51 protein-coding genes and 1 pseudogene (2 of these 52 running past the window's edge) are annotated in these 56,739 nt (G+C 64.0%); 24 read left to right on the plus strand and 28 right to left on the minus strand.

Annotation, left to right across the window (positions count from 1 at the left end):
* Together uvrB and coaE are read right to left on the minus strand one after the other, a co-directional pair.
* Positions 1-45 carry the beginning of an excinuclease ABC subunit UvrB gene (gene uvrB / locus GD627_RS08480; protein WP_146362035.1) on the minus strand. 2,034 nt of this gene lie to the left of the window's left edge, so 45 of the gene's 2,079 nt are visible here — the first part of the coding sequence; it begins with the start codon at positions 43-45; its stop codon lies off the left edge, out of view.
* A gap of 81 nt (positions 46-126) precedes the next feature.
* Complete coding sequence (gene coaE / locus GD627_RS08485; RefSeq protein WP_152272140.1) at positions 127-747, minus strand: dephospho-CoA kinase; 621 nt, start codon at positions 745-747, stop codon at positions 127-129.
* A gap of 74 nt (positions 748-821) precedes the next feature.
* Here coaE and GD627_RS08490 point away from each other — a divergent pair, with 74 nt between their 5' ends.
* From GD627_RS08490 to GD627_RS08520, 7 genes are all read left to right on the plus strand, one after another.
* Positions 822-1,499: an IMPACT family protein gene (locus GD627_RS08490; protein ID WP_146362037.1), complete on the plus strand. Its 678-nt coding sequence runs from the start codon at positions 822-824 to the stop codon at positions 1,497-1,499.
* On the plus strand, positions 1,492-2,661 hold the full coding sequence (locus GD627_RS08495) for a class I SAM-dependent methyltransferase (RefSeq protein ID WP_152272141.1): 1,170 nt from the start codon (positions 1,492-1,494) through the stop codon (positions 2,659-2,661). The genes GD627_RS08490 and GD627_RS08495 overlap by 8 nt, the downstream gene beginning before the upstream one ends.
* Before the next feature lie 311 nt (positions 2,662-2,972).
* Positions 2,973-4,286, plus strand: a complete 1,314-nt coding sequence (locus GD627_RS08500) for an ABC transporter substrate-binding protein (protein ID WP_152272142.1) — start codon at positions 2,973-2,975, stop codon at positions 4,284-4,286.
* 61 nt (positions 4,287-4,347) lie between these two features.
* Positions 4,348-5,349 carry a carbohydrate ABC transporter permease gene (locus GD627_RS08505; RefSeq protein WP_152272143.1) on the plus strand — a complete coding sequence of 334 codons (1,002 nt, stop codon included), beginning with the start codon at positions 4,348-4,350 and terminating at the stop codon, positions 5,347-5,349.
* A 5-nt stretch (positions 5,350-5,354) separates the two neighbouring features.
* On the plus strand, positions 5,355-6,254 hold the full coding sequence (locus GD627_RS08510; protein ID WP_152272501.1) for a carbohydrate ABC transporter permease: 900 nt from the start codon (positions 5,355-5,357) through the stop codon (positions 6,252-6,254).
* The gene (locus GD627_RS08515; RefSeq protein ID WP_152272144.1) at positions 6,254-7,711 is read left to right on the plus strand and encodes a GH1 family beta-glucosidase; all 1,458 of its coding nucleotides are present in this window, start codon (positions 6,254-6,256) and stop codon (positions 7,709-7,711) included. Before GD627_RS08510 ends, GD627_RS08515 begins: the two co-directional genes overlap by 1 nt.
* Positions 7,712-7,782: 71 nt before the next feature.
* Positions 7,783-8,799, plus strand: coding sequence for a LacI family DNA-binding transcriptional regulator (locus GD627_RS08520; RefSeq protein ID WP_152272145.1), 1,017 nt, complete (start codon positions 7,783-7,785; stop codon positions 8,797-8,799).
* A gap of 101 nt (positions 8,800-8,900) precedes the next feature.
* On the opposite strand, the gene rpsA is transcribed toward GD627_RS08520, so the two are convergent.
* The 3 genes from rpsA to polA all read right to left on the minus strand — a co-directional run bounded on the left by rpsA (position 8,901) and on the right by polA (position 14,841).
* Positions 8,901-10,373: a 30S ribosomal protein S1 gene (gene rpsA, locus GD627_RS08525; RefSeq protein WP_146362043.1), complete on the minus strand. Its 1,473-nt coding sequence runs from the start codon at positions 10,371-10,373 to the stop codon at positions 8,901-8,903.
* 279 nt (positions 10,374-10,652) lie between these two features.
* Positions 10,653-11,984: a GNAT family N-acetyltransferase gene (locus GD627_RS08530; RefSeq protein ID WP_152272146.1), complete on the minus strand. Its 1,332-nt coding sequence runs from the start codon at positions 11,982-11,984 to the stop codon at positions 10,653-10,655.
* Between the two features lie 34 nt (positions 11,985-12,018).
* Positions 12,019-14,841 (minus strand): DNA polymerase I, encoded by a 2,823-nt coding sequence (polA, locus tag GD627_RS08535; protein WP_152272147.1) that lies wholly within the window; start codon positions 14,839-14,841, stop codon positions 12,019-12,021.
* Here polA and GD627_RS08540 point away from each other — a divergent pair.
* Positions 14,840-15,328, plus strand: coding sequence for a PaaI family thioesterase (locus GD627_RS08540; protein ID WP_152272148.1), 489 nt, complete (start codon positions 14,840-14,842; stop codon positions 15,326-15,328). The genes polA and GD627_RS08540 overlap by 2 nt on opposite strands.
* Here the strand turns inward: GD627_RS08540 and GD627_RS08545 are convergent.
* Entirely contained in the window at positions 15,325-15,864 is a 540-nt protein-coding gene (locus GD627_RS08545) for a dihydrofolate reductase family protein (RefSeq protein ID WP_146362047.1), read from the minus strand. The genes GD627_RS08540 and GD627_RS08545 overlap by 4 nt on opposite strands.
* Positions 15,865-16,046: 182 nt before the next feature.
* Between GD627_RS08545 and GD627_RS08550 the strand changes: the two genes are divergently transcribed.
* The gene (locus GD627_RS08550; RefSeq protein ID WP_210250491.1) at positions 16,047-17,120 is read left to right on the plus strand and encodes an alkene reductase; all 1,074 of its coding nucleotides are present in this window, start codon (positions 16,047-16,049) and stop codon (positions 17,118-17,120) included.
* An 80-nt stretch (positions 17,121-17,200) separates the two neighbouring features.
* Here GD627_RS08550 and GD627_RS08555 read toward each other — a convergent pair whose 3' ends face one another.
* From GD627_RS08555 to GD627_RS08570, 4 genes and pseudogenes are all read right to left on the minus strand, one after another.
* Positions 17,201-17,443 (minus strand): hypothetical protein, encoded by a 243-nt coding sequence (locus tag GD627_RS08555; protein ID WP_246165401.1) that lies wholly within the window; start codon positions 17,441-17,443, stop codon positions 17,201-17,203.
* Positions 17,440-18,692: pseudogene (locus tag GD627_RS08560) on the minus strand (anion permease). The gene GD627_RS08555 and the pseudogene GD627_RS08560 overlap by 4 nt, the downstream one beginning before the upstream one ends.
* A 168-nt stretch (positions 18,693-18,860) precedes the next feature.
* Positions 18,861-20,870 (minus strand): MFS transporter, encoded by a 2,010-nt coding sequence (locus GD627_RS08565; RefSeq protein ID WP_152272150.1) that lies wholly within the window; start codon positions 20,868-20,870, stop codon positions 18,861-18,863.
* A gap of 57 nt (positions 20,871-20,927) precedes the next feature.
* Complete coding sequence (locus tag GD627_RS08570) at positions 20,928-21,338, minus strand: Hsp20/alpha crystallin family protein (protein WP_146362051.1); 411 nt, start codon at positions 21,336-21,338, stop codon at positions 20,928-20,930.
* Positions 21,339-21,646: 308 nt separating this feature from the next.
* On the opposite strand from GD627_RS08570, the gene gad reads away from it, so the two are divergent.
* From gad to glsA, 3 genes are read left to right on the plus strand one after another with little or no spacing between them, the layout of a single operon-like run.
* Positions 21,647-23,026, plus strand: coding sequence for a glutamate decarboxylase (gene gad / locus GD627_RS08575; RefSeq protein ID WP_152272151.1), 1,380 nt, complete (start codon positions 21,647-21,649; stop codon positions 23,024-23,026).
* Positions 23,027-23,044: 18 nt separating this feature from the next.
* A complete protein-coding gene (gene gadC, locus GD627_RS08580; protein WP_152272152.1) occupies positions 23,045-24,760 on the plus strand; it encodes a glutamine/gamma-aminobutyrate antiporter GadC in 1,716 nt (571 codons plus the stop codon).
* Positions 24,757-25,707 carry a glutaminase A gene (gene glsA, locus GD627_RS08585; RefSeq protein WP_152272153.1) on the plus strand — a complete coding sequence of 317 codons (951 nt, stop codon included), beginning with the start codon at positions 24,757-24,759 and terminating at the stop codon, positions 25,705-25,707. The genes gadC and glsA overlap by 4 nt, the downstream gene beginning before the upstream one ends.
* On the opposite strand, the gene GD627_RS08590 is transcribed toward glsA, so the two are convergent.
* The 3 genes from GD627_RS08590 to GD627_RS08600 are packed head-to-tail and all read right to left on the minus strand — an operon-like array spanning position 25,704 to position 29,232.
* The gene (locus GD627_RS08590) at positions 25,704-26,456 is read right to left on the minus strand and encodes an IclR family transcriptional regulator domain-containing protein (protein WP_152272154.1); all 753 of its coding nucleotides are present in this window, start codon (positions 26,454-26,456) and stop codon (positions 25,704-25,706) included. The two genes, glsA and GD627_RS08590, sit on opposite strands and share 4 nt — an antisense overlap.
* Complete coding sequence (locus GD627_RS08595; RefSeq protein ID WP_152272155.1) at positions 26,457-28,340, minus strand: bifunctional sugar phosphate isomerase/epimerase/4-hydroxyphenylpyruvate dioxygenase family protein; 1,884 nt, start codon at positions 28,338-28,340, stop codon at positions 26,457-26,459.
* A gap of 19 nt (positions 28,341-28,359) precedes the next feature.
* On the minus strand, positions 28,360-29,232 hold the full coding sequence (locus GD627_RS08600) for a shikimate dehydrogenase (RefSeq protein ID WP_152272156.1): 873 nt from the start codon (positions 29,230-29,232) through the stop codon (positions 28,360-28,362).
* Positions 29,233-29,432: 200 nt separating this feature from the next.
* On the opposite strand from GD627_RS08600, the gene GD627_RS08605 reads away from it, so the two are divergent.
* Positions 29,433-30,779, plus strand: a complete 1,347-nt coding sequence (locus GD627_RS08605) for an MFS transporter (protein WP_152272157.1) — start codon at positions 29,433-29,435, stop codon at positions 30,777-30,779.
* Between the two features lie 109 nt (positions 30,780-30,888).
* Here the strand turns inward: GD627_RS08605 and GD627_RS08610 are convergent, their stop codons facing one another.
* A complete protein-coding gene (locus GD627_RS08610) occupies positions 30,889-32,547 on the minus strand; it encodes an ABC1 kinase family protein (RefSeq protein WP_152272158.1) in 1,659 nt (552 codons plus the stop codon).
* 169 nt (positions 32,548-32,716) lie between these two features.
* On the opposite strand from GD627_RS08610, the gene GD627_RS08615 reads away from it, so the two are divergent.
* Positions 32,717-35,050, plus strand: a complete 2,334-nt coding sequence (locus GD627_RS08615; protein ID WP_194266008.1) for a glycoside hydrolase family 3 C-terminal domain-containing protein — start codon at positions 32,717-32,719, stop codon at positions 35,048-35,050.
* A 97-nt stretch (positions 35,051-35,147) separates the two neighbouring features.
* Here the strand turns inward: GD627_RS08615 and GD627_RS08620 are convergent, their stop codons facing one another.
* Positions 35,148-35,525, minus strand: a complete 378-nt coding sequence (locus GD627_RS08620) for a hypothetical protein (RefSeq protein ID WP_152272160.1) — start codon at positions 35,523-35,525, stop codon at positions 35,148-35,150.
* A 442-nt stretch (positions 35,526-35,967) separates the two neighbouring features.
* On the opposite strand from GD627_RS08620, the gene GD627_RS08625 reads away from it, so the two are divergent.
* Together GD627_RS08625 and srmL are read left to right on the plus strand one after the other, a co-directional pair.
* Entirely contained in the window at positions 35,968-36,321 is a 354-nt protein-coding gene (locus GD627_RS08625; RefSeq protein WP_152272161.1) for an SdpI family protein, read from the plus strand.
* Between the two features lie 264 nt (positions 36,322-36,585).
* Entirely contained in the window at positions 36,586-37,704 is a 1,119-nt protein-coding gene (gene srmL, locus GD627_RS08630) for a PheS-related mystery ligase SrmL (protein ID WP_152272162.1), read from the plus strand.
* A 93-nt stretch (positions 37,705-37,797) separates the two neighbouring features.
* On the opposite strand, the gene GD627_RS08635 is transcribed toward srmL, so the two are convergent.
* Positions 37,798-38,364: a TetR/AcrR family transcriptional regulator gene (locus tag GD627_RS08635; protein ID WP_152272163.1), complete on the minus strand. Its 567-nt coding sequence runs from the start codon at positions 38,362-38,364 to the stop codon at positions 37,798-37,800.
* A 52-nt stretch (positions 38,365-38,416) separates the two neighbouring features.
* Here GD627_RS08635 and GD627_RS08640 point away from each other — a divergent pair, with 52 nt between their 5' ends.
* The 4 genes from GD627_RS08640 to GD627_RS08655 all read left to right on the plus strand — a co-directional run bounded on the left by GD627_RS08640 (position 38,417) and on the right by GD627_RS08655 (position 42,775).
* Positions 38,417-39,133: a DUF998 domain-containing protein gene (locus tag GD627_RS08640; RefSeq protein ID WP_194266009.1), complete on the plus strand. Its 717-nt coding sequence runs from the start codon at positions 38,417-38,419 to the stop codon at positions 39,131-39,133.
* Positions 39,134-39,329: 196 nt separating this feature from the next.
* The gene (locus GD627_RS08645; protein WP_152272165.1) at positions 39,330-40,241 is read left to right on the plus strand and encodes an ABC transporter ATP-binding protein; all 912 of its coding nucleotides are present in this window, start codon (positions 39,330-39,332) and stop codon (positions 40,239-40,241) included.
* Positions 40,238-41,827: an ABC transporter permease gene (locus GD627_RS08650; protein ID WP_152272166.1), complete on the plus strand. Its 1,590-nt coding sequence runs from the start codon at positions 40,238-40,240 to the stop codon at positions 41,825-41,827. The genes GD627_RS08645 and GD627_RS08650 overlap by 4 nt, the downstream gene beginning before the upstream one ends.
* Before the next feature lie 153 nt (positions 41,828-41,980).
* Positions 41,981-42,775 (plus strand): MerR family transcriptional regulator, encoded by a 795-nt coding sequence (locus GD627_RS08655; RefSeq protein ID WP_152272167.1) that lies wholly within the window; start codon positions 41,981-41,983, stop codon positions 42,773-42,775.
* A gap of 4 nt (positions 42,776-42,779) precedes the next feature.
* Here GD627_RS08655 and GD627_RS08660 read toward each other — a convergent pair whose 3' ends face one another.
* The 3 genes from GD627_RS08660 to GD627_RS08670 all read right to left on the minus strand — a co-directional run bounded on the left by GD627_RS08660 (position 42,780) and on the right by GD627_RS08670 (position 45,698).
* The gene (locus GD627_RS08660) at positions 42,780-43,664 is read right to left on the minus strand and encodes a DUF2268 domain-containing putative Zn-dependent protease (RefSeq protein WP_152272168.1); all 885 of its coding nucleotides are present in this window, start codon (positions 43,662-43,664) and stop codon (positions 42,780-42,782) included.
* A 541-nt stretch (positions 43,665-44,205) separates the two neighbouring features.
* Positions 44,206-45,099: a hypothetical protein gene (locus tag GD627_RS08665; protein WP_152272169.1), complete on the minus strand. Its 894-nt coding sequence runs from the start codon at positions 45,097-45,099 to the stop codon at positions 44,206-44,208.
* A 233-nt stretch (positions 45,100-45,332) separates the two neighbouring features.
* The gene (locus tag GD627_RS08670) at positions 45,333-45,698 is read right to left on the minus strand and encodes a hypothetical protein (protein WP_152272170.1); all 366 of its coding nucleotides are present in this window, start codon (positions 45,696-45,698) and stop codon (positions 45,333-45,335) included.
* Positions 45,699-45,866: 168 nt separating this feature from the next.
* Between GD627_RS08670 and GD627_RS08675 the strand changes: the two genes are divergently transcribed.
* Positions 45,867-47,087 (plus strand): SIR2 family protein, encoded by a 1,221-nt coding sequence (locus GD627_RS08675; protein WP_152272171.1) that lies wholly within the window; start codon positions 45,867-45,869, stop codon positions 47,085-47,087.
* A 29-nt stretch (positions 47,088-47,116) separates the two neighbouring features.
* Here the strand turns inward: GD627_RS08675 and GD627_RS16470 are convergent, their stop codons facing one another.
* The 3 genes from GD627_RS16470 to GD627_RS08685 all read right to left on the minus strand — a co-directional run bounded on the left by GD627_RS16470 (position 47,117) and on the right by GD627_RS08685 (position 48,997).
* A complete protein-coding gene (locus GD627_RS16470; protein ID WP_153297123.1) occupies positions 47,117-47,266 on the minus strand; it encodes a hypothetical protein in 150 nt (49 codons plus the stop codon).
* 103 nt (positions 47,267-47,369) lie between these two features.
* A complete protein-coding gene (locus GD627_RS08680; RefSeq protein WP_152272172.1) occupies positions 47,370-48,473 on the minus strand; it encodes a CU044_5270 family protein in 1,104 nt (367 codons plus the stop codon).
* Entirely contained in the window at positions 48,473-48,997 is a 525-nt protein-coding gene (locus GD627_RS08685; protein ID WP_152272173.1) for an RNA polymerase sigma factor, read from the minus strand. Before GD627_RS08685 ends, GD627_RS08680 begins: the two co-directional genes overlap by 1 nt.
* Before the next feature lie 289 nt (positions 48,998-49,286).
* Between GD627_RS08685 and GD627_RS16965 the strand changes: the two genes are divergently transcribed.
* Both GD627_RS16965 and GD627_RS08700 read left to right on the plus strand, forming a co-directional pair.
* Positions 49,287-50,153 carry an RCC1 domain-containing protein gene (locus GD627_RS16965; RefSeq protein WP_152272502.1) on the plus strand — a complete coding sequence of 289 codons (867 nt, stop codon included), beginning with the start codon at positions 49,287-49,289 and terminating at the stop codon, positions 50,151-50,153.
* 391 nt (positions 50,154-50,544) lie between these two features.
* Positions 50,545-51,291: a formylglycine-generating enzyme family protein gene (locus GD627_RS08700; RefSeq protein WP_152272175.1), complete on the plus strand. Its 747-nt coding sequence runs from the start codon at positions 50,545-50,547 to the stop codon at positions 51,289-51,291.
* On the opposite strand, the gene GD627_RS17030 is transcribed toward GD627_RS08700, so the two are convergent.
* The 6 genes from GD627_RS17030 to GD627_RS08730 form a co-directional block, all read right to left on the minus strand.
* Positions 51,280-51,840, minus strand: coding sequence for a GNAT family N-acetyltransferase (locus GD627_RS17030; protein WP_152272176.1), 561 nt, complete (start codon positions 51,838-51,840; stop codon positions 51,280-51,282). The two genes, GD627_RS08700 and GD627_RS17030, sit on opposite strands and share 12 nt — an antisense overlap.
* Positions 51,841-51,960: 120 nt before the next feature.
* Positions 51,961-52,254, minus strand: a complete 294-nt coding sequence (locus GD627_RS08710; RefSeq protein WP_152272177.1) for a transcriptional regulator — start codon at positions 52,252-52,254, stop codon at positions 51,961-51,963.
* Positions 52,254-52,685: a hypothetical protein gene (locus GD627_RS08715; RefSeq protein WP_152272178.1), complete on the minus strand. Its 432-nt coding sequence runs from the start codon at positions 52,683-52,685 to the stop codon at positions 52,254-52,256. Before GD627_RS08715 ends, GD627_RS08710 begins: the two co-directional genes overlap by 1 nt.
* A 707-nt stretch (positions 52,686-53,392) precedes the next feature.
* A complete protein-coding gene (locus tag GD627_RS08720) occupies positions 53,393-54,022 on the minus strand; it encodes a maleylpyruvate isomerase family mycothiol-dependent enzyme (RefSeq protein WP_246165403.1) in 630 nt (209 codons plus the stop codon).
* A gap of 72 nt (positions 54,023-54,094) precedes the next feature.
* Positions 54,095-54,460 carry a hypothetical protein gene (locus tag GD627_RS08725; protein WP_152272179.1) on the minus strand — a complete coding sequence of 122 codons (366 nt, stop codon included), beginning with the start codon at positions 54,458-54,460 and terminating at the stop codon, positions 54,095-54,097.
* A 668-nt stretch (positions 54,461-55,128) separates the two neighbouring features.
* Positions 55,129-56,097 (minus strand): DUF2332 domain-containing protein, encoded by a 969-nt coding sequence (locus GD627_RS08730; protein WP_152272180.1) that lies wholly within the window; start codon positions 56,095-56,097, stop codon positions 55,129-55,131.
* A 307-nt stretch (positions 56,098-56,404) separates the two neighbouring features.
* Here GD627_RS08730 and GD627_RS08735 point away from each other — a divergent pair, with 307 nt between their 5' ends.
* Positions 56,405-56,739: the 5' portion of a GNAT family acetyltransferase gene (locus GD627_RS08735; protein WP_152272181.1), read on the plus strand. It continues 112 nt past the right edge of the window; only the first 335 of its 447 coding nucleotides appear in the window; its start codon is at positions 56,405-56,407; the stop codon falls past the right edge of the window.

Raw genomic sequence — 56,739 nt, forward strand, 5'->3', positions numbered from 1 at the left:
CTCAAAAGGTGCCACGACTCTCTTGATGTCCTGCGCAAGACTCATGCCTTTAAAAGTACTCCGCGATGCGGACAGCCGCCGTCCGCTTTGCTAGCGGCTGAACGGACCATGCCGTGCAGCCGGCGCCTACGGTGCGCCCTGCCCCCGTGCGGCGTTCAGGGGCACCAGCCGGGTTTCCCACAGATCCCGCACGGCGGCCTCCAGCTCCGCGGGGCTGCCGGTATTGTGCAGCACGACGTCGGCGGCTTCGGCCCGCTGCGCGGCCGTGGCCTGGGCGGCGATCCGGGCGCGTGCGGCGTCGGGCTCCATGCCGCGGTCGCGGACCATCCGGTCCAGGCGCACTTCTTCGGGTGCTTCGACAACGAGGACGACGTCAAAATTCCCCGCCTGGCCGGTTTCCACCAGCAGCGGGATGTCCTGCACCAGGATTCCGTCGGCGGGCACTTCGGCTGCCAGCTCCGCGGCACGGGCACGCACCAGCGGATGGATGATTCCGTTGAGCACCTTCCTGCGGTCCTCATTTCCGAAGACCAGGGCGGCCAGCGCGGGACGGTCCAGGGAGCCGTCGGCGGCCAGGATGTCCGGGCCGAAGGCCTCGACGACGGCGGCCAGCCCCTGTGTGCCCGGCTCCACCACTTCACGGGCCAGGGCATCGGCGTCCACCAGCACGGCACCGCAGTCGACGAGGGTCCGGGCAACCAGGGATTTTCCGGCGGCGATCCCGCCGGTGAGTCCAACCTTGAGCATGCCCCCACCCTACCGCTGCCCGTCCGGCCGCCGCGGCAGGCACGGACGCCGGCACCGGCCATTAGACTGGAGAGGTGAGCGATATTGACGCGGCGGCGGGGCGCTACACCACCATCGCCGCGGAACACCGCTCCGAGCTCGAGATCAAGCGCTCCCGTTTCATCACCGTGCTGCGCCGTACCGAAACCGAGGACCAGGCCCGTGCCCTGGTGGCGGACCTCCGCCGGGAATTCCACGACGCCCGGCACCACTGCAGCGCCTTCGTCCTGGGTCCCGACCGCGGGGTCCAACGCTCCAGCGACGACGGCGAGCCCTCCGGCACCGCCGGCCTTCCGATGCTTGAGGCCATCACCAAGCGGGAAACGTTTCGCGGTGCCACCGACCTCAGCGACATTACCGCTGTGACCGTCCGCTACTTCGGCGGCATCCTCCTCGGTGCCGGCGGCCTGGTGCGCGCCTACTCCGAGTCCGTCTCCTCGGCCCTCGCCTCCGCTCCCCTGCTTCGCCGCCGCCGGATGCGGCTTTACGGCATTCCCGCCGGACACTCGGCGGCGGGGCGGCTGGAAAACGATCTCCGCACCGCAGGCGTGTCCGTGCTGGGAACGGAGTACTCAGCCGCCGGAGCCTTCATCAACGTGGCCCTGCCGGACACCCCGGACGCCCTGGACTCGTTCCAAGCCCGGCTTGCCGCCCTGACCGCCGGAGCCGCCGCGCCGGTCCCCCTTGGAACAGAATGGATTGACCTTGACTGACCCCGCACCGGGCCGGACCGATTTTGACTTTGCGCGGCTGCGCCGCCGGCCGGACGTGGAGGCCCCCAACCTCCAGGCCTGGGACGCGGCGGACCGCCTCCTGCTGGACACGGCAGCCGCGGACCTCGCGGCAGCGGCGGACCCGGAGCAGGCCGGCATCGTTGTCATCGGCGATGCCTACGGCGCCCTGACCCTGGGCGCTGCCTCCCGCCACGGGCTGAGCGGACTCCGCGTCCACCAGGATCCGCTGAGCGGTGAACAGGCACTGGAGGCGAACGCCGCGGAGCTTGGCCTGACGGACGTGTTCACCCACCATCCCCTTACACCGGCACTGGTGGAAGGTGCCCGTACGGTGCTGCTGCGGCTTCCCCGCTCGCTCGCCGCCCTGGAGGAGATTGCGTCCCTGATCGCGGCTTCCGCCGCGCCGGACGTCACCGTGTACGCAGGCGGACGCATCAAGCACATGACCACTGCCATGAACGACGTCCTCTCGCGCTACTTCGGCTCCGTCACGGCAGGACTGGGCCGGCAGAAATCGCGCGTGCTCACCGCAGCCTCCCCCCTGCCTGCGGAGCAGCGTCCCGCCGCTCGTTTTCCGCTTTCCCAGCGGTACGACGTCGGGCTGGCACAGCCGCTGGAGCTGTGGGCCTACGGCGCGGCCTTCGGCGGTGCCGCACTGGACCCCGGCACCCGGTTCCTGCTGCCGCATCTTGCCGGGGCGCGCGCTGCCGGACATGCCGTGGATCTGGGCTGCGGAACGGGAGCCATTGCCGCATATCTGGCGCTGACACGCCCGGACCTGCGGGTCCTGGCGACCGACCAGTCCGCCGCGGCTGCCGCCTCCGCCGAACGGACCCTGGCTGCCAACTCCGTGGCGGACCGCACCGTCGTCACCCGCGCCGACGCCCTGGCGCCTCTGCCCGACAAGTCCGAAGAACTGATTGTGCTGAACCCGCCCTTCCATATCGGCGCCGCGGTGTACGCCGGCATTGCCCTGAAGCTCTTCGCCGACGCCGGCCGTGTCCTCAAACCCGGCGGAGAGCTGTGGACCGTCTGGAACAGCCACCTGTTGTACAAGCCCGCCCTGACCCGACTGGTCGGGCCGACGCGCGAGGTGGCGCGGAACCCGAAGTTCACGGTCACCGTCAGCACCCGGCGCTAGTCCAGCGATTCCATCCAGCGCGCGTTAGCCGGGCCATAGGTTCCGCGGGCACCCGGAGGTCTTCCCCGTTTCCGGTGGGTGGGAAAAAGAGGAGAGAGCGCTCTCTTGACAGTGGCGTAAGTCACTCCTAGGCTGTCATCTGAGTCAAGAGAGCGCTCTCTCACCCCGGTATCACCCCGGCGGAGCGCCTGGACCTGTTAGGCAGTCAAACCAATATCCCGCCCCTGTCGGATCCCGCCCAGAGTATTAAAGGGCCCACGGTCCACTAGTTCCGGGACTTTACCGAAGTACCCACACACAAAGGAGTGACCGTGAAGAATTTCCGACATCCCGCGGCGGCTATTGCAGGTGCCGCCGTCGTGGCGCTGCTGGCCGTAGGCTGCGGCGGCGGCGACAATGAAGCTGCCAGCGAAGACAACCCCCTGGAGCTAAGCGTCACCACGTTCGGCACCTTCGGTTACGACGATCTGTACGCCGAATACGAAGAAGCCAACCCGGGCATCGACATCAAGCCCAACAACATTGACCGCGGTGCCAACGCGCAGACCGACCTGTTCACCAAACTCGCGGCCGGTTCGGGCGTCAGCGATGTTGTGGCCCTGGAGGAGGGCTGGCTCGGTGCCGTCATGGACGTCTCGGACCAGTTCGTAGACCTCAATGACTACGGTGCAGAGGACATCAAGGACAACTGGGTGGACTGGAAGTTCAAGCAGGGCACCGACAGCGAGGGCCGGGTCATCGGCTACGGCACCGATATTGGCCCGCAGGGTCTGTGCTACAACGGCAAGCTCTTCGAAGCAGCCGGAATGCCCAGCGACCGTGAGGCGGTTGCCGAGCTCTTCGGTGGAGACGACGCCACCTGGGACACCTACTTCGAGCTCGGCAACCAGTACAAGGAGAAGACCGGCAACGCCTGGTATGACCAGTCCGGGTTCGTCTGGAACTCCATGGTGAACCAGATGGATGAGGGTTACTACACCGCGGACGGTGACCTCAACATCGAAGGCAACACCGCCATGAAGGACCGGTTCATGCAGCTTGCTGCGGGCACCGAAGCGGGTCTTTCCGCCAACGAAACGAAGTGGGACTGGGGTACGGGCCGGGCATTCACTGACGGCTCCTTCGCCACCTTCGTCTGCCCGGGCTGGATGCTCGGCACCATTCAGGAACAGCTTGAATCGGCAGGCGGCGGCGCGGACTCGGGCTGGGACTTCGCCGATGTTTTCCCCGGCGGAGCATCCAACTGGGGCGGCGCCTTCCTGGCAGTCCCCGAAACGTCCGAGCACAAGGAAGAGGCAGCCAAACTGGCCGCCTGGCTCACCGCCCCGGAACAGCAGGTGAAGCAGTCTGCAGCCGCTAACAACTTCCCCAGCACCATTGAGGCGCAGGAGCAGTTGGCTGAAGAGGCCACTCCCAACCCGATGTTCAACAACGCTCCCACCGGCGCAATCCTGGCCTCACGGGCAGAAGGCGTTGTTGCCCAGTTCAAGGGCCCGGACGATTCAGTCATCCAGGAGAAGGTCTTCGGCGCGGCTCTGACCCAGCTTGATGCAGGCAAGACCGACGGAGAAGGTGCCTGGAATGAAGCAGTCCAACTCCTGAACGAGCTGGTCGTCAAGGACTAGCACTTATCGGAACGGGGCCCCCGGGAATCCGGGGGCCCCTGGATGGACTGTGAGAATCGACATGACCGTAACCACCAAGCGCCCCGCCGCAGCTGCAGCGCCGCCGCAAAAGATCAAACCCACCTTTAGGCAGCGGCTGAACGTCTGGGACGTCAAAGCCTCTCCCTACCTGTACATTTCCCCGTTCTTCCTGCTCTTCGCGCTGGTAGGCCTGTTTCCCCTGATTTACACGTTCTGGGTCTCGCTGCATGAGTGGCACCTCCTGAAAGGGCAGGGAGAGTTTGTCGGCCTGGGTAATTTCGCCGACGTCCTGGCAGACCGTTTCTTCTGGAACTCGCTGTTCAACACGATGAGCATTTTCCTGCTCTCCGCCATTCCGCAGCTGGCGGGCGCATTGGTGATCGCCGCCGTCCTGGACCAGAACATCCGGGCCAAGACCTTCTGGCGCATGAGCGTTCTGCTCCCGTATGTCGTCACGCCTGTCGCCGTCGCCCTGATTTTCACGAACATGTTCAATGAAGAGCACGGCCTCATCAACAGCTTCCTGGGCAACTTCGGTGTTGATCCGATCATGTGGCGCACGGAGACGTTCCCGAGCCACGTGGCGATTGCCAGCATGGTCAACTGGCGGTGGACGGGCTACAACGCGCTGATCCTGCTGGCAGCCATGCAGGCAGTCCCGCGGGACATTTACGAATCCGCCGCCCTCGACGGCGCGGGTGCCGTACGGCGCTTCTTCAGCATCACCCTGCCGAGCATCCGCCCCACCATGATCTTCGTCGTCATCACCTCCACCATCGGCGGCCTGCAGATCTTCACGGAACCGCGCCTGTTCGACCCGACGTTCGCAGGCGGCCCGCAGCGCCAGTTCCAGACCACCGTCCTCTACCTGTGGGAAATGGCTTTCCAACGGCAGGATTTCGGGGCTGCGTCTGCCATTGCCTGGCTCCTGTTCCTGATCATCGTTCTTTTCGGAGTCCTCAATCTGGCCCTGTCCAGGCGGATCGCGTCATCCGACGGCAGGCGGCAGCGCCGCCGGCCGGCAGCTGAAGGGAAGCACTAGTGAGTATCCTCGAACGTCACACCACGCCCGGCCAGGAGCTACCGGCGCCGCGCCGGCGCCCGGCCCTGCGGCACCGCCTCCTCGGTAACGGCCTTCGCCCCGGCTACCTCACCTACGGCCTGCTCCTCGCCTTCTTTATTGGTTCCGCCTACCCTCTCTGGTGGTCCGCGGTGGTGGGCAGCCGGTCCAATGAAGCACTCAGCCTCACCTGGCCGCCGCTGTTTCCCGGCGGCAACTTCTGGAAAAATGTTGCCGAAGTCATGGACACCATCCCCTTCTGGACGGCGCTGTGGAACAGCATCCTGATCTCGAGCATCATCACTGTCTCCGTGGTCATGTTTTCCACGCTTGCCGGCTACGCGTTCGCGAAACTCCGGTTCAAGGGAAACAACCTCCTGATGGTCGCGGTGGTGGCGACCATGGCAATTCCCACCCAGCTCGGCATCATTCCACTGTTCATGCTGATGCGGACCTTCGGCTGGACCGGTGAGATCGGTGCCGTCATTGTCCCCACCCTGGTCACGGCCTTCGGTGTGTTCTTTATGCGGCAGTACCTGGTGGACGTCATCCCCGACGAGCTGATCGAATCAGCCCGCATGGACGGCGCCAACATGATCAAGACCTTCTGGCATGTGGCACTGCCCGCAGCGAGACCTGCCATGGCCATCCTGAGCCTGTTTACCTTTATGTCCGCCTGGACGGACTTCCTCTGGCCGCTGCTGGTGCTGGACGCCGGCAACCCTACCCTCCAGACAGCACTCAGCCAGCTGCAATCCAACCGGTACACCGACTACTCGGTGGTCCTCACCGGAGCCGTGCTGGCAACCATTCCCCTCCTCATCCTTTTCGCTGCGGCGGGCAAACAACTTATATCCGGAATCATGCAGGGAGCAGTGAAGGGCTAATGACGAACAACACCACGGAGTGGAAGAACTTCCCGTCAGGCTTTATCTGGGGATCCGCCACGGCGGCAGCCCAGGTTGAAGGAGCTGCCCGGGAGGACGGGAAGGAAGACTCCGTCTGGGATGCGTTCGCCCGGACCCCCGGCAACGTGAGGAATCTGGATACTCCGGAAACCGCGGTGGACCACTATCACCGCATGCCGGCCGACGTGGCGCTGATGAAAGAACTGGGCCTGGATTCCTACCGGTTCTCCACCAGCTGGGCCAGGGTCCGGCCCGGAGACCGCGGCACCAACGCCAAAGGGCTGGACTTCTACTCCCGGCTGGTGGATGAACTGCTGGAAGCGGACATCCTGCCCTGGCTTACGCTCTACCACTGGGACCTGCCGCAGGCGCTCGAGGACAAGGGCGGATGGGCGAACCGGGACACCGCCTACCGCTTTGCGGAGTACGCGAATGATGTCTACTCGGCTTTGGGCGACCGGGTGCAGCACTGGACCACGTTCAACGAACCGTTCTGCTCCTCCCTGTTGGGGTACGGATCCGGCGTGCACGCACCCGGCCGGCAGGAACCCCGCGCCGCCGTTGCCGCGGTGCACCACCAGCACCTGGCACACGGCCTGGCTGTCAATGAACTTCGCAGCCGCGGTGCCCGGCAGCTGGGCATCACGCTGAACCTGAGCAACTCCATCCCCCTCGACGCCGCGGATCCCGCAGACCTGGAAGCGGCCCGGCTTTTTGACTCCCTGCAGAACCGCATCTTCCTGGACCCCATCCTTCGCGGTGCGTACCCGGAAGACACTCTGCAGGATCTCGAGTCTTTCGGATTGCGCGAGGTCATCCTGGACGGGGACCTGGAGATCATCGGAGCTCCCATCGATTTCCTGGGCGTGAACCACTACCACGATGACCAGATCAGCGGGCACCCGGATACAAGCGGTGCCGACGGCCACTCCGGAGGTTCGGGCCGGCCGGTGGCCTCGCCCTGGATCGGGGCCGAGCACATTACCTTCCCCACCCGGGGACTCCCCCGCACCGCCATGGGCTGGGAGGTCAATCCGGACGGGCTGCGCAGGCTCCTGGTCCGGCTCGGCGAGGAGTATCCGGCCCTGCCCCCGCTGTACGTCACCGAAAACGGCGCTGCCTATGATGACGCCGTGAGCACGGACGGATCGGTCCACGATCCGGAGCGCACCCGGTTCATCCTGGACCACATCGGCGCCGTCGGGCGCGCCATCGATGCCGGTGCCGACGTGCGCGGATACTTCGTCTGGTCGCTGCTGGATAACTTCGAGTGGTCCTGGGGATACAGCAAACGGTTCGGTATTGTGCGCGTGGATTACGAGACCATGGAACGTACCGTCAAGGACAGCGGCCATGCCTACAGCGCCCTGATCGCGGAATTCCGGGCCGGGGATACCCGCCGGGGCTCGCCCCTGGAAACAGCACCGGTGCCCTGAGTGGCCGGTAAAGTGGGTCCCGGCCCGCACTATCCGTCTCGAGGAACCGACTTCAGTACAGGAAGGCAGCAATGAGTGCTGAACCCGGGAGCAGGCCGGCCCCCACACTCGAAATGGTGGCGGCGCTGGCCGGAGTCTCGCGTGCCACCGTGTCCCGTGTAGTGAATGGGGCCCAGTCCGTTGCACCGCATCTGGCGGAGTCTGTCGAGGAGGCCGTCCGGACCCTGAACTATGTTCCCAACCGTGCGGCCCGGACCCTGGCCAGCAGGCGGACCCACACGGTGACCCTGCTGGTTCCGGAATCCACCTCCAAGGTGTTCGCCGACCCGTTCTTTGCCACCGTGGTGGAAGGAGTGACCCGGTACCTGAACACCACCGAATACATGCTCAACATCGTCACGTCCTCGGAGACCGATCCGGACAAGACGCGCCGCTATCTGATGGGCGGCAACGTCGACGGTGTGCTCGTGGTCTCCCACCACAGCGGGGACCATTCCTGGGCCAGCCTGACGAACTCGCTGCCGGTGGTCTTCGCCGGCCGGCCGCTGGTCAACGCCGACGAAAGCTACTTCGTGGAGGTGGACAACGAGGAAGGCGCCGTGGCTGCCACGGCCCGTCTGGTGGAGGGCGGGCGCCGCCATATCGGCACTATCGCCGGCCCGCAGGACATGCCGCCGGGGGTGGACCGGCTGGCAGGCTGGCGCGCCGCACTGGCTGCGGGCGGCCTGGATGATGCCCTGGTGGAAATCGGGGACTTCACCGTGACGTCCGGGGCTGCGGCCATGCGACGCCTGCTCGAGCGGGGCAAGCCGCTGGACGGCCTTTTCGTGGCTAATGACCAGATGGCAGCCGGGGCCTACTCCGTCATCAAGGAGAAGGGGCTGCGCATCCCGGAGGACATTGCCGTGGTGGGCTTTGACGATGATTACTTCGCCACCAGCGTGGTTCCGCTCCTGACCACCGTCCACCATCCCATCTCCGCCCTGGGGGAAAAGATGGCGGAGGTTCTTGTGGAACTCATTGAGGGCCGCCCCGCGGCACGGGTCTACCGTCTGCCCACCTCCCTGGTGGTGCGCGACTCCGCCTGAGCCGGGCAGGATACAAAAAAGGCGGGCCCCCACCTTCCGGTGGGGGCCCGCCTTTGTGCGGTTACCGGCTCCGGTGAACCGGAGTCAGCAGCCTGGGGGAATTAGTTTCCCGTGAGCTTCTCGCGCAGTGCAGCCAGGGCTTCGTCGGAAGCCAGCGTGCCGGCACCCGTCTCGGCAACGGCCGGCTCGGAGGAGTAGCTGGTGGTGCCGGAATCGTTGGATTCCGATGCAGCAGCGATGTCCTCGGAGTTGTGCTGGGCGACCTGCTTCTTGTGGGCTTCCCAACGGGCCTGGGCGTCAGCGTACTGCTGCTCCCAAGCGGCGCGCTGGGTCTCGTAGCCTTCGAGCCATTCGTTGGACTCGGGGTCGAAGCCCTCCGGGTACTTGTAGTTGCCGGCTTCGTCGTACTCTGCGGCCATGCCGTACAGAGCCGGATCGAATTCGGTGCCCTCGGGATCGACGCCCTCGTTGGCCTGCTTCAGGGACAGCGAGATGCGGCGGCGCTCAAGATCGATGTCGATGACCTTGACGAACAGTTCGTCCCCAACGGAGACAACCTGCTCGGCGAGCTCCACGTGGCGGACAGCCAGCTCGGAGATGTGGACCAGGCCTTCGATGCCGTCTTCGACGCGAACGAACGCGCCGAACGGAACCAGCTTGGTGACCTTACCCGGAACAACCTGGCCGAGGGCGTGGGTGCGGGCGAAGGTCTGCCACGGATCTTCCTGCGTAGCCTTCAGCGACAGGGAGACACGCTCGCGGTCGAGGTCAACTTCCAGAACCTCAACGGTGACTTCCTGGCCAACTTCAACGACCTCGGAGGGGTGGTCGATGTGCTTCCAGGACAGCTCGGAGACGTGCACGAGGCCGTCTACGCCGCCAAGGTCCACGAAGGCACCGAAGTTGACGATGGAGGAAACAACGCCCGGACGAACCTGGCCCTTTTCCAGCTTGTTGAGGAACGTGGAGCGAACCTCGGACTGGGTCTGCTCGAGCCAGGCACGGCGGGACAGCACAACGTTGTTGCGGTTCTTGTCCAGCTCGATGATCTTGGCTTCGATCTGCTGACCGATGTACGGAGCCAGGTCGCGGACACGACGCATCTCCACGAGGGATGCCGGCAGGAAGCCGCGCAGCCCGATGTCGAGGATAAGACCACCCTTGACAACCTCGATGACGGTACCGGTAACGACGCCGTCTTCTTCCTTGACCTTCTCGATGTCGCCCCAGGCACGCTCGTACTGAGCACGCTTCTTGGAGAGGATCAGACGGCCTTCTTTGTCTTCCTTGGTGAGCACCAGGGCTTCGACCTGATCGCCGACGGAGACAACGTCTCCGGGATCAACGTCGTGCTTGATGGAAAGCTCGCGGGAAGGAATGACACCCTCGGTCTTGTAACCGATGTCGAGCAGGACCTCGTCGCGGTCAACCTTGACAACGGTACCTTCGACGAGATCGCCGTCGTTGAAGTACTTGATCGTTGCGTCAATCGCGGCGAGGAAGTCCTCGGCAGTACCGATGTCGTTGATGGCGACCTGCGGGGTACCGGACTTCTCGTTGGTGGTGATGGTCATGTAGTTGGGACTCCGATGTGGAAGTTGTTTTGTATTCCGGACCGGCTTCCACTAAACCCGCGGCATGCCTAACGGCCGCCGCAAGCAGGTTACTTGCCCAAGTGCAGGCCCTAGGCACGAAAACGCCTCTGACACACAGCTTGTTTGTCCGGAGATGGACAGGATTGGTAATAACTCGCGCTATTACGCGCCCGATCAGTCTAGCCGGACGCGCCAACGCAGGTCAAAGGGAACCGGCGCGCCGCGGGCACAAAAACACGTGGCCGACTACTTGGGCGGCTAGAAATGCGTGCTGCAGTAGGGTGCGGGGCCGGCCGTGAACAGTTCGTCCAGGACAGCAAGGGCGTCCTCCCCTGCCTGCACTCCCCCGGCCGCGGCCAGGGTCCGAGCGCTCACGGCCCCGAGATACAGCGATCCGAGGGCGGCTGCAGTCAGCCGGACCCGCGGCCGCTGGGCATGTTCCCCGGGTCCGGCCGGCCGGGCCGTCCCGACGCCGCCGTGCACCTCCAGCAGGAAGGTTCCCGCCGCCAGTCCGAGCGGATCGTCGATTTCAAGCACCACCGTTCCGCCGCCGAAGTATCCGCGGGCAGCCAGGGCAGCCTGCGGGTCCAGGATCCGCAGCCACAATACGTCCTCCACGGAGGTGACCTTGTACCGCCTCCGGTCCGTCAGCATCCACGGCAGCGGATCCTCCACGGGAGCTTCGGTGAAGGTCAACCGGTCCACGAGATCGATGGACCCGAGGTACCGCCACAGCTCCCGGTAGGCCTCGTCGCTGGCTGCCACCAGATCGATGACCTTTATGGTGTGCGGCTCCTCCCGCCAGCCCAGCGACTTGTAGGCCGCATAACCGTCCGGGACGCCCTCGGCATCGAGGCGCAGAACACCGCGCACGGCCCGGTCCGGTTCGGTGTTTTCCCCGTTCCATTCCCCGGCAGCACGCATGGCGTACGCATGCTGCCGGCCCAGGGCGCCGAAGGTGCGCTCAAGGTGGAGGCGGAAGATTTCCGGCACGAGTGTCCGGAGCCTGTCCGGATCGGCAATCGCAACGGTGCCCCGCGCCGGCGCCGTGAATCCAAGTCCGCCGCGGGTTTCCAGCTCGACGCCGGCGGTGGACGTGGCGGCACCGAAGCCGAACCGCCCGTAAATGGTTGCCTCCGAGGCCGTGAGCGCTGCCAGCGCCAGGCCGGCCGCTTTGGCCCGGGCCAGGTCCCCGGTGATCATCTTCCGCAGGATGCCGCGGCGCCGGTGCGTGGGCCGGACGGTGACCGCGGTGACCAGATGCGTGGGCAGCAGCTGGGTCCCGCCCACGTTCAGCGTATTCACCATGGTGGCGTAGGTGGCCACCGGCACCGCCGGATCCCACGCGTACTCCGTTCCGCCGTCGTCGTAAACGGCGGTCAGGACGCGGCCGTCCCGCAGATAACCGTCCACCTGGGCCGGGAACCGTTCCTCGTTGCTGCGGTCCTCATGGAAGCCCAGGTTGACGGCGTCGAACCACCGAGCCGTCCGCTGGTCGGCCTTCGCCGGGTCCGCGGGGTCGTAGCCGGCCGGAAACGACTCGAAGCGCAATCCGTCCGTACCGCTGCCGGCGCTCTGCCCCGTACCCATGGTCCCCCCTGGTTGCTCTGCGGGATTCTCCCGCCTAGTGCCCTGCCTCGTGCCAGCTGATGCCCTGCCCCACGGAGACGTCCAGCGGAACAGACAGCTCCGCGGCCGAGCCCATCTGTGCCCGCACCAGCTTCTCCACTGCGTCCCGTTCACCGGGGGCGACTTCGAGCACCAGTTCATCATGGACCTGCAGCAGCATCCGGGATTTGAGGCCCTGTGCCTTCAGCTCTGCGTCCACCCCGAGCATGGCCTTCTTGATGATGTCCGCGGCGGATCCCTGGATGGGAGCGTTCAGTGCGGCGCGTTCGGCCATTTCCCGCAGCTGGCGGTTGTCGCTGGACAGATCCGGCAGGTAACGCCTGCGGCCTTCAATGGTGGAGGTGAAGCCGTCCTTGCGGGCCTGTTCGACGACGCCGCGCAGGTAGTCCCGCACGGCACCGAACCGCTCGAAGTAGTCACGGATCAGCGTGCGGGCTTCATCCACCGGGATGGCCAGCTGCTTGGACAGGCCGAAGGAGCTCAGGCCGTAGACCAGCCCGTAGGACATGGCCTTGACCTTCGAGCGCATGGCGCTGGTGACCTCTTCGGGGGCCACGTTGAACACATGCGAGCCCACGTAACGGTGCAGGTCCTCGCCGGCGCGGAAGGCGGAGATCAGGCCTTCGTCCCCGGAGAGGTGCGCCATGATGCGCATTTCAATCTGGGAATAGTCGGCCGTCAGGAGGGTCTCATACCCTTCGCCCACCACAAAGACCTCGCGGATGCGGCGGCCTTCCTCGGAACGGATGGGAATGTTCTGCAGGTTCGGGTTGACGGAGGAGAGCCGGCCGGTGGCCGCCACCGTCTGCGCGTAGGTGGTGTGGATGCGGCCGTCGTCGGCCACGGCTTTCCGGAGCCCCTCCACCGTGGAACGCAGTTTGGACGCGTCGCGGAAGGCAAGCAGCTGCTCCAGGAAGGGATGCCCGGTCTTGATAATCAGGTCCGTCAGCGCATCCGCGTCCGTGGAGTAGCCGGTCTTGATCTTTTTGGTCTTCGGCAGGCCGAGTTCGTCGAACAGGACGGCCTGCAGCTGCTTCGGGGACCCGAGGTTGATTTCCTTGCCGATGATGCGGAAGGCTTCCTCGCTGACGTGGGTGATGGTGGCACTGAAATCGTCCAGCAGCCGGTCCAGCTTTTCAGAGGACACGGCGATGCCGGCCAGTTCCATCTCGGCGAGGACTTCGGACAGCGGCAGTTCCAGGCCGCCGAGCAGTTGGTTGGCGCCGCGCTCCACCAGCTGGCCGGCGAAGTGCTCGCTCAGCCGCAGGGCGGCGAAGGCCTTGGACACGGCGGGCGTCGCGGCGTCTTCATCACCGAGGGACAGCTCCAGCTGGTTGCTGGCGGCGGCGGCCGGAACAATGTTCATCCGCAGGTGGTACTGGGCCAGGTCCGCCAGCTCGTAGCTGCGCCGGTCCGGCTGGATCAGGTAGCCGGAAATGGCGGTGTCATCGACTTCGCCGGCCAGGTGCAGCCCGCGGGCTGCCAGCGCCTTGTACGCCTCTTTGAAGTCATGCACGATTTTGGGCGCGTCCAGGTCCGCCAGCCAGGCCGCGAGGACCTGCTCGGCGTCGGCGTCCAGCTCGGTCAGGGGCAGGTAGTCGGCGGCGGAATCGGTGACGAGCGCCAGCCCGACGACGTCGCGCGTCGCGGCTGCTCCCTCGGTGACCAGCTGCACGGCTGTCCGGGCCTGGTTGGTGGCGCGGATCCAGGATTCAAGCTCCCCGGCGTCGGTGATGGTGCTGTGCGCCGGGGCGGCCACCTCGGCGTGGCCCGCATCCGCGCCTTCATCTTCGCCGTAAACATCGAAGAGCCGCTTGCGCAGGGCGTTGAACTGCAGCGCGTCAAAGAGTTCCTCGATGGCTTCCCGGTCCGGCCGCTGGGCGGCCATGGCGTCCAGGTCCACCGGCAGGTCCAGGTCCCGCAGCAGGCGGTTCAACCGCCGGTTCCGCTTCACATCCTCGATGTTGGCGCGAAGGGAATCCCCCACCTTGCCCTTGATGGCGTCCAGGTTTTCCAGGATTCCCTCGAGCCCGCCGTACAGCTTGATCCATTTGGCGGCGGTCTTGGGACCGACGCCGGGAACGCCGGGCAGGTTGTCGGCGCTTTCGCCCACCAGGGCGGCCAGGTCGGAATACTTGTCCGGCGGCACCAGGTATTTGGCCTCAACAGCTGCGGCATCCATGCGCGGCAGGTCGGAGACACCCTTTTTGGGATAGAACACGGTGACGTGGTCATCCACCAACTGGAAGGCATCCCGATCGCCCGAAACCACCATGACGTCCCAGTTGCGTGCCGAGGCCTTCTCCGCCAGCGTGGCCAGGATGTCATCGGCTTCGTAGCCGTCCATGGAGAGGGTGGGAATGCGCATGGCTTCCATGACCTTGATGATCAGGTCAATCTGGCCGTGGAATTCCTCGGGGGTCTTGTTCCGGCCGCCCTTGTATTCGGTGTATTCCTCCGAGCGGAAGGTGGGGGTGTCCAGGTCGAAGGCAACGGCAACATGAGTGGGCTTCTCCTCCTTGATCAGGTTGATCAGCATGGAGGTGAAACCGTAGACGGCATTGGTGTGCTGGCCGGTGTCGGTGGAGAAGTTCTCTGCGGGCAGGGCGTAAAAGGCACGGAACGCCATGGAATGTCCGTCAATTACCAAGAGCCGGTTGTGGCCTCCGGCGTTCACGGTGCCAAGGGACGCTGCGGAGGCACCGGCCGGCGGGGTGCCGGGGATTTCCGTGGCGGTAGTGCTGGTTTCCGTGTCGCTTGAAAGGGGGGTTGCGGCCAGTTTGGTAGATTCACTCACAAATGCAAGCCTAGTTGGCATGAGCGAGATTTTCACGCCGGGTACGGCCGGCCCCACAGCGGATACCAACCCCCACAAGCAGGAACTCATTGACGCCGGTGTCCCGGAGCAGATGCATGACTGGCTGTCCGCGCACGGCGTGGGTGCCCTGGTGGTGAAGATGGGCATCCGTTTCCTGGAGATGTCCGCGGAACGGCTGGTGGCCACCATGCCGGTGGAGGGCAACGAGCAGGTGGCGGGCATCCTGCACGGCGGCGCGCACCTGGTCCTCGCGGAGACCCTGGGCTCCTTTGGTGCCGGCATCCACGCCGGGCCCGGCCGGCACGCCGTCGGGATTGAAATCGGTGCGACCCATCACCGGTCCGCTTCCTCCGGACTGGTGACCGGTACGGCAACGGCCGTCCATCTGGGCAACACGCTCACCACGCATGAAGTGGTGATGACCGACGAGGACGGCCGCAGGCTGTCCACGGCACGCATCACGAACATGATCCGCGAGTCCCGCTAGGGCTGCCCGCCGTCCCCGAATCCGTAACAAAGCCGGAGACTTCCGTCGGCGGACGGCCCGGCGCTGAGCAGCACTGCCGGCCGAACCGCGGCGGAGGCCAGCAGCGGACGGCCCTGTCCCGCGAGGAACGGATGCACCACCAGGCGCAGTTCGTCGAGCAGCCCCTGCTGCAGGTACTGGCCGGCCAGGTCCGCGCCGCGCAGCCAGACGTCTCCGCCGTTGGCCGAGGCCGAGATGTCGGCGGCGAATTCCTCCACCGGCCCGCGGACAAACATCACGTCCGCGCCGGGGACGCCGGGGAATTCATGGTGCGTGTAGACCCAGACGGGTTTCGGCGGGCAGTCCCAGGCAACGGAACCGCCCTGTCCTGCCTGCTGCAGCCGCGCATAGGTGCCCGCCCCCATAACGACGGCGCCGGCAGTGGACGGCGATTCCCTCACCCCGAACCCGTCTCCGCCCCACCGGCCGGCCTCGTCAGCGTTCGTCGCCGCGAATCCATCCAGGGAAACTGCTCCGTAGTACACAGTGCGCGCCATCCCGCCATGCTAGCCACCGACCGGGCGGCCGGTCATGGCCTGTGCCACAAAACGCACCGCCGGCGGAATAGGTTCAGCCGGGTGCCGGTTACCGCCTCTGGAACAACACCGCTGCCGCGCCCTGCGAGGGCCCGGGCAGCGGCAACCTAGAGGAAGAGTTTTTAGTGAACCTGTTTTCCCCGATGACCGCGGGCAGCTTCGAGCTGTCCAACCGCCTCGTCATGGCTCCGCTGACCCGCCAGCGCGCCGGCCGCGACGGAATTCCGGGCCCGATGATGGTGGAGCACTACAGCCAGCGGGCCTCCCTTGGCCTGATTGTCAGTGAGGGCACCTACCCCAGCCGCGGCGGGCAGGGCTTCCCGGGCCAGCCCGGACTGGTGGACCCGGAACAGCTGGCCGGCTGGCGGAAGGTCACCGACGCAGTGCATGCTGCCGGGGGCCGCATTGTGGCGCAGGTGATGCACGCGGGCCGGGTGACCCACCCGAACATCAACGGCGGCCTGGATGTAGTGGCTCCGAGCGCGGTCGCCGTGGACGGCATGTCCCACACCTACGAGGGTAAGCAGCCCTACCCCGTGCCGCGCGCGCTGGAAACCGCGGAACTGGCTTCCGTGACCGCTGACTTTGTCCGTGCCTCCCGCGCTGCCGTGGACGCCGGCTTTGACGGCGTGGAACTGCACGGCGCCAACGGCTACCTGCTCCACGAGTTCCTGTCGCCGACTGCGAACCAGCGGACGGACGGCTACGGCGGAAGCCCGGAGAACCGGGCCCGGTTCGTCATTGAGACGCTTCAGGCAGTGGCGGCGGAGATCGGCGCCGGACGGGTGGGCCTGCGCATCTCGCCGGAACACAACGTCCAGGGCTGCCTGGAAATGGATCCGGAAGACCTGCTTGCCACCTACGGCGCCCTGCTGGATGCCGTGGCTCCGCTGGGGCTGGCGTACCTGAGCATCCTGCACCGCGATCCTGCGGGTGACCTGGTCCAGGCCCTGCGTACGCGTTTCGGCGGCAAAGTGCTGCTGAACACGGGCTTCGGTCCGCTGACCACCCGCGAGGAAGCACTGGCGATGATGGCAGACGGACTCGGCGACGCCGTCGTCGTGGGCCGTCCCGCCATCGCCAACCCGGACCTGGTGCGCCGCTGGCAGGAAGACCTGCCCCTGAACACGCCGGACGCGGCCACGTTCTACTCCTTCGGCCCTGAGGGCTACACGGACTACCCGTTCTACGTTTCCGAAGCTGCGGCACGGAACTAGGACCGCAGAAGCACCAAAGGCCTGCAGGATCATAGGATCCTGCAGGCCTTTGGTTTGCCCGGGGCGTACCCGTTACCGGGTCAGTTGTGCAGCGCGGGCACAATCAGGTAGATGCCGTACAGCACGGCCACGGCACTCAGGGCGAAGCATGTAAACGCCCCCGCCTTCGCCAGCGCCAGCCGGTTGGTCGGCATGGTTGCGGAGTCTTCGTCCTGGGAAACCGCGTACAGCCGCACGCCGAAGGAATAGATGCCGACTACGGTCAGTGCGGCCACCAGGGTGACTCCGAAGACTACGAGGTAGTCCAGCCAATGGATGTTCATTTGGAACCTGCCTTGAGCTTGCCGTTGTTCTTGCTGTTCCCGCCGGACTTCACGGCTTTGCTGCCCTTCTTCTTGCCCTTGCCCCGGCGCTTCCTGATCCGGACCACTTCGCCGGCATTTTCGATATTGGACACGGCGTTGTCATGATTCACGTGGTCCCGGCGGGACCACAGGAAGATGCCAGGATGATCAGCGTTCCGAGGACGGCGTCCACAACCACGCCCGCCGTCCCGGTGGAAGCGATCAGAGCGGTGACGGCTCCCATTGCAGCGGCAGCGGGGAGGGTAAGCAGCCAGCCGCTGGCGACCCGGCCGGCCGTTCCCCAGCGGACCTCGGCGCCCTTGCGGCCCAGGCCGGAGCCGATGACCGAGCCGGACGCCACCTGAGTGGTGGAGAGGGCGAAGCCCAGGTGGGAGGAAGCCAGGATGGCGGCGGCGGTGCTGGTTTCCGCAGCGAATCCCTGTGCAGGCTTGACCTCGGTCAGGCCCGTTCCCATGGTGCGGATGATGCGCCAGCCGCCGGCGTAGGTGCCTGCCGCAATGGCAACGGCACACGCCGTGACAACCCAGAACTCCGGGCCGGTTCCTGCTGTCTGGAGGCCACCGGCCACGAGGACCAGGGTGATGACACCCATGGTCTTCTGCGCATCGTTGGTGCCGTGGGCCAGGGCAACCAGTGACGAGGAGAAGATCTGCGCGTACCGGAACCCGCCCCGCTTACGGGGCAGTTTGTTGCCTGAATCCGGATCATGCCGGCGCGTGATGCGGTAGGCGAGCTTGGTCGCGAGGTACGCCACAAAACCGGCGATCACGGGAGCGATCAGCGCCGGGAGGATCACCTTGGACACGAGCACGGAGAAGTTGACCGATCCGAAGCCTGCACCGACCACTGCGGCGCCGATCAGGCCGCCGAACAGGGCGTGCGAGGAACTGCTCGGCAGTCCCTTCAGCCAGGTGATCAGGTTCCAGATGACCGCGCCCATCAGGCCGGCGAAGATCATGACCGGCGTGATCTGGATCCCGCCCTCACCTTCGCGGATCAGCCCGTGCGAGATGGTCTTGGCAACTTCGGTGGAGAGGAAAGCACCCACCAGGTTGAGGACGGCAGCCAGCGCCACAGCTGTCTTCGGTTTAATGGCACCGGTCGCGATGGGTGTTGCCATCGCGTTGGCTGTGTCGTGAAAACCGTTGGTGAAGTCGAAGAATAAAGCCAGCGCGATAACCAGCGCGACCATGAGGGTGAGATCCACCACATACCCTAACTAAAGACGAGGAAAAGTGTCCGCGCAGCAGGAGATACCCCGCACCGGTGTTGCCCGGCGGAGTCCGCTTTACGCCAGGATTGATCGTATGCGCTCGGACCGGCGCGGACCAAAGCGGAGGGTGTGCTCTTAATCGCTACGGGCCTGGGAAACAGGTCAAATGCGCAGCCCGGTGTGCGGTTCCCGGTCCCCCAGTTCGACGTCGATGACGGCATCCGGGGCCGGGAGCGCTACCCGCCTGCTGTGGGTTCGCCGGCCGTCGGGCTCAACGATGGTCAGGATGTAGGTCCCTGCGCCCGGCAGCGTCAGCTCATATCGGCCCGAGGCATCGGACCGGGCGGCCGCCGAGGTTTCTCCGCCGGGCCGCACCAGGAGCACCAGCGCGCCGGAGACCGGCTGCCCTTTGTGGCGGATGGTTCCGGCCAGGGCAAGCCGGTGCCGGAAGGTGATGTTGTGGTGCAGGGACGAGCCGGGGAAGGAAAGGACTTCGGCAGCCGGCCGCCACTGGACCTGGTTGGCCACCAGCACGTACCGGCCGTCGCCCGGAAGCACAACACTGTAGCGCCCGTCTTCATCAGCCCGGTCCCAGTCGACGGGGCGGCCTTCGGAGTCCATCACGGTGACCGTTCCCTTGCCTACCGGCTGCCCGTCCTGGGCTGAAAGCATGCGTCCCTGAACCAGCAGCTCCCGTTTCCGATCCGCGCGCTGCGGCTGTTCCTGCCCCGGCGCGGCATGCAGGTCGGGATGCGTTGCCTCACGCCGGCGCGAACGCGGGATCAGGCAGGACACACCGGTGGCCGCGATGGCGGCGAAACCCGCGAGCACGAACACGGTGCGGAACGCATCCAGATCCGGGAACACCGTTCCGTTGATGGTGACAGTGACGGAAGCGAGAATGGCAGCCACTGCCGCACTGCACGTAGAGGTACCCACGGAGCGCAGGAGCGTGTTGACGCCGTTCGCCGCAGCAGTGTCCGTGAGCGGAACGTTGCTCATGATGATCGTCGGCATGGCTGCCATGGAAACGGCGGTGCCGACGGACACAATCACCGCGCCGATGATGACTTCCGGAACCGTGGCGACGAACAGCACCCGCCAGAGATACCCTGCCGCCATCACGGCGCAGCCCGTCACCATGGTGACCTTTGCCCCGTAGGTATTCGTGATCCGGGCAGAGACCGGGGCAGCCGCGACCATGGCCAATCCTGAGGGGATCATGGTGAGCCCGGCCGCCAGCACGCTCAAGCCGAAGCCGTAGCCGGTTTCCCGCGACATCTGCAGCTGCTGTGTGGTGACCAGCATGTTGGCGTACATCGAAAACCCAACCAGGACGGCTCCGATATTGGTGAGCAGCACCGGCCTGCGGGCGGAGGTCCGCAGGTCCACCAGGGGCTGCCCGTTGCGCAGTTCTGCGGGGAACCACAAGGCGAAGGCAACGGCTGCGGCAGCCAGAAGCCCGAGGACCGGATAGCTGGTCCAGCCCCAGACCCCTCCCTTGGTAATGGCCAGCAGCAGCGCGGTCATGCCGGCGGACAGCAGGATGGCACCGGCGTAGTCAAACGGGGCGGGCGTGCGGACTTCGGATACGGGGACGAAAACGGCTACCGCGGCAATCAGCAGTACCCCGATCACCCCCACCATCCAGAACGTGGCCTGCCACCCCAGCCGTTCGTAGACCAGCCCGGCGAGGGGAAGGCCCAGAGCGCTGCCGATGCCGAAGCTCGCGCTCATCAGTGAAACCGCACCGGCGATCTTCTTCTGCGGAAGGGCATCCCGGAGGATGCTGATTCCGACAGGAATCACGGCACCGCCGGCGCCCTGCAGCCCCCGGCCGACCAGCGCCCAGGTGAACGTCCCCCCTATCGATGCCGTGAAGGCTCCCGTCACCATAAGAACCATCGCCACCAGCAGCATCCGGCGTTTGCCGTACATGTCCGCCAGCCGGGAAACGATGGGGGTGGCCACCGCTGCGGAAAGCAGGGTGACGGTGACCATCCAGGACACGTCATCGGTGGTGACCCCGAAAATGCGGGGGTATTCGGGAAGCAGCGGAACCACCGCCGTCTTCTCGAGCGAGACCACAATTCCCCCGCACCCCAGGGTGGCAATGATTAGCCAGTCCGGGAACGTCCTCGTGCTGCTGCGTTCTGCGGGCTGGGCGGTCATACCGGTCCTCCAGGGTCGGCGGTCCAGACTCGGTAATGCAGGCTGCGGGGACCGGCCCTAGCCCCGTGAGACGGGAACTTTGGTGGACGACGGTCCGGATTCGGGGATGGGCACGCGGATTTCCAGTACGCCGTCGTTATACGTGGCCGTGACCGAGTCCTGGCCCGCGCCGGCGGGCAGCGGCACGTCGCGGGTGAAGGACCCGTAGCGGAACTCGGAACGGTACCCGTGCCGGGTCTTGTGCTCGCTTTGTTCCTTCCGCTCCCCCTTGATGTGCAGGATTCCGTCACTGACCGTGACGTCCAGATCCTCTTCGGGGTTGATGTTGGGCAATTCGGCCCGGATCACCATGGCCGAGCCGTCCTGGTATTCCTCGACGGGGAAGGCCGGAACCTCCCAGTCCCCCTCAAAGAACCGGCGGACCTGGTCAGGCAGTTCAAAACGCTCGCGTCGTGCAAGGGAAGCCATGGATTTCTCTTTCTCTCTTGCCGGGCCGGGCCGCGGAGTGCCGGGCGCCGGAAGGAACAAACGGTGCAGCAAGGCTACGTCCGGCGGTGTGCCGCCCTCAATGGGATACCGGCGATTTTCCCGGCCCCGGCGGGCTTTTAGTGCGTCTTGGCCGGCACCGCTGCTAAGCGGCGGCCGGGCCTAGTCATGGATTTGCAGCACCCGTATAGTTTTTCCTGCGCGCGCTGACCCTATGAGATGAGGTGGCGATTGGGCTGTTCACTACCGCCCAATGCCTCTGGGCACACCGTCGATGATAGGACTTCACCATGGCTCAGAATGAATCTGATTCCCTTAATGTCAACCCTCTTTTCGCCCGCCCGGGCGAAAAGACTGCTGCCCCGAAGTTTCGGCTGAACGACGGCGAAATGCTGCCGGAAACGGCCTACCAGATTGTCCACGACGAGACCATGCTGGACGGCAACGCCCGGCTGAACCTGGCGACCTTCGTCAGCACCTGGATGGACGACCACGCGAACCGGCTCTACAGCGAGACGTTCGACAAGAACATGATCGACAAGGACGAGTACCCGCAGACCGCGCAGATTGAGCAGAACTGCTGGCAGATCCTTGCCGACCTGTGGCATGCGCCGTCCCCCCGGGAAACCATCGGCACCTCGACCGTCGGTTCCTCCGAAGCCTGCATGCTCGGCGGACTGGCATTCAAGCGGCTGTGGCAGCACCGGCGCCGCAGCGAGGGAAAACCGACGGATAAACCCAACCTCGTGATGAGTTCAGCGGTGCAGGTGTGCTGGGAGAAGTTCTGCAACTACTTCGACGTGGAGCCGCGGCTGGTGCCCATCAGCGAGGAGCATAAATGCCTGGACGGCTTCGGGTTGGAGAACTACGTCGATGAAAACACCATCGGCGTCGTTGCCATCATGGGAGTGACCTACACCGGCATGTATGAGCCGGTACAGCAGATTGCCGCCAAGCTCGACGAGATCCAGTCCTCCACCGGGCTCGACATTCCGATCCATGTGGACGGCGCATCCGGCGCCATGATCGCTCCGTTCATCCAGCAGGAGCTGGAGTGGGATTTCCGGCTGGAACGGGTCCACTCAATCAGCACTTCAGGCCATAAATACGGCCTCGTCTATCCGGGCCTCGGCTGGGTGGTCTGGCGGGAACGGCAGTGGCTTCCGGAGGACCTGATCTTCTATGTCAGCTATCTCGGCGGGGACATGCCGACCTTCGCCCTGAACTTCTCCCGCCCCGGCGCGCAGGTAGTCCTGCAGTTCTATTTGTTCCTTCGCCTGGGCCGCGACGGGTATGCGCGGATCCAGCAGGCATCGCAGGACGTTGCGCTGCATCTCTCCGGAGCGATCTCGGAAATGGGCCCCTTCGAGCTGTGGAACGACGGTTCGGACATCCCGGTCTTCGCGTGGCGCCTGAAGGAAGGCCATACGGACAAGTGGAACCTGTATGACCTGGCAGACCGGCTCCGCACCAGGGGCTGGCTGGTGCCCGCCTATCCCCTGCCGGACGACCTCTCGAACCTGACGGTGGAACGGATTGTGGTCCGCAACGGCCTGAGCATGGACCTGGCGGACAAGCTGCTGGCGGACATCCGCCGCGAAACGACGTACCTCGAGCAGCTCAGCGCCCCGATGCCCCGCGAGTCGGAGCATCCCGGATTCCATCACTAATCCCAGGAGGTGGGCTACATGAGCGATTCAAAGGCAGCAGATTCCTCCGCAGCGAACCAGCAGCGGGCGAAGTCGAAGCAAAATGCGCAAATCACCATCGGCGCCCTGGCAGTGATGAACATTGTGGCCGTGGTCAGTCTCCGCGGACTTCCGTCGGAGGCCGAGTACGGCCTGAGCTCGATTTTCTATTACGTCCTGGCCGCCGTCGTCTTCCTGATTCCGGTCTCCATCGTGGCGGCCGAGCTGGCCACCGGCTGGCCGGAAACGGGCGGGGTCTTCCGGTGGGTCGGCGAGGCCTTCGGACCGCGGTGGGCCTTCCTGGCCATGTTCATGCTCTTCATCGAGGTCACCATCTGGTTCCCCACTGTCCTGACGTTCGGCGCCGTGTCGCTTGCGTACACCGGGGACAACCAGAACCTGGATGCGCAGCTGGCCGGCAATAAGCTCTTCGTCCTGGCGGTAGTCCTGGTGGTCTACTGGCTGGCCACGTTCATTGCCTTCCGGGGCGCGAAGGCCTTCTCGCGGGTGAGCCAATGGGGCGGCATCATCGGCACCATCATCCCTGCGGTGATTCTGATCGTGCTCGGTTTCGCCTACTTCTTCGCGGGCAATACCCCGCAGATCCGGATGGGCTGGGGCGAACTTATTCCGGACTTCGGCAACTTCTCCAACGTGGTGCTCGCGGCATCGATCTTCCTGTTCTACGCCGGCATGGAAATGAACGCCATCCACGTGAAAGAGGTCAAGAACCCCACCCGTGACTACCCGATCGCGGTGCTGACCGCGGCGGCGGGCACGGTCATCATCTTCGTACTGGGAACCCTGGCCATCGCGTTCGTGGTGCCCCAGGCCGACATCAACCTCACCCAGTCCCTGCTGACCTCCTACAACGACATGTTCGAATGGGCCGGCATCGGCTGGGCCGGACCGATAGTCGCGTTTATGCTGCTGATCGGCGTCCTCGCCGGCGTGGTGACCTGGGTGGCAGGTCCGTCAACAGGCATGCTCGCCGTGGCGAAAGCAGGCTACCTGCCCCGTTTCTGGCAGCACACCAACAAGAACGGCATGGGCACCCACATCCTGTTCTTCCAGGCCTTTATGGTCACCGGCCTGGGACTGACCTATGTAGTGCTGCCCTCGGTTCAGGCCGCCTACCAGATCCTGAGCCAGCTGACGGTAATCCTTTACCTCATCATGTACATGCTGATGTTCGCTGCCGCGATCTACCTTCGCTACAGCCAGCCGAACCGTCCGCGGCCCTACCGGGTGCCCGGAGGCGACGTGGGAATGTGGATCATCGGCGGCGTGGGTTTCCTCGGTTCACTGATGGCTTTCGCCTTCAGCTTCATCCCGCCGGACCAGATTTCAGTGGGATCCCCGGTGGTATACGTGGGCATCCTCGTGGGCGGAGCAGTGGTGATGGTGATCCTGCCGTTCGTTATCTATGCCTGCCGCAAGCCGCATTGGCGGGACGAGTCCAGCGAGTTCGTCCCCTTCACCTGGCAGATTGAGCATACGCACCCCGGGACGGTCACCGAGTCCAGTGTTTCCACCCAGCAGCTGACCCGGGAAGCGGAATCCTCCGGTTCACCGGTGACGTTCTCACATCACGACGACGGCGGGCCCGGGGAACACCACGGGGAACCTGCCGCGACGGTACAGGGCACCGCACCGCCGGCGCCTTTAGGCACCAGACGCGGCAAAGGAACCTCAGGTGGGAGCTCAGCGGTATGAGACTCGACCGTTCCGCAATAGAAGCCGCCGTCCGGACGGCGTACACGGATCACCGGAACGATTCCGGGGGAAAGAACGCCGGGTACATCCCGTATCTGGCCTCCGTGAACCCGGACCTCTTCGGGGTCTGTGCGATGACCGCGGACGGAGCGTTGTTCGAAGCCGGTGACACAGGGTTCGAATTCGCGCTGGAATCCATTTCCAAGGTGTTCTCCATGGCGTGGGCCATGGAGAAGGTGGGGCTGGAAACCTTCCAGGAAAAGGTCGGGGCGGATCCGACCGGTGAACCATTCAACTCGGTGATCTCCGTTGCGCTGCACGGTGACACCCCGGTTTCGCCGTTGGTGAATGCGGGGGCCATGTCCACGGTTTCCCTGATTCCGGGTGACACCGCCGAGGACAAGTGGGAGGCAATCCTGCAGGTCCAGAGCGCCTTTGCCGGCCGGAAAATCAGTTTGAGCGACGAGGTGAATGACTCCGAGCAGTCCACCAACTTCCACAACCGGGCCATTGCCTGGCTGCTGTATTCGGGCGGCACCATGTATTCCGATCCAATGGAAGCCTGTGACGTGTATACCCGGCAGTGTTCCACCCTGGTCACTGCCCGGGACCTCGCCGCCATGGGAGCCTCCATCGCCAACAGAGGCATCAATCCCCTGACCGGGGACCGGGTGGTCTCCGCGGCGAACATCCCGGCCATGCTTGCGGAAATGACCATGGAAGGGATGTATACCGCCTCCGGCGACTGGGCCTACCGCGTGGGGCTGCCCGGCAAGTCCGGCGTGGGCGGGGGCATACTGGCAATCATGCCCGGCAAGCTCGCGATTGCCGGGTTCGCACCTCCGCTGGACGAGGTGGGCAACAGCGTCAAGGCGCAGCGGGCGGTGGCCCAGGTTGCCGCGGCGCTGGGACTGAGCATCTACAAGGCCAGCGAGTACAGCGACTAGCCGAGGTCCCGGCCTATCCGGTCCGCGGCGGCGCGCAGCGGCGGAAGCACGGTGTCCGTCACCCGCGATGCACTGTGCAGCTGCAGTGACACGTTGGCTGCCGCCACCACCGCGCCGCCGCTTCGGACCGGAACGGCCACACCCCGCATGCCGTCCTCCAGCTCGTCCGCTACCCGTGACCAGCCCTGCTCGCCGGCATCCCGCACAAGGGTCCGGAGCTCCTTCACGGTGCGCACGGTGGAGGCGGTGTAGGGCGCCAGTTCCACGGTGTTGAAATAGGCTTCCTGCTCACCTTCCGGCAGGGCCGCCAGCAGCACCCTGCCCATGGAGGTGGCCCAGGCCGGGAACCTGGTTCCAACGTTGACCGCCACCCGCACCAGCCGGGCGGAGGTGATCCGCGAAACGTAGACGACGTCGGTCCCGTCCAGGATGCACAGCGACGTTGTCTCGCCCAGGTCTGCACTGAGCTGTTTCAGGTGCGGTTCGGCGGCGTTCGGCAGGGACAGATGTGCCAGGAACGAGGAGCCGATGTCCAGGGTGCGCGGCGCCAGCCGGAAGGCGGTTCCGTCGAAACGCAGGTAGCCCAGATCGCGCAGGGTCAGGAGGAACCTGCGGGACGCTGCCCGGCTGATCCCGGCCGCGGCGGCCGCGGAGCTGACCGTATGTTCGGGCGCGCTCAGTGTGAAGGCACCCAGCACGGCGAAGGCCTTCTCCACCGACTTCACGTAATAGCTTTCGGCGTCCTCCACTTAGCCGTCCTTCCGGTTCGGTTCACCGCGGGAAGCGAGGTACTGGGACGCCAGCCGGACGGGTGCATTGGGTGCTCCGTACCCTTCATACCCGCCGCGACGCTCCACCACTTCGAAGAACACGTTGCCCACGGTGCCGGTGTAGAAGTGCAGGAAGGCACCGTCGCCGTCGCGGTCATAGAGCAGGTTCAACTCCTGCAGTTCGGCCAGGAATTCCGGATCAAGCCGGAAGCGGGCAGCCAGATCCTCATAGTAGTTGGCCGGCACCGGAAGGAACCGCAGCCCCCTTTCCGCTGCGGAACGTGCCGTCGCTATCAGGTCGGTGGAGGTGAAGGCCACGTGCTGGGGGTACTCCGCACCGCCCGGCCCGGATTCCACGATCAACGGGGCGATGTTCAGTGCCAGCCGCACCCCGCCGTCGGCGCTGCGCATCACCTGGCTGCGGACCAGGCCCATGGGGCTGGGAACCTCCTGCGAGGCAATGGGCGTCAGGGAGAGCGTGGACTCGTAGAACAGCACCGCCTCGTCGAAGTGCTGCCAGGGCTGCGACAGGTTGATGTGGTCAATGGCCGAGATCAGCGGCTGCGCCGGCTGCCCGCCGGTTTGTGCCCCGCCGGTTTCCGCGGGGCCGAACTCGTCCGCCCACGCGGCAGTCCCGTCGGCCGTGGCTTCGCAGAGGAAAACCTCCGTGGAGTCCGGGGCAAACACGGCCTGCAGCACCTGCTCATCGGCCTGGCTGCGCCGGGGTACCGGGCTGGCGCGCAGCTGCACCGCACGGGACGCAGCGGCCAGCGGGTCCTGCACGTCCAGCCCCAGAGCGGAGATGCCCGGTTCCATGCCGCCGGCCTGCTGTCCGTTGATGATCACCCGCGCAGTGCCCGAGGTCCACAGCTGCACGGGTTTGCTCCGGTGCCGGCCGGCGAAGGTAAAGCCCAGCTGGTACAGGAGCTCGGAGACGGCGTCCGGATTCCCGGCCTTGACTTCGGCGAAGTTGAATCCGGTGGGCTCGGCCACGCCCGGGAGGGTCGCGAGGGACATCGGATACTGCGTGCCGCCGTCATGCTGCCCGAGATACGATGCCGTGCGTTCCTCCAGCCAGATGAGGGACCGCATGGCGTCCACGGCGGTGCGGTCCTCGGCGGTCTGCCGGAAAACGTCGTTGAAAATCTCCAGGGATACCGGCCCGTCATAGCCGCTGCGGACCAGGTGCGCCATGAACCGCACCAGGTCGAAGGCTCCCTCGCCGGGAAAGACCCGGTAGTGCCGGCTCCAGGACAGGACGTCCAGGGATAGTTCCGGGGCGTCGGCCAGCTGGACGAAAAAGATTTTCTCCGCCGGGATTTTTTCGATTGCCGCCGGGTCCCAGCCGCGGGAGAGGATGTGGAAACTGTCCAGGCAGGTACCGATCTGCGGGTGGTCGGCCAGGTCCACAATGCGCTGGGCATGCTCGAAATCATTCACGTAGCGCCCCCAGGCGAGGGCTTCGTAGGCCACCTTCACCCCGTAACCCGCCGCCAGCCCGCCCAGCAGGCGCAGGTGTTCCGCCGCCACGGCGTCGTCGTCAATGGTGGCCGTGCCGACGTTGCTGCACAGCAGCATGGTTCCGATTCCCAGCCGGTTCATCAATTCGAACTTGGCCCGTGCCCGCTCCAGGTTGGCATCCAGCAGCGGGCCGTCCACGCCTTCAAAGTCGCGGAACGGCTGGTACAGGTCCAGGGTCAGGCCCAGGCTCTCCGCGAGGGCGCGGATCTGCTCCGGGCTGGACGGGGATACCAGAAGGTCGGGTTCGAAGATTTCAACGCCGTCGAACCCCGCATCGGCGCAGGCACGCATTTTCTCTTCGAGCGTCCCGCTCAGGCAGACGGTGGCAATTGACGTGCGCATGATGCTCCGGTTCCGGCCCTCAGCGGCCCTGGTCGATGAGTTCGTGGAAGTGGGCGAGCATCCGCTCGGCGTCGGGGCGGATGCCGGTGATCAGCTCGAAGGCGTCCACTGCCTGCCCCACGGCCATCCGGCCCCCGTCGAGCACCCGGCAGCCCATTGCCCGGGCACCGCGGATCAGCTCCGTTTCCACCGGGCGGTAGACGACGTCGGCCACCCACTGGGAGGGGCTGAGCAGCTGCAGGTCGACGGCGATGCCGGGATGGGAGTGCATTCCCACCGGGGTGGCATGAACCAGGCCGTCGGCTCCGGGCAGGACGGAGGGAAGGTCCGCCGGAGTGCCGGAAGTAATCCGCCGGTCCGGGAAGAGTCCGGACAGCGCCGCGGCGCGTTCGGCCGCCCGCAGGGGATCCAGGTCCAGCAGTGTCAGGGCGCCGGTGCCCGCCTTGAGCAGGGCGTAGGCTACGGCTGCCCCGGCTCCGCCCACGCCCAGCTGCACCACCGAGTCCAGGGCCGCATCCGGAAGCCCGCCGGCCAGTGCCCCGCCGAAGCCGGAAAAGTCGGTGTTGTGTCCGAGGAACCGGCCGTCCCGGATCAGGACCGTGTTGACCGCGCCCAGCCGGGCGGCGTCGTCGGACACCTCGTCCAGTTCCGCCAGGACCAGCTGCTTGCAGGGATGGGTGACGTTGAAGGCGTTGAAGCCCAGGTCCCGGCATGCACGCAGCAGTGCGCCGACGTCGGTGCCCGGGCGGCCCAGGGTGGTGAGGTCGATGGGCCGGTAGATATACCGCAGCCCCTGCTGATCCGCTTCCCTTTCATGCATGGGAGGAGTGAGGGAGGCCGTGATGCCTTCCCCGATCAGTCCGACAATAAATGATTCGCCGGTGCCGCTCATGGCGCTGTTCCTTCCGGTCCAAACGTGGCGGGCCGGTTCCTTTACATGCGCCGCGGGTTTCCGCTGCCGCTTGCCCGGCCTGTAACTGTGGGCTACATTACTTCAAGCGTACGGAGAATGCACAAGTGTGCGGATAACGCACGGAATTTTCCATCCTAGATCTGCCCCCCTTCACCTCAGCCACCGTCAGGAGAGATGCAATGGACGCATCCGCCCCCGCTGGGCCGGCAACGGGCAAGACCCCGCGCAAGGCCGCCACTGCCAGCTTCATGGGCAGTGCCGTCGAGTACTACGACTTCTTCATCTTCGGTTCCGCCGCCGCGCTCATTTTCCCGCGGGTGTTCTTCCCGGATGCCGACGCCCAGGCCAGCGTGATGTCGCTGGCCACCTTCGGCTTCGCCTACATTGCCCGTCCGGTCGGCGCCGTCATCCTCGGGCACTTCGGGGACCGGGTGGGGCGCCAGAAGGTCCTCATGTTCACCCTGCTGCTGATGGGCGGGTCCACCTTCCTCATCGGCTGCCTGCCGGACTTCAGCACGATCGGCTGGTGGGCGCCGGTCCTGCTGGTTCTCTGCCGGTTGATGCAGGGTCTTTCCGCCGCCGGCGAGCAGGCCGGTGCCAGTTCCATGACCCTGGAGCACGCACCGGACAACCGCCGCTCCTTCTTCACGTCCTGGACGCTGACCGGCACGCAGGGCGGGCAGATCCTTGCCGCCCTGGTGTTCATCCCCGTGGTGGCCCTGCCGGATGACATCAAATACGGCATCGGCTGGCGCATCCCGTTCTGGCTGAGTGCCGTGGTTGTCCTCGTGACGTATTTCATCCGGCGCTCGCTGCACGAAACCCCCACCTTCACGGAGGCCAAGGAACGCAACGAAATTGTGAAGCTTCCGGTGGGTGTGCTGCTCAAGGACCACTGGCGCGACGTGCTGCGGGTCATCTGCTGTGCCTTCATCGCTGCCGTCTCCACCGTGTACGGAACACTGGCCATCAAGTACGGCACGGAGGTGGGCAACGTGAACGCGGACATCACGCTGTGGCTCGTGGTTGCCGGCAACGTTTTCGCGCTGTTCACGCAGCCGCTGTTTGGCCGGCTGGCGGACCGGATCGGGCGCCGTCCGGTCTTCATCTACGGCGCAGTATCCAGCGCGGCGATCATGCCGTTCTACCTGCTGTCCATGGAATCCGGGAACACGCTGCTGCAGTTCGCCCTCTCCGTTGCGGTCTTCTCCTTCGGCTACGCGGCGGCGAACGCTGTCTGGCCGTCCTTCTACGGGGAAATGTTCAGCGCCAAGGTCCGCTTCTCCGGCCTCGCCATCGGAACCCAGCTCGGGTTCCTGATGGCCGGATTCGCACCCTCCATCGTCGCTGCCATCGGCGGCCTGGAACCGGGCGGGTGGGCAGTGACCAGCATTTTCACCGGCGTGATCTGCGCCATTGCAGCGGTTTCCGCGCTCACCGCGCGGGAAACCGCGCATGTCCCGACGGCGGAACTGGGCCTGGATCTGGACCGGGCCGCAGCGCCGGTGCGCCCCGCCACGGCGTAGGACGTCCGCCCGGCGGCATGCGCAGAACCGGCAGGGCCGGGACGGGAGCCTTCCCGTCCCGGCCCTGCCGTCTCTGCTGTCCCTGTCCTTACCGTCTGCTGCTCCGGCGTTACATGCCGCGCAGCCGGGCACGGCGCGATGTCCAGGCGATGTAGCCGCCCAGCGCCCCCGTGGCGGCCAGCCCGGCACTCATCAGGGGTGCCTGCCACGATTTCCAGCGGGACGAATCCCCGAGGGTCAGCTCCCCCACTCCCCGGATGAACGCCGAGGCGAAGATGGCCGCCACCATCCGGTTTCCCACCCGCTCCAGACGGATGACCAGCGGGAACAGTTCCTCGGCGCGGATATGGACTTCCATACCCTCCACGTCCAGGGTGTTCATCAGCCGGCGCACCTGGTCCGGCAGTTCCGTACTCAGCTCCAGCACTTCCGTTCCGGCGCGGCCGAGCCTGCGGGCGTAGTTCACGGGGTTGAGCTGCTGCAGGGCCATCCGGCGTGCATAGGGCCCCAACGTGGGCCCCAGCCGGAACTGCGGATCCAGCACCTCCCCCATCCCCTCGGTCAGGATCAGCATGCGCAGCAGCAGCGCCATTTCCCGCGGGAGCTGGATGTGGTGCGTACGCAGGATGCCCAGCCCGGTGGTGATGATGCTTCCCACCGGCACGCTGCCCAGGTCCTTGCCGGAATACAGCCGGATCAGCGGCCCCAGGTCCATGCTGAGCTTCACCCGGTTCACCCGCCTTCCGGAGGCATTGATCCGCACCAGCGCATTGGTCATCCGCTCCGGATCCTTGCGCATGATGCCGATAAACAGGGCCGAGAGCTGGCTGCGCAGTTTTTCATCCACCTCCCCCACCATCCCGAAGTCAATCAGCCCCACCCGGCCGCCGGGCTCCACGAACAGATTCCCCGGATGCGGATCAGCATGGAAAAACCCGTCATCGAACACCATCTTCATTTCCACCCGGGAGGCAGCCACCGCGAGCGCCGGACGGTCGATCCCGGCGGCGTCGAGTGCCGCAACATCGGTAACCTTCATCCCCCGGATCCGGCCCAGGGTCAGGACCCGGGAGGTGCTGTGCTCCCAGTACACTGCGGGAATGTCGATTGCCGGATCGTCTTCGAAATTTGCCCGGAACCGGTCCGCGTTGCGTCCCTCCTGGAGGTAGTCCAGCTCGGTCCGGAGCGTTGCCGCGAATTCATCCATCAGTCCGGGAAGGTCATAGTCCCGGGCTGCTTCCCAGCGTTTGCCGGCCGCATTGGCCAGGTTCTGCAGGATCTCCAGGTCCTGCTCCACCTGGGGCACGACGCCGGGCCGCCGCACCTTGACCACCACCTCCGTGCCGTCCTTCAGGGTTGCCGCATAAACCTGCCCAATCGAGGCGCTCGCCATGACCGTGGTGTCGAAGGACCCGAAGACCTCCAGCGGGTCCCCGCCCAGTTCCTGCCGCAGCTCCTCCACAATCTGCGGCCAGGGCACAGGGTCCGCGTTGTCCTGCAGCTTTGCCAGTTCGCGCTGGTAGTCCGGCGGCAGCAGATCGGGCCGGGTGGAAAGCAGCTGGCCGATCTTCACATAGGTAGGTCCCAGCTCCTCGAGAGCGGCGCGCAGGTACTGCGGACGGGTTTTGGGCCGCCCCGCCGGCTTCGGAGCCTGCTGCTTCCGGAACGGCAGCCTGCCCTCAAGGCCCAGGGCGGACACCAGAAACCCCAAACCGTTGCGGGAGAGGATTTCGGCGATCTGCCGGTACCGGTCAAGCTGGCTGATCATGGGTCTGCTCCGTCCGGGAGATCGCGCGTACTGAGATGCGGTGGTTACCGAAACAGTAACGGGAGGACGGGTTCAACCAACAGGCTCCGGGTCCGGTGCACGCCTCTGCGGCGGCTCAGCGCCCCGGTCCTCTTCCGGCCGGTGCCGGATGCACCCTAGACTCCGGCACATGCCAGCTTCCACGCCAGACCAGCCCTCCGTTCCCACGCCAGAGGAACGGGTATCCGCGCTTCCCCCGGAGGAAAGGCCCGTCCTGCTCTCCGGAGCATCCTTCTGGACCACCGAGGCTGCCGAAGCGGCGGGGCTCCGCTCCCTGGTGCTCGCGGACGGGCCGCACGGTATCCGGCGTCCGCGAAGCGATGCGGAAGCGGGCATCGGCGATGCGCTGCCTGCCACGTGCTTCCCCGCCGAATGCCTCACGGCGTGTTCCTGGGACCCGGACCTGCTGGCCCGGCTCGGCACAGCCACGGCAAGGGAAGCGGCGGCGGCACACGTCGACGTCGTGCTGGGTCCGGGGCTGAACATCAAGCGCACCCCGCTGTGCGGACGCAACTTCGAATACTTCTCCGAAGACCCGCTGCTGGCCGGGACCCTCGGCGCCGCATGGATCGGAGCCCTCCAGGCGGAAGGGGTAGCGGCCTGCCCCAAGCATTTCGCCGCGAACAACCAAGAAACGGACCGGATGCGCATTGACGCGGTAGTGGATGAACGCACGCTGCGCGAGATCTACCTCAGAGCCTTCGAGTCGGTGGTGCGGACGGCCCGGCCGTGGACCCTGATGGCGGCCTACAACAAGGTCAACGGCATCCACGCCGCGGAGAACGCCTGGCTGTTGGAAACTGTTCTGCGCGGCGAGTGGGGGTTTGACGGGCTGGTGGTCTCGGACTGGGGCGCCGTCACGGACCGGGCAGCGTCGCTCGACGCCGGGCTGGACCTGGAGATGCCGGCCAGCAACGGTGTGGGGCTGGATGAACTGCGGGCCGGCCTGGATGCCGGCACGGTGAACCGGGAGATGGTGGATGCCTCCGCGGCGAGGCTGCTGCAGCTGGCGGACCGCACCGCGTCACCGACGGGCGGGGCCGTGGATCCCGAGGAGCACCACCGGCTGGCGCGGGAAGCCGCCGCGGCTTCCATGGTGCTGCTGAAGAACGAAGGCGGCGTCCTGCCGCTTGCCCCCTCGCTGCGGCTGGCCGTGGTGGGCGAGCTGGCGCGCACGCCCCGGTACCAGGGCGCCGGGTCCTCGCAGGTCACCCCCACCCGGGTAAGCGTCCCGCTGGAGGTTTTGGCGGAGCGGACAGCCGCAGCAGTCTTCGCCGCCGGCTATCGGCTGGATGGAATACCCGACCCGGAGCTGTCCGCCGAAGCAGAGGTCGCGGCAGCGGCGGCAGAGGCGGTGCTGTTCTTCCTGGGGCTGCCGGAGAACCTGGAATCCGAGGGCTTTGACCGCCCGGACCTGGGCCTGCCGGAGAACCAGCTGGCGGCCCTGCGGGCAGTGACCGCGGCGAACCCCCGGACGGTGGTGGTCCTGTACAACGGAGGTGCGGTGGACACCGGCTGGGCAGAACAGGTGCCGGCGGTCCTGGAGGCCTGGCTGCCCGGCCAGGCCGGAGGCGAAGCGCTCGCCGATGTGCTGCTGGGCGAGGTCAACCCCTCCGGGAAGCTGGCCGAGACTTTTCCGCGCCGGCTGGAGGACACGCCGGCGTTCGGAAACTATCCGGGCGAGGCCGGCACCGTCCGCTACGGCGAGGGGGTGCTGGTGGGCTACCGGTGGTACGACGCACGGGACATCGAGCCTGCGTTCCCCTTCGGCCATGGACTGTCCTATACCAGCTTCGAATTCAGCAACCTGGCCCTGGGCCTCACGGATCCGGCCGGCGGGGGGCCGGCCCTGACGGTTGACGCGACCCTGACCAATACCGGCACGCGCGCCGGCGCGGAGGTTGTGCAGGTGTACTCCGGCGCACCGGACGACGCCGGTTTCCCGGACGGAGTGCCAGTCCGTCCCCCGCGTGAGCTGCGGGCCTTCCGCAAGGTGTTCCTGAACCCCGGTGCGTCGGCCCCCGTCGCGTTCACCCTGCCGCTGCCGGACCTGGCACGGTTTGATCCGGCGTCGGACTCGTGGATTACCGACGGCTGCACCTACCGGATCGACGTCGGCTCCTCCTCCCGGGACATCCGGCTCAGCGGAACGGTGGACCTGCCCGCCCCGGACCGCGGCGGGCAGGCACCACTGACGCTTAATTCCACGATCTCCCAGTGGCTGGCTCATCCGCTTGGACAGCAGCTGTTGGGCGGACTTGCAGCGGGCGCCGGATCTGGTAGCGGGCCTGCCGGGTCTGCCGGGTCTGCTGCCGGCGGGGGCATGGCGGACGCGCTGGCCATGATGGGCAGCATGCCCCTGCGCCGGCTGGCGCGGTTCCCGGGCAGCCCGCTGACCCCTGAGGTGCTGGCCGCCCTGGAGCAGGCGCTGCGGGCGGCCGGTCCGGACTCGGAACAGTCCTGACACCAAGCCGGAGACCGAGTGTGCGCTGCCATCAACCACGGCCATGCCAAGGCGATCCCTCAACGGAACGCTCTATCTAGCTCGTCAGTTCTAAGCCCTAACGGTAAAAGGGCAGGTTCTCATTCTTCTCGGCCGTAACGACGTCGAGGCTTGGTTCGGTCAATAGGTGATCGATCAGTTCACGCTGGCCCCCGATGCCGGCCCAATGGGGATCGATGTCTTTGGTGATGCACCAGGAACGGTCCGAGGGCCATATGAAGGCAGGAAGCGGCGTGGGGTGATTCGTTTCCGCCTGCCAGGAGTCCTCAAGCGCCCCGGAGACAAGGTCCGGCAGCGAGACCCTGCACAGGTAGTACTCGCGGTTTGGGACCACCACACGGGGTGTGCGCAGCACGGATTGGGGGAACGCATCCTCACCCCACCCGTCCCACAGCAGCGCATAGCCCTCGGTAGGCGAGCCGGAGCGCTGGAGCAAGGCCCCAACCGCGACGCGGAATTGATCAGTATCAGACGGGGCCTCTCTCCGGCCCGCACCCTCGTTTTCGGACTGACCGGCATAGGCGGGATCGGGGATGAACCGCAGTCGTGCGTAGGCCGGGAATCCCGGAGGGCCCAACGTCACCAGGCTCCACCACTGCTCCCCACTGGTGGCGATCCACTCCGCGGGCGCCTGGTCACAGCAAGGAAAGAACGTCATCCGGTCATGATGTCATCGACAACTGGTGCACTGTAAAGCATTCCTACGAGACGATCGCCCGTCAGCCGATGCCTGAGCGACATTTCGGAGGAAGGCTCTGGCTAGACTCGCATAACCGACTTTAAACTGCTGCTGATCCCAAACCACCATCGCCGAACCGTCGGTATTGCACGGAGCCGTTCCGTTTTTTCCTATTGCCGTGGGCGTCTAGGTTGGGCACATGGGGATCTTTTATGGTGTTTTACTCATTGCAATGGGGGCGGCCCTCTCGTGGGTTGCAGAAGCAACAGCGAGCGGCCGTATCGGAATGAATTCGTCGGTTGGGATACGTACCGAGTACGTGACTCGGTCGCCGGAGGCCTGGCTTGCGGGGCACCGGGCAGCTCGCATGTTGATCAACTGCAACGCAATTGTCCTCGTACTGGCTGGCGTTCTTGCACTCGTTCCGGCGTTGAACGCTTCATGGATGGCTATTACCGCCAGCTTGATCTGTCTGATTCTGCTGGTGCCAGCAGTTAAGCGAGCAAACCAGGCCGCGAAACAGGTTGCACTAGATGTTGAACATGACGGCTGACCGCTCCGATAACAAGCTCGCATTGCTGGGGACCATTGGCACCCAAAAGATGACGGCTGCCTCCTCCTCGTGGCGACCACAAGGTGCGCGCGCGTCGAATCAAACGGCAAGGGTATAGTCGCAGTCATGCTTTGCACGCGTCGATTTACGTGCCCCCGACCGGTTTCCGGTCGCGAGGGCATTCAGGCGTGCGCCGAGGCCCTTAGCGCCTGAGCTGAGTCGGGGGAGGAACCCGTCACTCAAGCACAAGCCTTAGGACCAACAATGCTCAGCTATCTCACCACTGCCGAACTTCACGACGCTCTGATGATCAGAGATCTCTCTGACCCTGCGGGTGAACCCCACGCGATGCAGACGCTCCTTCAGGGAGTGACTGACGCGCTGGCCACTCAATGGTCGGTGCCACACCGGATCATCCGGCACAGTCCTTTGGTCAGCGTGACCGATAACTACGACCGGTTGGGTTTCAACGCTTCAGACGTCACTCGGGATCAGCGGTACTCCCGCTACATCAGCCCCACCGTCATGCTCCGTAGTCACACCTCAGCGTCTATCCCTTCCCTGCTACGAGCTATCAACCCGGGGGAAAGCACAGACGAACTGTGGGTCATTCCCGGCCTCGTCTACCGACGCGATTCCATTGACCGGACTCATGTGGGAACACCGCACCAGGTGGACCTCTGGCGGGTGAGCTCCAAGAAGCGGTTCGCTGCTGATGACCTGCAAGGCATGGCCGCCGCACTCGTCGATGTGGTGCTCCCGGGCGCTCATTGGCGGGCGGTGCCAGCAGTGCACCCCTACACCGAACACGGTTTCCAGATTGATGTCCTCAGGGAGGGCGAATGGCTGGAACTGGCCGAGTGCGGCCTTATGGCTCCTCACCTCTTCACCGATGCCGGCCTCGATCCGCAAGAGTGGTCAGGCCTGGCGCTCGGGATGGGCCTGGACCGGGCGCTGATGCTGCGCAAGGGGATTCCCGATATCAGGCTCCTACGATCTACCGATGAAAGAGTGAAACAGCAGATGGTGAACCTGGCGGCGTGGAAGCCGGTCTCCCAGATGCCGCCTATCCGTCGAGACATCTCCATCGTGGTTTCAGCTGATACGGACGCTGAACTGCTCGGAGACCGCGTTCGAGCCGCGTTAGGCACTCAGGCCGATGATCTGGAAAGCGTTGAGCTGCTGACACTCACCGCGTATGCGGGACTTCCTGAGGCTGCCCGTGCCAGATTGCGTTTGAACGAGGACCAGGCGAATGCGCTCATTCGTCTCGTGCTGCGTCCGCTTGAAAGGACGCTCACAGACCCCGAGGGCAACCAGTTTCGCGACACGGTCTATCTGGCCCTGCACGAAGGTCCTGTCCAAGAACTCATCGCACAGTAGGGCCCTTGGTGCTGTGCCGATGCGCGCGAACCTCATCGGCACGGCACCAACTGCAGAGACCCCCACCTCCGCGGAGTGACGGTCACGGATCCCTTAGCTGGACGGAGGTTCGAGCCCGTTGATGTACTGGTCGATGAGGCGCTGAGCCCGCTCGGATGTCATTCGGTCGGTCTCGGTGACCCTGGCGATGGCTAGGCCATCGAGCAGTGCCATGAGCATGGCGGCGTCATCCCGGTCGAGGTCCGGGTTCCATTGCCGGAGCAGAGTTGTCAGGCCTTCTTCCATAAGGCGCCAGGATGCTTGGTGGGCGCTGGCAACTGCGCTGCTGGTTGTCGCCTTCGAGGCGTAGGACAACCAAATGACCGAAGCGGTGCGGGATTCGTCGTCCACCCCGCCGAGAATCCTGCACACCGCGCCCAGGTTCTGCCGCGCCGATGCCTCCGGGTGCACTGCCGAGCCCACCCGCTCGATGAATTTCCTGGAGACCTCGTTCATGGCCGCCATGATCAAATCGTCTTTCGTCTTATGGTGATGCTGGACGGCGCCTATCGAGAGGCCGGCGGCTGCAGCGACGTTGCGGATCGTCACCTCTTCAAGCCCCCGCTCAACCAGAATGTCCTGCACAGCCGTAAGAATGCGCTGCGCGCCCGCCGAAGTCATGATTCGAGATTACTCCGAACCAGACCATACGTTCGTATTGTATGCTCGGGCCATGACACGACTTCATTTGGGCGCCGCGCTATGGACTCTGTGCCTGGTGACCTTTCCTGCTCAGGTAATTGCGGCCGCGCAGTGGCCAAACCCCTACTCCTGGTCCTCAAATTTCATCAGCGATCTCGGCGTGACCTCCTGCCGGACTTTCGACGCCGGCACGCGCGTTGAGCGTTACATCTGCTCCCCCGGCCATCTGCTGGCCAACGGTTCCACGATTGCCAACGGAGCCCTCATGGCTGTGGGAGCCATCCTTCTGTGGTCGGTCTGGCCTCGGCAGCGGACAGGGAAAACCGCGATGTTCTTCCTCGCAGCGGGCGGTGTACTTGTGATGCTGGTCGGCTTCCTAGCCTGGGATGTTCACCCGGGGGCTCATGACGCCGTGGCCCTTGCCCAGGCCCTGATGCAGTGGATCGGAATGGCCTTCCTCGCCTTCGCGCTCAAAGGCAGCACGGCGGCACGATGGGCGTCAGCCCTGACCATGGCGAGTCTCGCACTCTCGATCGCCGGCTTTGTTCTCTTCATCGATGCGATCAGCGGTGGACCATCGATTTCACTGGGCCTCGGAGTTACCGAGCGCCTCGCCTTCGACACCCTCACCATATGGGGCGCCGTGCTGGGCGTGATCCTGCTGATGACGACGCTCGGCCACCGGAGCACCGCCTCGAACCAAGAAGCGATTCCTGGTTCCGCACCGACGACGTCCCCGGCTGCATAAGTCGGCGATAAACCGTCCCCGATAACGATCCTCGTTTGGATCCCTTCCGGGCAGCCGGACGATAACCAGCGATGACGCGGCATGTCCGGTTCAGTATTTCCGCCGGCAGGCAGAACGGAGGGAGAGGAAAACAATGGCCACCATGGCGGATCTGCCAGCACACTAGCTGTAGGGACGGCTGGAGAACGGGGAGGCTATGAGCGCGGAGTTGGCCATCAGTGTTCAGGGGCTGGAGAAGGCTTTCGGGAGATTCCAGGCTCTGAACGGGCTGAACCTGCAGGTTCAGCGTGGGCAGGTGCACGGTTTTCTGGGGCCAAACGGTGCAGGGAAGTCAACAACCATCCGCGTGCTCCTGGGGCTGTTGAAGGCCGACGGCGGAGACCTGCATGTCCTGGGAAAGGATCCGTGGCGGGAGGCCGTGCCGCTGCATCGGCGGCTTGCCTATGTGCCGGGCGATGTCGCGTTATGGCCGGGCATGACCGGCGGCGAGGCCATCGACCTGCTGGGATCGCTCCGCGGCGGGCTGGACGAGGGCCGGCGGGCGGAACTGATCCAGCGGTTTGAGCTGGATCCCGCGAAGCGGGGCCGCCAGTACTCCAAGGGCAACCGGCAAAAGGTAGCCATCGTCGCCGCCCTGGCCTCCGACGTCGAGCTCCTGATCCTCGACGAGCCAACCAGCGGTCTGGACCCGCTGATGGAGAACGTCTTCCAGGAAGTGATCGGTGAGGCAAAGCAACGCGGCGCCACGGTGCTGCTCAGCAGCCATATCCTTGCCGAAGTCGAAACCCTCGCGGACCGGGTGAGCATTATCCGGGACGGACGGATCGTGGAGGAAGGCACGCTGGCCGAACTTCGCGGGCATACCACCGCCGCCGTCCACGCCACTCTGGAACGGAACCCGCAGCCCGGCCAGCTGACCGCATTCGGGGACGTGCACCTGGACGGCGGCAAACTCACGGCGGTGGTGGAGAGCGCACGGGTAGGTGAGGCTATGGCAGCACTCACCCCGTTCGGCATCACCTCGCTGACCGTTGAACCGCCCTCGCTGGAGAGCCTTTTCCTGCGGCTGTACGACGATGACACCCCCTCCACACGGGCGCGCCCATGAGCAACGCCCTGACGGGTACCGGTCCCCTGCTGCGTGCTACTCTCCGGTTCGACGGACGTAGCTTTGTGCCGTGGATCCTGATCGCGACGGCGCTCTCTGCGTCCTCCGTGCTCGTCTACCCATGGGTCTTTCCCACCCAGCAGGACCGCCTCGGACTAGCCCTTGCCATTGGCTCCAACCCGGCACTGGGCCTGATCTTCGGGCCCGCCTACGATCTGAGCACCGACGACGGTTTCAACGCCTGGCGCAGCCTCGCCCTGGGCGGATTCCTCGCCGCACTCGGATCGATTTTCACCGTCACCCGGTCCAGCCGGGGCCAGGAGGACTCCGGACAGGCCGAGCTTCTGGCATCCGGTGTGCTGGGCCGGAGCAGCCGTCTGCTGGCGGGAGTGGGCCTGGCCCTGATCGGCTCGGTGGCTCTGGGAGGCGTCGCCGGAGTTGTCACGTCCTGGTGCGGCGGCGGCTGGAATGCGTCCCTGCTGCTGGGAGCAACGTTCGCTGCCACGGGTTGGATGTTCGCTGCGGTCGCTGCCGTGACCGCGCAGCTGGGATCCGATGCGCGGACGGCCAACTCACTGGCCGTGGGCACCTTCGGTGCGCTGTTCCTGCTGCGCGGCTTCCTGTACTCGGTGGAGGCACCGGATTGGACGTCCTGGATAAATCCGTTGAGTTGGATGACGGAAACCCGGCCGGCCAGCGGCAACCACTGGTGGCCGCTGGTCCCCGCGATGGCCCTCACCCTGGTCCTGCTCGGTATAGCCTTCCTGCTGCAGTCCCGGCGCGACTTCGGGCAGGGGGCAATCGTCCCCGGACCCGGCCCCGCCCGGGGCAGGGTTGGAACCCCGTGGAGCCTGGCGGTCCGGCTGAACCGTGCCCCGCTCCTGACATGGGCCGTTGCATTCATGATGATCGGGGTGGTCTTCGGGTTTTTTTCCCGCTCCTTTAAGGACATCCTGAGCGGTGACAGCGCAGCCGCCTCGGTTCTCGCATCCGGTGCAGCCACGCCGGATGGCCTCGCGCCGGCCTTCCTGGTGACGATCCTGAGCCTGGTCGGTATCCTCGCCGCCATTCCCGGCGTGCAGATCCTGCAGAAGGTGCGGATCGAGGAACTGGCGGGCCGGCTGGAGCCCGTTCTGGCCGCCGCCGTTCCGCGCTCCCGTTACTTCACGGCAAACGTCATGCTCGCATTGGCCACACCAACCATCTACCTGCTCCTCGCTGGAGCCGCCATCACGGCACTGGCCTCCGGGGACCTGGGAATCGATGCCGGCAAGGTTCTGCTGCAGGCCGTCGTGACGGTTCCGGCCGTATGGACGGCCACCGCCGTCTCCGTGGCGGTCGTCGGTGCGCGGCCGCAGGTGGTCATCGCGTCCTGGGCCGGTGTGTTCATTTCCTTCGTGCTCACGTTGCTGGGCCCGACGTTCAGGCTCTGGGACTGGGTACTGGCGATCAGTCCGTTCTGGCACGTTCCCAACGTTTCCGTCGACGACGGCGGGTGGTCCGGGTTGGCGGGAATCTCCGCCGTCACCGCTGTGTTCCTGCTGATCGGTTTCACTGGTTTTCGCCGTCGGGACCTCGACGGGTAGCCATTCGTCGCCAATGGAGCCGGCAGGGGTGTTTAGCCGTCGCGGTGGGGGCCTCGCAGCGCTTGGCGAGAGCGGTCGTTGCAGTTGGGTGTCCCCGCTCAAGGATCCCTCAGCGCACAGGATGTGTGGTTCAGGGTTTCTGACTGTAATGCTATGGAAGTGGATGATTTTAGTGGTGTGGGAGCAGTCGCGCGTTTACTCGGCGTGAGTGTGCGGACGTTGCATCATTGGCACCAGTCTGGGGTAGCTGTTCCCTCCTGTCGCAGCGCGGCGGGGTACCGGGTGTATTCGCCAGCCGATGTCGCCCATCTGCGGCGGGTGCTTCTTTTTCGTGACCTCGGCGTGCCGTTGCAAAGAATTCCGGGACTATTGGAGGCCGGGGCCGCCGCACGTAGGAAGGAGTTGGAAGGCCGGCGGGCAGAGCTCGCGGCAAAGATCCTTCACCTCCAGGAGGTTGACCGGGAAGTTCAACGTCTCCTGGCAGCTGATGAGCAGGGAGTTTTGTTGTCGGCGGCTGAGGAAGTGCAGGTTTTCGGTGCGGGTTGGGACAGATCTTTGGTTGTCGCTGCGCGCGAGCGGTGGGCAGACTCTCCCCAGTGGGCCGAGTACACGGAGCGTTCCGCCAGCCGGGCTGCCGAGGACTGGCGCCTCGTTGCCTTAACCATGGAATCCGTTACGGAACGCTTGGCCGAAGCGAAACGTCGGAACGTTCTACCCGGCGATGAGCGGGCGAACGCTTTGGCGGAAGAACACCGTGAAGTGATGAGCGAGTACTTCCACTGCACCCACTCGATGCATGTCCTTATTGCGAGACGGTATGTAGCCGAAGCGGGGTTTCGGGAGTTTTACGAGCAGGTCGAGCCTGGCTTAGCGGTTTGGTTGAAGCAGGTCATCGACGCCAATGCGCGCTCCGCAGGGATAGAACCGGACACGGCAGCCTGGGAATAGCAGATCAGCGAACTGCGCCAAGGGCCACTTTGATGATTTCCCCGCTCGGAACATGCAGCGCTTGCACGGCTGTTAACCCAGTGGTTTCGAGATACGCGTCGACCAGGCGGTTTCCTGCCGCGTATCCGGCCCCTGTTGGCAACCCAACAGGTTCACCGCCGAACCGCTTAGCGGATTCATCGCCGTGCACCCAGGCAGTGAAATTCTGCATACCCTGAACCTTAAGGCCGGTAATGACCTTCTCGAAGACTCTGTCATCGTGGAGGTGCGGTAGCCCGATGGGTGTGTACCCGGCATGACCGTATAGCTGCCGGGCGAAGGCATCAGCCAAGCCTTCGGAAATGATTTGCTCACCGACGTCAACTTTGGCGGGATCCCAGACGACGCCTCCTGGGGCGTAGCGAAGGTTGTGGTTCAGCTCGTGGACTGCGGCCGCTTCAATCCGGTTGAGGTTCTCCTCGGTTGGCCACAGGGTCAGCGAGATGTAGCCGGTTGAACTGCCGTTTCCGCTAAACCCACGTAGCGGCCCCATGAAGTACTCATCGTGCGGGTTCCCCAGAACAATGAGGACGGTGATGTCTGGGACGTGGATGCCCGGGGTCGCGGCGAGTTGCTCGTCCAATGCCTCGGCCATTGCCCTTTCAACTCGGACCCACACATCATTCTTGCGAAGAAGCTCGAGGGCCTGATGAATTTCGGCACTAAGCCGGTCAGGGGGAAATCCGAAACTCATTGCGTGCATCGTCAGCAGATCGACCTCGCCAGGGAAATACTTGAACATTCCCTCCATAGGAGCCAACACCCCGCGAAGCACGTCACTGCGATCTGCTTCGGAAGCCCTTAGTACGGCTTCCATCCCAGCTTTTGTATCCAAGGTCGTAATAGTCATAAGACCGAACGTAAAGCCTGACGCTACGTTAGGGTCAACTTCCATGGCCCAGGGTCCGTATACCGATCCCTGTGCGGACACTGTTGGGCCGGGGACTGTCTCTTTGGAGTACAACGACTAGAGATGCATTTAAGCGTCAGAAGTGTGAGTTTCCGCGAGAACGCTCAAGCGACGGAGCCAGGGCTCGGATGACAACCGCAGCGCCGATCAGGGTTGCACCCATGGGTATCAACGCCCAACGAACCAACGTGAGAACAACGTCTACGGCACCGACTCCAATGGCTGCTGTCGGGCCCGCAGTTTCTACGAGCAGGCCGGTCAACAGTGGAAGCAGCACGAGCACAAAGCCGCCTACAACAATCAGCACAACACCCCACTTGATGCACTTCTTAGCTGTCGATTCCATTGTTCCCCCCGATGACGAGCGGCTACGTTCCCTCGAGTGTATCCACGGAGTTTATAAAAAGGGGTCGGTTACCGGATCCGATTCAGAAGCTACGAAGCTACAACGCCCCGGGTGATACGCCCGTAAGCCGATGGGCTAGTGACGATAGTTCTGCTGTGATCCACCATCCAGCCATAGCATTACGCGTCGAGCACATCTAACCGCATCGTTCGCTTCGGTACGGGTGGCGTGCACCGCTTGGTGAGCAAACTGGTTTCGGTCTTTGAAGACCTTTTGTACCGTCGGCCACAGCTTCGGTCGCTCCTTCTTTAGGGAGCGTCCTAGGTACTTCGTGGATACGGACGAGAACAACTTCAGCACTTCGAACTTGAGCGGAGCTGTCTTTGGGACCTCTAGGAGCATCGCCTCCTGCATGTCCGAGGGAGTATCACGCCAGAGCACCCGCTTCATTTTTGTTTCTAGAACGAGTGCCGCCAAGAACATCGACAGCGAAGGATTGCTCTCCCAGTTCATCTGCGCATAATGCCTAGCCTGCGCGATGAGAATGTCAAGATCCCAATCATCGTTCAGTTCCCGCTGAACCGCGCGCCTGAAGTCATTCGCGTGCGGCTGCAGCTCCTGAGGTCTAATGATCATCGCCACTTCGCGATAGCCCTCCCTCCAGTCGAATCCGAGAGGCTCCACAGTTGAGTCACGCCTCAGCACCACGCCACTGAAGTTTGGCAGCGTGCCAGGAAGACCAGTCGTCGGTTGCGTAACGCGGATCATATCGAGCACGTTTTGGGTCGCGTCAACAAGAAGGTCAAACGCGCACTGGGGCGTGAATACCCCCTCCGAGAAACTAACCGTAACTGTGAGGGTTGAGGGCATGACGCTGTAGCCCGACGGGGACAAGGGAGAGAACTGGATGGTGACTTCTGCGCCATCGACATCAGCTGTGATGCCGTTTCCTACGTCCGCTCCGATCTGCGGCAGGATGCCCAACATGGGTCCCAGCGGCACGGTACCTTCCAACTTATATATCCCCATGCTGCCAACCTAGCGTGGGGTCCGCGTCCCATCGTTCAATGCCGCGCTGGGACGCGTCTCATAACCAATCCTCCGACGGGCTCATTTGCGGGCAGGGCCAACGCGGCAGTGGAGCGTTCTGCCCCGACGAAGGGCGAGGAGCAGGTTTACCGCGCGCGAACAGGCAAACCCCGACTTGACTCCAAGGGCTGGACTGCCGCCGTCACCGGTGTAAGTGCTAGCCGGTTAACCCGTCAAAAGTCGTATCGCATGTATACCTGGAGCACCTTGGCATGAGTCAAATAGTCGGCTCCGACGCAGACCCGACTCATTGTCAATATATTTCTAGATCCGCAGCGCTCTTCAGCCAGGTCCATTTTCGTGATGATCTGGTAGGCGCTCACTGAGTCTGCCTCGATGACCATTACACGCCAGCAACCCCCTGAACCGCACTTCACCTCGTTGCTCTTTATGACCGCGTTTGGGGGCACCGCAGGGAAAGCTGATTCGGGTGGCGTTCGCCCGTCATCAATGGCGTTGTGCCACACCGCACTCATCACCCATGCAAATGCCAAGAGGCCTATGACGATAGTGACCAAGCATCCGTTGGACTTATTCATTTCGTGATCCTACATAGGGGATGGCTCCTCACGAGAACGCTCCTTTCCATGCGCCCGGTCTGTCCATGATGCGTATTCGCTAATTAGGGATCCCTCAGTGCAACGTTTCCTGCGTCTAACCCCCAGCGGGCCGACAGCTAAGTCGGTCCAAATCGCTACACTTCAAACATGAATGAGGTCGGAGTTACGAAGAATACCTTGGCATTACTCGGAGCTGGCGCAAGCATCGATGCTGGAGTGCCAGGGTCGACGGCTATGACGCAACAGATCGTCGCTGCCTTAGATACACCCCAGAATCAGTACTACGGGATAACGCACGCGGTGAACTACGCGATTGGTGCAATGATTGCTCACCGCACGGCCAATGGCGCGAACGCTTACGCCGGCATTGACGTGGAAGACCTGTTTTCCGCAGTCCAGATGCTGGCGGAACGCGAGTCGCTGGAGATTGCACCCTTCGTCCAATGGTCTCCGGCCCTCGCTGGCGTCCGGCAGGGTGGCGATTCAATGCCTGCCTTCTTCGATAAGGATTTTCGTGAGGGAATGTTTGAAAATCGAGCTTTCAAGGGCCCCGGCGAGATGATTAAGAAGGCCGTAGAAGCGCTGACAGGCAGTAACTCTGCTTCTACTGAAGAGCTCTACAACCGTCTGCAGACGGAACTCCTCAACGCGTTGACTATGCTCGTAAGCGTCACGGATAAAGACGTTGATTACCTTACTCCTCTGCTTCAGGTGAGCGATAGTCCTGTAGAAATCGCGACCCTGAACTACGATCGATCGATCGAACTTCTGTGCGAGCGACGCGGTATTCGATTGGATACGGGCATTGCCAGTTGGACCGGCGGGAGCGACTGGCACTGGGATGATGACGCAGAGGTGCGTCTGCTGAAGATTCACGGTTCCATCGATTGGCGGATGCGTCAGGAAAAAGGGCTCGGTGGTCTCTACGAAACCAAAGTTGTGACCGCAGGTAAGGCTGACTCTTCGCAGTACGGATCGTTGCCCGGGGTCGTCTTCGGGGCACGAGGAAAGCTGCGCGCGGATGGACCATTTCTTTCCATGCTGCGAGAATTCGAGAATATGCTCTCGCGTGCGGACCGGTTGCTGGTAGTCGGTTATTCGTTTCGTGATGCGCATATCAACGTAGCATTGACCCGTTGGATCAACTCTTCTCCTTTGAGGGATATGACCGTCATTGATCCTGCGTTCAATAATGATCCCCGAGTGTACGAACGCAATAGTTTTCCGACCCAGCTACTGTCCGCTACGCAAAGCTACGAAGAGAGCAAGCCGATTCGTAAGTTGAACCTGCGAGTTCTGAAGGAGACGGCTGCTCAAGGGCTAACTGCATCCGATCTGTGGTCCCGGTTGCCAGAAGGGGCCTCTTAGTCGATCCATGCAGCGATGTGATCGCCGTTCTAAGATATGGAGAACGGCGCTGGAGCATTGCGGTCCACTCGGCCTTCCGGTAGCCGGAAGATACTGCCCGTAAACCGGTCCTTCACCGCGACGTCGGTTGCGCTGAAGGCCGAAGGCACCTCCGTGGAGGAGGCATTGATTCCCGTCATCTATTACTCCTCGGATTCTCATTTTGAACGGACCATGGACCCGGGGTGCAGTTACCCCGGGTCCATGAACGGCACGTAGGCGCGTGCGCTCAGACTGCTGCGGTTAGGGCGCCGAGTCCACCACGGAAGTTCTGACCGATGTCCAGCTGGAGATGGTCCCGGCGGGAGAGCCCAGAGAGTCATCCAGCAGCACGTCCTGTTCCCCGACCACCAGCCCCGAAACGGGATCAATGATGATGTCGGCCCGCGATGTTCCTTCCAAAGAGGGGATACCGATGGCGATTCCCGTCCGGCCGTCTACCGTTGCCTGCCGGTCCCCCACAATGACGCCGGGAATCAGGGCAGCAGCTTTGTACATCGCGGCCCTCAGATCGGCCGGGACAGCCCCGGTACGCAGACCGTCAGCGATCGTGACGAAGGCTGCTAGTTCCGGGGATTTGTTGGCGCCATTCGTTCGCTCATAGATGAGGTCCAGCAGGGCGCGGGGATCCCGGGGCAGGCTTCCGGCTTCGTTCAGGGAAGTACCGATGATGACCATCGGCGCATTCCCGTAGAAGTCCCCGCCCTGGCCACGCTGAATTCCTACCGTCGGATCCGGCATCCCGCCCTTCGGCGGCAACTTGGCCATTTCAGCGGCCGCAGCCTTGGCGGCGTCAGACGAGGACTCCAGCGGTATCCGCTCTCCGCGGTTCCAGACCCATTCCCCGTTCTTGTCTGCCGGTATGTAGATCTGATCACTGACGGTCGCCTGCCAGGAAAGGTCGCTGCCGTCCGGCATCTGCGAACCACTCCAAGTCAGCTCTTTTGTGTCGATCTTCAGGTACTGACCGGGACCCACCACGGGATCGGAGGTCCGGATGGTTGCTTCCGCAGCGTTGCTCAAGACCTCGGCGGCTTCAGCGGTTGCGCCGGGACCTCCTGGGCGCACCACGTCGGCCACCACCACCCCACCCACGAGCAGAGCCGCAGCCGCGGAGGCCAGGAGGACACGACGCCGGAGACGCGGCGCGGTAGCCCGGCGGGATTCAGGCAGCGGAGGATGGGCATGCAGGCGGGAAGCCGAGCTGCTCTGTACCGCCCGCGGAGAATCCATTACGGCTAGCGATCTGGCGCGGCTGCGAGCCAGGTCGTTGTCGCTGACGGAGCGTGCGGGGTCAACGGAGGCAAGCATGCTTTCAAGACCTTCCGGCAGATTGGTATTGCTCATCATTTCGCTCCTTCTGAAAGTGATTCTGTTTCGAGCAGGCGGCCGAGTGCCTTACGCGCCCGGTGCAGGCGCATCCTGACGGCGGTAGCACTGGTGTCGAGCAGGTCCGAGACCTCGCTGGAGCTAAAGCCATCCCAGTAGGTCAGGAGGAGGACTTCTCGTTCATCGGGTCCGAGCCGGGCGAGGGCCTCATGGAGCCGGGAGTCGTCGTCGTTCCGCTCGTGGTTCCGTTCGAGCTGAAGGGCTCCCAGAAGATTCGCGGACCGGGACGCGGACCGGCCATGGGTGCGCAGGACGTTTTTCGCGATCCCGAAGAGCACCTTGACGGAAAGGGACTCGTTCGTCCCCGTCTTTTCCCAGGTGATCCGGAAGACCTCGGCGCACAAGTCTTCAGCGGTGGCGGCGTTATCTGTCCGACGGCGGAAATAACGGTAAATGCGGTCGTGACCGGCAGCGTGGGCGGCCAGGAAACGTTTCTCCCTGTCCATGTCCCGCTGTTCCTTCCGGATGGTTTGTAGGCTCATGCCCTGTTAATGTCCGGCAGCCACCAAAGTGTAACCAGGCGATCAAACTATTTTTGGCAATCCTCAGAAGAAACGACTCAGATAGTCCACTTCCGTAAGCCGGTCCCCTACCGCGAACCTCTGGCGCCACTCCCCTAGCAAGGAATGTGCGTCGCAGCGGCAAACGGATTATTTGGAAGCGCCTTGCGGCGACTGCCTAATCGCCTAAGCCGATCCGCCACCGCGACGCAGAGGCCGAAGGCGGCCGTGATTTGGCGGACTGCCCAGCAGATAGGGTGCACTCGTGAGCATGTTCAATCGAAAGAATGCGGTCGGGGTGATCGCCGCTGGGCGGCGTCACTCAATCGGCGCGAATTCAGACGGCTCAGTGGTGGCCTCAGGAATTCCTCAAGCCGAGGAGTGTCGTGTTGACGAGTGGCATGACATCGAATCAGTAGCCGTCGGAAACGTCCACCCAGCTTCCAACACTGGCCGATCCCACACCGTGGGATTGAGCGCGAACGGCACTGTCCTTGCGACCGGATGGAACAACGATGGACAGTGCGATGTCAGCGGTTGGGTTAGCGTCGTTGGCATAGCCGCCGGCTGGCGACGCACGCTTGCCGTCCTTGCGGACGGTACAGCGCGAGCTACCGGCCGTCGACGCGAGGGTGCGTGCAATGTTGACGCTTGGAGTGAGATTGTGGCAGTTGCCGCCGGAGATTGGCACTCTGTAGGACTTCGGGACGATGGTACGGCCACGGCGGTGGGAAATAACCGCAGAGGACAGTGCGAGGTTACCGAGTGGCGGAGTCTGCACGGCATCGCCGCAGGTTACTTACATACCGTCGCCCTCGACACAGACGGATTTGTGTTCGCCGCGGGAGACCGAGCGTCCGGCGTCCAGGAGGTTTCTGCGTGGCGCGACGTCGTCGCTGTGTCGGCAGGCAGCCATCACACGGTGGGCGTCACTGCCGGAGGGCGTGTTCTTGCCGTTGGAGACAATAGCCGAGGACAATGCGAGACCGCATCTTGGCGTGATGTTGTTGCCGTTGCGGGCGGCTCGACACATACCCTCGCACTTCGCCGTGATGGATCCGTCTTAGCTGCCGGCAACAATGATGACGGTCAGTGCAACACCACGGGGTGGATGCTCGCGCGGGAAGCTGTCGGGTAAAGGGGCGGTCAGCGTGCTTACACGGGACACATACCGACTTTCGACGGCAAAGTGTCCCGGGTAGAGATTCCCTTGCGGGGCGCGGCCTTACAAGGGCGACTACCCTAGCCACATGAGCTTGCAGGAACCCTGGCGTTCCTACGACATCAATGAGGAACGACTCATCCCACTCGGAGAATCCGCCGCCGTGCTCGTCTATCGAGGTACCGCCTACCGCGACAACCCAGCACCGGCATTCGAGTCCCTGATGACCAGCGTGTATGTCCGTAACGGCCCCGGTTGGGCTCTAGCCTCCTATCAGCAGACTCCGATCCCAAGCTGACCACCGCGCTGAGGGATCGGCTACCGCCATACGACGTTTCTCCTTGCTCTTCGATGAGAGCATGGCGGAATGGCTACTCTCGATGTTCGCCCTCTGCCGGCAGGAGCGGTGGATCTGCATGACGCGCGACGCCGACGTCACTGGTCCGTGAAGCTCGAACCGTTCTCCATCGGAATCGTTCCCGTTACTGAAGCCAAATACGCCCAGGTGATGGGCGATGATAAATCAAGTGCCATGTCGCCCGTGGTGGATCTGAGCTGGCTGGATGCAGTCAGGTTCTGCAACGCCGCATCAATTCACGACGGACTCGTGCCCGTCTATGTAATGGATGAGGGCAATGTAACTTGGCAGACTGAAGCTACCGGGTACCGACTACCGACGGAAGCCGAATGGGAGTATGCCTGCCGGGCCGGAATGACGGGGCCGCACTACGGATCCCTCGACCGGATCGCGTGGGCTGCCGATGATCAGGTGGATGAACCTCAAGCTGTCGGGTTGAAGCAACCCAACACTTTCGGCCTGCATAACACGCTGGGTAACGCTTGGGAATGGTGCTGGAATCTGCTCGACCCAGCACGCTATGGAGACTACCGAGTCTTTCGTGGAGGTGGATTTGCCGACAAACGTTGGAGCGTACGCGCGTCCACGCGGCGGGGAGGAGCCTCCGGGATGAAGCATCCCGACGTGGGCCTCCGAGTAGCCAGAGGCCTTTTTCATACGGGGCAAACTACACAGGGCTGGTCAGCTCAAGCAGACAACAAGCGAGGGACCGTCCGAGGGCCTCTACCGTCAGGCTGGACGCCTTTAGGTAAGTAGTACGCGGCCTACCCCTGCGAACCCGCGTGCTGACCCTGAGAGGGATCCCTCCACAGGGCGGGACTCGGTGCTCTTCAGTGAGCCCGTGCGATGGGCCGTTCCCAGAGGGTGACGGTACTGCTGAGTTTGTCGTAGTGGTACGGTTTTCCGTTCGCCGGTCGGCAGGTATCCGAGTGCTCGCCAGAATGGTTCCGATGCAGCCGCGTTCTTCTCGATGATCCCGAACCGCAGGCGTTCGGCGGACGATTGCCGGTGAACGCGCGCAAGAACCGCGTCGTGGAGCTCTCGTCCCAAGCCCTTCCCAGGGTGGTCGCCGTGCACGATGAAAAGTCCGATATAGGCCGCGGCGGGATCAGGGTAACCGAAAAGGATGTCGGCAAAGGCGACGAGGTCGGCACCATTCCACCAGCCGGTTCCACGCTTGCCCGCGGAAAGTTGAGTGGTACGGAGATCAAGGCGCTGGGGGCGTCCGCCGGCCCCGGCGGATAGCCGGCAATCCGCTCGGCATAGTCCGGGACGATTCGAGTAAATTCTGCAGCGCCTCGACATCGGCAGGCCCTAAATCGCGGATGGTGTTTATCACTTCACCCAGTTTGCCACCTACCGCTTGACTCCCTGAGTGGCCGTAAGAGGAACCCTAGCCGGGCAACGTTGAACAGGATTGAAATCTTAGTTGTCTGTGATCCGCTTGAGTGCCGCGATGTGTGCGGTGAGGGCTGCGTGTCCTTCTTTTGTGAGGGATGGCCACGTCTTCATGTAACGGCCCGATCGCTGCTTATCGATACGAACGTAGCCAACATCAGAGAGTCTGGTGAGCTGTCGTGAAAGCTCAGCGTCGTTCGTTTCAATTGCGTCGCGAATGGCGGCGAACTCAGCTTCGCCCACTCGGGAGAGAGCGGCGAGGATGGAAAGCCGGAGAGGAGAGAGTAGTTCTTTATCGAGCTCGGATCGTGGGTGTGCCATTAGTGGGCCGCTCGGTTTCCTGTGACGATGAAGGCGACAGGCGGGGTTGCACACAGGATTGCCGCGGGAATCCAGAAGCCCGGTACTTGCGGGTAGAGGTACATGCCTGTGATGATCGTCCCGGCGAAGAACAGACCCCAGAAGCCAATAGTAAAAAGGTAGCGGCGAGAGAACGCCCGGTCGCGTGCTCGTGCGGTTGCGCCGACGAGTGATACCGGAATGCTTGCCGCGACTACCGCGGTGGTTCCAGCGACGACAGCACCGATCGACGGGACCAACCCAATGATGAGCAGCCCGAAGGCAGTAGCGGCGGCCAGGCTCACCATCGCGACACGCATTGCATACACATCTTTGTGCATTTTTGCGGCCAGCCGGTCGGTTTCCGCGATCGTGATAGCGGCCTCTTGGGGGCTTACCTCATAGGGGCTCACGAGCGTACTCCTTGCTACAGTGGACGGGGTATTTGCAAGCATCGCATGTACTTGGCATATACGCAAGCATATTCAAGGCGCGAAACTACTACCCTTCAGATCCCTTCGGCCTGGCGGTGGCTTTGTCCTTTTCGAAAGGGATCCCTGTGTGGACGCTGTTGGGCCGGGGACTGTCTCTTTGGAGTACAACGACTAGAGATGCATTTAGGCGTCAGAAGTGTGAGTTTCCCCGAGAACGCTCAAGCGACGGAGCCAGGGCTCGGATGACAACCGCAGCGCCGATCAGGGTTGTACCCATGGGTATCAACGCCCAACGAACCAACGTGAGAACAACGTCTACGGCACCGACTCCAATGGCTGCTGTCGGGCCCGCAGTTTCTGCGAGCAGGCCGGTCAACAGTGGAAGCAGCACGAGCACAAAGCCGCCTACAACAATCAGCACAACACCCCACTTGATGCACTTCTTAGCTGCCGATTCCATTGTTCCCCCGATGACGAGCGGCTACGTTCCCTCGAGTGTAGCCACGGAGTCTATAAAAGGGGTCAGTTACCGGATCCGATTCAGAAGCCACGAAGCTACAACGCCCCGGGCGATACGCCCGTAAGCCGATCTGTGACCGGGACAAGCTGTGTAAGAAAACTCGGTAAGGAGCCGGGCGACGCGGTCACCGTGCACCTAACCGAACGGCTCACCTGATCCCGGGTAGTCAGCTAGAGCGGGCGCTTAGTTCGGCGACACCAGCACCGGTGAGCTCGGCGTAGTACGCATCTCGGCCGGTCATCGCCATGATGAGCGCTAGAGTGCTGCCGCGGACGACGTCGCCCTCCCCGAGGGTGACACCGGTGTCGAAGGCCTCCAAACGAAGGCCACGTACTCGCTTTCTCGCGATGACAATTTGGTCGGTGCCCGCGAAATAGCGCAGGAGCGAGGAGAGGGTTATGGCCGGGTAGTCGCGGATAAGACCGAGCGGTCGGCGAATGTCCTCCCCGTGGACCACGGTCTCGCCCAGCAGTGCCAGGCGCGGCAGGGGTGGCGATGTGCGGCTGCCGATCGTCGCCCGGAAACGGCTCAGCGTCTCCGCGGGGGAAGCGCCGAGTTGCTCGCGCAGACGGTCATCTACTTGCTTGTCGAAGTCGAAACGGGCGCGCAGGACGCCGGCAAACCAGCGCGGACCTGACACGGCCCCGCTAACCGTCAAATGCGCGAGCACCTCTCGCACCGACAGGCCAACGCAAAGCGAAGGCACCGACCACAGCGGCTCGTCCACCTGCGCAAGGTCATCAGCCAGGGCTTGCCGCTCGACGTCGATGCTCGGCCAGACCATGTTCCCTTCCATGCCATCATCCTCCCGTAATCGCGTTCCGTGCGCGGTCCCCCACCGGGCGCCGCCGATTCCCGTTTATGGTGCTTAGGCCTTCGGTGCATCCGCAGTCTGTGCGATGCGGCGTTCGTAGGTTGCGTTACCCTCGCGGTGGCTCAGGCCAATCTGCAGCATGGGAGCCTGCAGTACGTGCGGTAACAGCTCGATCAGAGTGTCGTGTTCCGCCCAGACAGCGGAACGATAGGCAGACGGGCCTTCCTGCTCAGTAAGCGGCTGCCCGTACAAGCCGATGAGTCCATTTCTTACTGCGTCGTATCCGGTACCGACAGCAGCAATGGTGTCCCGGGCATTCGCGTAGGTGAAAAAGTTGAGGCTGAAGAGAGATCGGTCGAGGGCCGCCCATAAGGCATTGGCTGTCGCGATACGGGGTATCACGAAGGCTCCTCTGGTCATGCCAAGCAGGGTCTCATCATCAGATCCGCTGACAGGCCTAAGCTCGCATCCAAGGCGTTCAAAGTAGTTGCGGGAATCTACCGATCCCGAGGGCCAGGGAGTCTCTACGACGGCTTGAACGAATTCCACGATGACACCCGGAGGGGGATCGAGGGACTCTGTGCGTCCCAGAGGCGTGTTCATGGCTTCTGCGGGACATCTGTGGTGTCGGGGCCGCTACTCGTCGTATTCCACGTCAGCGAAGGCTTTGACCTCTGATCGAAGTTGCTCGGCGATACTGGCACCCTCAGCCTTCCATGCCCGTTCCTTGGCGCGTGAACTCCAACCGTTTTCATAAAGGTTCTCGGCCTCCCAGGCGTCGTACCAAGCGCGAAGTCGGTCAGTTAGGGTTTCTGACAGCCCGAAGTCTGCCGGCTCCATTGTGTATTTGCTCGGGTGGCCGGGGGTGCTGTTCTCTCAGAGTGGCCACCGGTGCCCGTAGTCAGGAAACAGGCGGATGACTCGACGGGCGGGGTCGTCTGGCATGACCAAATACTAGCCCCAAGCGGGCATCCTAATGCCGGCCTTCCGGTGTTGATCGGACTGCCTGTAAGCCGATGGGTCAGCGGGCGCCTTCGCGGGCGGGGCCAACGAAGCACTCTAATGACCTCCCCGGGACAAGGGGAAAATCAGTTTAGGGACTGGGAGTATTGTCCATGGGGCCCGGTGAGAGCGACCGGGCAACCGTTTCTGGCCAGAACAAAGGCCCCGTCTTCTGGCATCGTCCGGGTAGGGATCCGGGCGGTGATCTCGGGCAAGACCGGCAGGCCTTCGTTACTTAGCCAGACGCAGTCGAGGGCATTCACCTGGTCCACGAATTGCTGCCGCTCCGGGAGCGTGAGGTAGACGAGCACAGCGCTGTGGAAGATGACCAAGGTGGCCTCCGGCGGCGCCAACCGTGCCAGCCTCCCGATCTCCTGGTTCAGGTCACCGGCCACGAGCATCGGCGGATCTGCGGCGACCACAGCCGCGGCGGCGTGGAGGCGCTGGCGCCTGGCCTCGTGTTCAGGCCAGATGAGCGTCTCCAACCACTGCAGGTTCTCCCGGTCGCTGATGTCGATGGGGTTTATATCGATACCCGCGCGCCAGATCACCTCGGGAACCTTGGTCGGGACGGTGGCATTGCCTCGCCATTCGCATTCGAGCACCACATCCGTAGCCTGCGGCGGATCCACCCGGACCTGTCCATCCCCCCGCTGGTAGGTGTAGCTGTATCGGTCCGGGTAAAGGCAGAGCCCGGCTGAGGCTCCAACTTCCAGCAATGCGACCGGTCCTTCGATGACGGCTAGTTCGGGAAGGAGGACCGCGCACCGACCGGCCTCGTTGGTCTGGGTGGAACGGGTGCGGATGACCGAGTCCACGCTCTGCCAGTTGCTGAGAAGCCAGGTTCGGAAGTTCTCGTAGTTTCCAAGGGGTGCACCCTGGGACCGTGCAGATGCGAAGACAAGGTTCGGTTGCCGCTTAGCCGGCGGAAGCCCGCCCACCAGTGCCTGCACCGACGGATCTTCGGCGACGCCGTGGGCCCAGTCCTCATAAATGTCGGAAACGCCGTGTGCTTCGAGTTCCGCGAAACGCCGGTAATTCTTCGCAATGGTCATGGCTGGACACTAGCGCGGCAAGATCAGCCCCAATTGGAGGGTGAGATGCGAAGGGATACGGGTCGGAATGCGCCGCGGACTCCGAACCTCCGCAACCTCCTGTTCATTGTGCTGACGGCAATAACCACACGAGTTCACCCTCATCATGGGTCGTTCCTCAAGGGATGCCTACCTGAGACAGTGCTGAAGATCGATCACAAAGTGTGCCCGCTGGGGATCCCTCGATGGGGCGTCAGCGTCTTCCTCAATGGTCTGGCGTTGGCGCTGGAATGTGGTCGGCAGCCCATGAGGTCCTACAATCGGCAGAATGAATGCTCGCCCCCTTACAAAAGACCAGTACGACAGCGCCGTTTCCTTGTGGACGACTACCGGTCTCACACGCCCGTGGAACGATCCAATGGACGAACTCCTCCGTGCGATGAACGGTCCGACATCCACAGTCCTTGGGTACTCACTGGACGGAGACTTGATCGCCACCGCGATGGTAGGGCACGACGGGCACCGAGGCTGGGTCTATTACCTCGCGGTCGCCCCAGACAGGCAGGAATCCGGATTGGGGCGCCTGATGATGGAGGCCTGTGAACAATGGTTGATTGAACGCGGTGCAGTAAAAGTGCAACTCATGATCCGCAGCGACAACAG

This window comes from Arthrobacter yangruifuii, assembly GCF_009192775.1.
In the GTDB taxonomy this organism is placed as follows: Bacteria; Actinomycetota; Actinomycetes; order Actinomycetales; family Micrococcaceae; genus Arthrobacter_B; species Arthrobacter_B yangruifuii.

Excerpts from the sequence above, each read along its gene's own strand:
- GD627_RS17030 (WP_152272176.1), bottom strand. The coding sequence starts at position 51,840 with ATGTCGAGGCGCTGCAGAATTTACTCGAATCGTCCCGGACTATGCCGA.
- GD627_RS08505 (WP_152272143.1), top strand. The coding sequence starts at position 4,348 with ATGACCGTAACCACCAAGCGCCCCGCCGCAGCTGCAGCGCCGCCGCAA.
- GD627_RS08570 (WP_146362051.1), bottom strand. The coding sequence starts at position 21,338 with ATGGCTTCCCTTGCACGACGCGAGCGTTTTGAACTGCCTGACCAGGTC.
- GD627_RS08635 (WP_152272163.1), bottom strand. The coding sequence starts at position 38,364 with ATGACTTCGGCGGGCGCGCAGCGCATTCTTACGGCTGTGCAGGACATT.
- GD627_RS08530 (WP_152272146.1), bottom strand. The coding sequence starts at position 11,984 with ATGGGTACGGGGCAGAGCGCCGGCAGCGGTACGGACGGATTGCGCTTC.
- GD627_RS08550 (WP_210250491.1), top strand. The coding sequence starts at position 16,047 with ATGACCGCGGGCAGCTTCGAGCTGTCCAACCGCCTCGTCATGGCTCCG.
- GD627_RS08640 (WP_194266009.1), top strand. The coding sequence starts at position 38,417 with ATGACACGACTTCATTTGGGCGCCGCGCTATGGACTCTGTGCCTGGTG.
- gad (WP_152272151.1), top strand. The coding sequence starts at position 21,647 with ATGGCTCAGAATGAATCTGATTCCCTTAATGTCAACCCTCTTTTCGCC.
- GD627_RS08650 (WP_152272166.1), top strand. The coding sequence starts at position 40,238 with ATGAGCAACGCCCTGACGGGTACCGGTCCCCTGCTGCGTGCTACTCTC.
- GD627_RS08610 (WP_152272158.1), bottom strand. The coding sequence starts at position 32,547 with ATGATCAGCCAGCTTGACCGGTACCGGCAGATCGCCGAAATCCTCTCC.
- GD627_RS08700 (WP_152272175.1), top strand. The coding sequence starts at position 50,545 with ATGGCTACTCTCGATGTTCGCCCTCTGCCGGCAGGAGCGGTGGATCTG.
- GD627_RS08645 (WP_152272165.1), top strand. The coding sequence starts at position 39,330 with ATGAGCGCGGAGTTGGCCATCAGTGTTCAGGGGCTGGAGAAGGCTTTC.
- GD627_RS08670 (WP_152272170.1), bottom strand. The coding sequence starts at position 45,698 with ATGAATAAGTCCAACGGATGCTTGGTCACTATCGTCATAGGCCTCTTG.
- GD627_RS08680 (WP_152272172.1), bottom strand. The coding sequence starts at position 48,473 with ATGAGCAATACCAATCTGCCGGAAGGTCTTGAAAGCATGCTTGCCTCC.
- GD627_RS08520 (WP_152272145.1), top strand. The coding sequence starts at position 7,783 with ATGAGTGCTGAACCCGGGAGCAGGCCGGCCCCCACACTCGAAATGGTG.
- GD627_RS08545 (WP_146362047.1), bottom strand. The coding sequence starts at position 15,864 with ATGGCGCGCACTGTGTACTACGGAGCAGTTTCCCTGGATGGATTCGCG.
- polA (WP_152272147.1), bottom strand. The coding sequence starts at position 14,841 with ATGCCAACTAGGCTTGCATTTGTGAGTGAATCTACCAAACTGGCCGCA.
- GD627_RS08625 (WP_152272161.1), top strand. The coding sequence starts at position 35,968 with ATGGGGATCTTTTATGGTGTTTTACTCATTGCAATGGGGGCGGCCCTC.
- GD627_RS08725 (WP_152272179.1), bottom strand. The coding sequence starts at position 54,460 with ATGACCAGAGGAGCCTTCGTGATACCCCGTATCGCGACAGCCAATGCC.
- GD627_RS08665 (WP_152272169.1), bottom strand. The coding sequence starts at position 45,099 with ATGGGGATATATAAGTTGGAAGGTACCGTGCCGCTGGGACCCATGTTG.
- glsA (WP_152272153.1), top strand. The coding sequence starts at position 24,757 with ATGAGACTCGACCGTTCCGCAATAGAAGCCGCCGTCCGGACGGCGTAC.
- GD627_RS08540 (WP_152272148.1), top strand. The coding sequence starts at position 14,840 with ATGAGCGAGATTTTCACGCCGGGTACGGCCGGCCCCACAGCGGATACC.
- GD627_RS08515 (WP_152272144.1), top strand. The coding sequence starts at position 6,254 with ATGACGAACAACACCACGGAGTGGAAGAACTTCCCGTCAGGCTTTATC.
- GD627_RS08605 (WP_152272157.1), top strand. The coding sequence starts at position 29,433 with ATGGACGCATCCGCCCCCGCTGGGCCGGCAACGGGCAAGACCCCGCGC.
- GD627_RS08675 (WP_152272171.1), top strand. The coding sequence starts at position 45,867 with ATGAATGAGGTCGGAGTTACGAAGAATACCTTGGCATTACTCGGAGCT.
- GD627_RS08730 (WP_152272180.1), bottom strand. The coding sequence starts at position 56,097 with ATGACCATTGCGAAGAATTACCGGCGTTTCGCGGAACTCGAAGCACAC.
- rpsA (WP_146362043.1), bottom strand. The coding sequence starts at position 10,373 with ATGACCATCACCACCAACGAGAAGTCCGGTACCCCGCAGGTCGCCATC.
- GD627_RS08710 (WP_152272177.1), bottom strand. The coding sequence starts at position 52,254 with ATGGCACACCCACGATCCGAGCTCGATAAAGAACTACTCTCTCCTCTC.
- GD627_RS08720 (WP_246165403.1), bottom strand. The coding sequence starts at position 54,022 with ATGGAAGGGAACATGGTCTGGCCGAGCATCGACGTCGAGCGGCAAGCC.
- GD627_RS08555 (WP_246165401.1), bottom strand. The coding sequence starts at position 17,443 with ATGAACATCCATTGGCTGGACTACCTCGTAGTCTTCGGAGTCACCCTG.
- GD627_RS08600 (WP_152272156.1), bottom strand. The coding sequence starts at position 29,232 with ATGAGCGGCACCGGCGAATCATTTATTGTCGGACTGATCGGGGAAGGC.
- GD627_RS16470 (WP_153297123.1), bottom strand. The coding sequence starts at position 47,266 with ATGACGGGAATCAATGCCTCCTCCACGGAGGTGCCTTCGGCCTTCAGC.
- GD627_RS08655 (WP_152272167.1), top strand. The coding sequence starts at position 41,981 with ATGGAAGTGGATGATTTTAGTGGTGTGGGAGCAGTCGCGCGTTTACTC.
- GD627_RS16965 (WP_152272502.1), top strand. The coding sequence starts at position 49,287 with ATGTTCAATCGAAAGAATGCGGTCGGGGTGATCGCCGCTGGGCGGCGT.
- coaE (WP_152272140.1), bottom strand. The coding sequence starts at position 747 with ATGCTCAAGGTTGGACTCACCGGCGGGATCGCCGCCGGAAAATCCCTG.
- GD627_RS08565 (WP_152272150.1), bottom strand. The coding sequence starts at position 20,870 with ATGACCGCCCAGCCCGCAGAACGCAGCAGCACGAGGACGTTCCCGGAC.
- srmL (WP_152272162.1), top strand. The coding sequence starts at position 36,586 with ATGCTCAGCTATCTCACCACTGCCGAACTTCACGACGCTCTGATGATC.
- GD627_RS08595 (WP_152272155.1), bottom strand. The coding sequence starts at position 28,340 with ATGCGCACGTCAATTGCCACCGTCTGCCTGAGCGGGACGCTCGAAGAG.
- GD627_RS08615 (WP_194266008.1), top strand. The coding sequence starts at position 32,717 with ATGCCAGCTTCCACGCCAGACCAGCCCTCCGTTCCCACGCCAGAGGAA.
- GD627_RS08685 (WP_152272173.1), bottom strand. The coding sequence starts at position 48,997 with ATGAGCCTACAAACCATCCGGAAGGAACAGCGGGACATGGACAGGGAG.
- gadC (WP_152272152.1), top strand. The coding sequence starts at position 23,045 with ATGAGCGATTCAAAGGCAGCAGATTCCTCCGCAGCGAACCAGCAGCGG.
- GD627_RS08660 (WP_152272168.1), bottom strand. The coding sequence starts at position 43,664 with ATGACTATTACGACCTTGGATACAAAAGCTGGGATGGAAGCCGTACTA.